This is a genomic window from Acetobacter thailandicus (genome assembly GCF_011516655.1).
GTDB classification, from domain to species: domain Bacteria; phylum Pseudomonadota; class Alphaproteobacteria; order Acetobacterales; family Acetobacteraceae; genus Acetobacter; species Acetobacter thailandicus.
Window position 1 is genome coordinate 57,672 of sequence record NZ_WOSV01000006.1, and the last position, 55,994, is coordinate 113,665.

General features: G+C 53.7%; 59 protein-coding genes and 2 tRNA genes (2 of these 61 cut by a window edge). 41 read left to right on the top strand and 20 right to left on the bottom strand.

Going from position 1 to position 55,994, the window contains the following annotated elements; genetic code table 11:
- The 8 genes in view from GOB58_RS09045 to GOB58_RS09080 are tightly spaced (at most 20 nt apart) and all read left to right on the top strand, a layout consistent with a single transcriptional unit that may run on beyond the window.
- Positions 1-1,345: the 3' portion of an ABC transporter substrate-binding protein gene (locus tag GOB58_RS09045; RefSeq protein ID WP_173559968.1), read on the top strand. Its footprint begins 170 nt before the window's first position; the window shows 1,345 of its 1,515 coding nt (coding positions 171-1,515); its start codon lies beyond the left edge, outside the window; it ends in the stop codon at positions 1,343-1,345.
- Entirely contained in the window at positions 1,345-2,316 is a 972-nt protein-coding gene (locus GOB58_RS09050; RefSeq protein WP_173559969.1) for an ABC transporter permease, read from the top strand. Before GOB58_RS09045 ends, GOB58_RS09050 begins: the two co-directional genes overlap by 1 nt.
- On the top strand, positions 2,313-3,158 hold the full coding sequence (locus tag GOB58_RS09055) for an ABC transporter permease (RefSeq protein ID WP_173559970.1): 846 nt from the start codon (positions 2,313-2,315) through the stop codon (positions 3,156-3,158). Before GOB58_RS09050 ends, GOB58_RS09055 begins: the two co-directional genes overlap by 4 nt.
- Positions 3,155-4,000, top strand: a complete 846-nt coding sequence (locus GOB58_RS09060) for an ATP-binding cassette domain-containing protein (protein WP_173559971.1) — start codon at positions 3,155-3,157, stop codon at positions 3,998-4,000. The genes GOB58_RS09055 and GOB58_RS09060 overlap by 4 nt, the downstream gene beginning before the upstream one ends.
- Complete coding sequence (locus GOB58_RS09065) at positions 3,993-4,766, top strand: ABC transporter ATP-binding protein (RefSeq protein WP_086555123.1); 774 nt, start codon at positions 3,993-3,995, stop codon at positions 4,764-4,766. The genes GOB58_RS09060 and GOB58_RS09065 overlap by 8 nt, the downstream gene beginning before the upstream one ends.
- Entirely contained in the window at positions 4,766-5,791 is a 1,026-nt protein-coding gene (locus tag GOB58_RS09070) for a P1 family peptidase (RefSeq protein WP_173559972.1), read from the top strand. Before GOB58_RS09065 ends, GOB58_RS09070 begins: the two co-directional genes overlap by 1 nt.
- Positions 5,788-6,639 carry an alpha/beta fold hydrolase gene (locus tag GOB58_RS09075; protein ID WP_173559973.1) on the top strand — a complete coding sequence of 284 codons (852 nt, stop codon included), beginning with the start codon at positions 5,788-5,790 and terminating at the stop codon, positions 6,637-6,639. The genes GOB58_RS09070 and GOB58_RS09075 overlap by 4 nt, the downstream gene beginning before the upstream one ends.
- 20 nt (positions 6,640-6,659) lie before the next feature.
- Positions 6,660-8,012 carry a tetratricopeptide repeat protein gene (locus tag GOB58_RS09080; RefSeq protein ID WP_173559974.1) on the top strand — a complete coding sequence of 451 codons (1,353 nt, stop codon included), beginning with the start codon at positions 6,660-6,662 and terminating at the stop codon, positions 8,010-8,012.
- Here the strand turns inward: GOB58_RS09080 and GOB58_RS09085 are convergent.
- The 10 genes from GOB58_RS09085 to GOB58_RS09130 all read right to left on the bottom strand — a co-directional run bounded on the left by GOB58_RS09085 (position 8,005) and on the right by GOB58_RS09130 (position 14,752).
- On the bottom strand, positions 8,005-8,547 hold the full coding sequence (locus GOB58_RS09085) for a hypothetical protein (RefSeq protein WP_086555127.1): 543 nt from the start codon (positions 8,545-8,547) through the stop codon (positions 8,005-8,007). The two genes, GOB58_RS09080 and GOB58_RS09085, sit on opposite strands and share 8 nt — an antisense overlap.
- A 72-nt stretch (positions 8,548-8,619) precedes the next feature.
- Positions 8,620-10,536 (bottom strand): DUF262 domain-containing protein, encoded by a 1,917-nt coding sequence (locus GOB58_RS09090; RefSeq protein ID WP_173559975.1) that lies wholly within the window; start codon positions 10,534-10,536, stop codon positions 8,620-8,622.
- Positions 10,526-11,914, bottom strand: coding sequence for a DUF262 domain-containing protein (locus GOB58_RS09095; protein ID WP_173559976.1), 1,389 nt, complete (start codon positions 11,912-11,914; stop codon positions 10,526-10,528). Before GOB58_RS09095 ends, GOB58_RS09090 begins: the two co-directional genes overlap by 11 nt.
- A gap of 145 nt (positions 11,915-12,059) precedes the next feature.
- Positions 12,060-12,260: a hypothetical protein gene (locus tag GOB58_RS09100; RefSeq protein ID WP_173559977.1), complete on the bottom strand. Its 201-nt coding sequence runs from the start codon at positions 12,258-12,260 to the stop codon at positions 12,060-12,062.
- 1 nt (position 12,261) lies between these two features.
- Positions 12,262-12,639 (bottom strand): hypothetical protein, encoded by a 378-nt coding sequence (locus GOB58_RS09105; protein ID WP_173559978.1) that lies wholly within the window; start codon positions 12,637-12,639, stop codon positions 12,262-12,264.
- Complete coding sequence (locus GOB58_RS09110; protein ID WP_086555132.1) at positions 12,636-12,974, bottom strand: hypothetical protein; 339 nt, start codon at positions 12,972-12,974, stop codon at positions 12,636-12,638. The genes GOB58_RS09105 and GOB58_RS09110 overlap by 4 nt, the downstream gene beginning before the upstream one ends.
- A complete protein-coding gene (locus GOB58_RS09115) occupies positions 12,967-13,410 on the bottom strand; it encodes a cell wall hydrolase (RefSeq protein WP_173559979.1) in 444 nt (147 codons plus the stop codon). The genes GOB58_RS09110 and GOB58_RS09115 overlap by 8 nt, the downstream gene beginning before the upstream one ends.
- Positions 13,400-13,888, bottom strand: coding sequence for an AAA family ATPase (locus tag GOB58_RS09120; protein WP_173559980.1), 489 nt, complete (start codon positions 13,886-13,888; stop codon positions 13,400-13,402). The genes GOB58_RS09115 and GOB58_RS09120 overlap by 11 nt, the downstream gene beginning before the upstream one ends.
- Positions 13,889-14,399: 511 nt before the next feature.
- Positions 14,400-14,475 (bottom strand) — tRNA-Glu (locus tag GOB58_RS09125).
- 201 nt (positions 14,476-14,676) lie between these two features.
- Positions 14,677-14,752: transfer RNA gene (locus GOB58_RS09130), tRNA-Glu, on the bottom strand.
- A 109-nt stretch (positions 14,753-14,861) separates the two neighbouring features.
- Between GOB58_RS09130 and GOB58_RS09135 the strand changes: the two genes are divergently transcribed.
- Positions 14,862-15,263 (top strand): hypothetical protein, encoded by a 402-nt coding sequence (locus GOB58_RS09135; RefSeq protein WP_173559981.1) that lies wholly within the window; start codon positions 14,862-14,864, stop codon positions 15,261-15,263.
- 7 nt (positions 15,264-15,270) lie between these two features.
- Here GOB58_RS09135 and rocF read toward each other — a convergent pair whose 3' ends face one another.
- Entirely contained in the window at positions 15,271-16,173 is a 903-nt protein-coding gene (gene rocF / locus GOB58_RS09140; protein ID WP_173559982.1) for an arginase, read from the bottom strand.
- 273 nt (positions 16,174-16,446) lie between these two features.
- Here rocF and GOB58_RS09145 point away from each other — a divergent pair, with 273 nt between their 5' ends.
- Positions 16,447-17,325, top strand: coding sequence for a MurR/RpiR family transcriptional regulator (locus GOB58_RS09145; RefSeq protein WP_173559983.1), 879 nt, complete (start codon positions 16,447-16,449; stop codon positions 17,323-17,325).
- Positions 17,326-17,366: 41 nt separating this feature from the next.
- Here GOB58_RS09145 and GOB58_RS09150 read toward each other — a convergent pair whose 3' ends face one another.
- On the bottom strand, positions 17,367-19,517 hold the full coding sequence (locus GOB58_RS09150; protein ID WP_173559984.1) for a M3 family metallopeptidase: 2,151 nt from the start codon (positions 19,515-19,517) through the stop codon (positions 17,367-17,369).
- 327 nt (positions 19,518-19,844) lie between these two features.
- On the opposite strand from GOB58_RS09150, the gene GOB58_RS09155 reads away from it, so the two are divergent.
- Positions 19,845-23,093, top strand: a complete 3,249-nt coding sequence (locus GOB58_RS09155; protein WP_173559985.1) for a TonB-dependent receptor domain-containing protein — start codon at positions 19,845-19,847, stop codon at positions 23,091-23,093.
- Between the two features lie 217 nt (positions 23,094-23,310).
- Complete coding sequence (locus GOB58_RS09160) at positions 23,311-26,316, top strand: TonB-dependent receptor domain-containing protein (RefSeq protein WP_173559986.1); 3,006 nt, start codon at positions 23,311-23,313, stop codon at positions 26,314-26,316.
- A 91-nt stretch (positions 26,317-26,407) separates the two neighbouring features.
- Here GOB58_RS09160 and GOB58_RS09165 read toward each other — a convergent pair whose 3' ends face one another.
- On the bottom strand, positions 26,408-27,229 hold the full coding sequence (locus GOB58_RS09165) for an META domain-containing protein (RefSeq protein WP_173559987.1): 822 nt from the start codon (positions 27,227-27,229) through the stop codon (positions 26,408-26,410).
- Between the two features lie 214 nt (positions 27,230-27,443).
- A complete protein-coding gene (locus GOB58_RS09170; RefSeq protein ID WP_173559988.1) occupies positions 27,444-28,478 on the bottom strand; it encodes a threonine aldolase family protein in 1,035 nt (344 codons plus the stop codon).
- A gap of 144 nt (positions 28,479-28,622) precedes the next feature.
- Here GOB58_RS09170 and GOB58_RS09175 point away from each other — a divergent pair, with 144 nt between their 5' ends.
- Positions 28,623-29,210: an isochorismatase family protein gene (locus GOB58_RS09175; RefSeq protein ID WP_086554740.1), complete on the top strand. Its 588-nt coding sequence runs from the start codon at positions 28,623-28,625 to the stop codon at positions 29,208-29,210.
- 125 nt (positions 29,211-29,335) lie between these two features.
- Positions 29,336-30,319 (top strand): aldo/keto reductase, encoded by a 984-nt coding sequence (locus tag GOB58_RS09180; protein ID WP_086554741.1) that lies wholly within the window; start codon positions 29,336-29,338, stop codon positions 30,317-30,319.
- 94 nt (positions 30,320-30,413) lie between these two features.
- On the opposite strand, the gene GOB58_RS09185 is transcribed toward GOB58_RS09180, so the two are convergent.
- Positions 30,414-30,929, bottom strand: coding sequence for a hypothetical protein (locus GOB58_RS09185; RefSeq protein ID WP_173559989.1), 516 nt, complete (start codon positions 30,927-30,929; stop codon positions 30,414-30,416).
- Between the two features lie 240 nt (positions 30,930-31,169).
- Between GOB58_RS09185 and GOB58_RS09190 the strand changes: the two genes are divergently transcribed.
- On the top strand, positions 31,170-31,622 hold the full coding sequence (locus GOB58_RS09190) for a nitrate reductase associated protein (RefSeq protein WP_086554743.1): 453 nt from the start codon (positions 31,170-31,172) through the stop codon (positions 31,620-31,622).
- A gap of 91 nt (positions 31,623-31,713) precedes the next feature.
- A complete protein-coding gene (locus GOB58_RS09195; RefSeq protein ID WP_173559990.1) occupies positions 31,714-34,023 on the top strand; it encodes an FdhF/YdeP family oxidoreductase in 2,310 nt (769 codons plus the stop codon).
- 89 nt (positions 34,024-34,112) lie between these two features.
- Here the strand turns inward: GOB58_RS09195 and GOB58_RS09200 are convergent, their stop codons facing one another.
- Both GOB58_RS09200 and GOB58_RS09205 read right to left on the bottom strand, forming a co-directional pair.
- Positions 34,113-34,409, bottom strand: coding sequence for a hypothetical protein (locus GOB58_RS09200; RefSeq protein ID WP_173559991.1), 297 nt, complete (start codon positions 34,407-34,409; stop codon positions 34,113-34,115).
- 140 nt (positions 34,410-34,549) lie between these two features.
- Positions 34,550-35,659 carry an NADH:flavin oxidoreductase/NADH oxidase gene (locus GOB58_RS09205; protein WP_173559992.1) on the bottom strand — a complete coding sequence of 370 codons (1,110 nt, stop codon included), beginning with the start codon at positions 35,657-35,659 and terminating at the stop codon, positions 34,550-34,552.
- Between the two features lie 109 nt (positions 35,660-35,768).
- Here GOB58_RS09205 and GOB58_RS09210 point away from each other — a divergent pair, with 109 nt between their 5' ends.
- Positions 35,769-36,668, top strand: a complete 900-nt coding sequence (locus tag GOB58_RS09210; RefSeq protein WP_086635048.1) for a LysR family transcriptional regulator — start codon at positions 35,769-35,771, stop codon at positions 36,666-36,668.
- Between the two features lie 23 nt (positions 36,669-36,691).
- On the opposite strand, the gene GOB58_RS09215 is transcribed toward GOB58_RS09210, so the two are convergent.
- Positions 36,692-37,408 carry a LexA family transcriptional regulator gene (locus tag GOB58_RS09215; protein ID WP_086554748.1) on the bottom strand — a complete coding sequence of 239 codons (717 nt, stop codon included), beginning with the start codon at positions 37,406-37,408 and terminating at the stop codon, positions 36,692-36,694.
- 346 nt (positions 37,409-37,754) lie between these two features.
- On the opposite strand from GOB58_RS09215, the gene GOB58_RS09220 reads away from it, so the two are divergent.
- Genes GOB58_RS09220 through GOB58_RS09235 form a run of 4 tightly spaced genes read left to right on the top strand, consistent with a single transcriptional unit; the run spans position 37,755 to position 39,995 of the window.
- A complete protein-coding gene (locus GOB58_RS09220; protein WP_173559993.1) occupies positions 37,755-38,129 on the top strand; it encodes a hypothetical protein in 375 nt (124 codons plus the stop codon).
- Positions 38,126-38,902 (top strand): winged helix-turn-helix domain-containing protein, encoded by a 777-nt coding sequence (locus tag GOB58_RS09225; protein WP_173559994.1) that lies wholly within the window; start codon positions 38,126-38,128, stop codon positions 38,900-38,902. The genes GOB58_RS09220 and GOB58_RS09225 overlap by 4 nt, the downstream gene beginning before the upstream one ends.
- A gap of 4 nt (positions 38,903-38,906) precedes the next feature.
- Positions 38,907-39,428 (top strand): hypothetical protein, encoded by a 522-nt coding sequence (locus GOB58_RS09230; protein ID WP_173559995.1) that lies wholly within the window; start codon positions 38,907-38,909, stop codon positions 39,426-39,428.
- A gap of 39 nt (positions 39,429-39,467) precedes the next feature.
- Entirely contained in the window at positions 39,468-39,995 is a 528-nt protein-coding gene (locus tag GOB58_RS09235) for a hypothetical protein (protein WP_242005286.1), read from the top strand.
- A 241-nt stretch (positions 39,996-40,236) separates the two neighbouring features.
- Here the strand turns inward: GOB58_RS09235 and GOB58_RS09240 are convergent, their stop codons facing one another.
- Positions 40,237-40,854: a hypothetical protein gene (locus GOB58_RS09240; RefSeq protein ID WP_173559996.1), complete on the bottom strand. Its 618-nt coding sequence runs from the start codon at positions 40,852-40,854 to the stop codon at positions 40,237-40,239.
- A gap of 227 nt (positions 40,855-41,081) precedes the next feature.
- Here GOB58_RS09240 and GOB58_RS09245 point away from each other — a divergent pair, with 227 nt between their 5' ends.
- Genes GOB58_RS09245 through terL form a run of 3 tightly spaced genes read left to right on the top strand, consistent with a single transcriptional unit; the run spans position 41,082 to position 43,188 of the window.
- A complete protein-coding gene (locus GOB58_RS09245) occupies positions 41,082-41,495 on the top strand; it encodes a hypothetical protein (RefSeq protein WP_173559997.1) in 414 nt (137 codons plus the stop codon).
- A 6-nt stretch (positions 41,496-41,501) separates the two neighbouring features.
- Complete coding sequence (locus tag GOB58_RS13115) at positions 41,502-41,798, top strand: hypothetical protein (RefSeq protein ID WP_242005287.1); 297 nt, start codon at positions 41,502-41,504, stop codon at positions 41,796-41,798.
- Complete coding sequence (gene terL / locus GOB58_RS09255; RefSeq protein ID WP_173559998.1) at positions 41,746-43,188, top strand: phage terminase large subunit; 1,443 nt, start codon at positions 41,746-41,748, stop codon at positions 43,186-43,188. Before GOB58_RS13115 ends, terL begins: the two co-directional genes overlap by 53 nt.
- Positions 43,189-43,216: 28 nt before the next feature.
- On the opposite strand, the gene trhO is transcribed toward terL, so the two are convergent.
- On the bottom strand, positions 43,217-44,284 hold the full coding sequence (trhO, locus tag GOB58_RS09260) for an oxygen-dependent tRNA uridine(34) hydroxylase TrhO (RefSeq protein WP_173560031.1): 1,068 nt from the start codon (positions 44,282-44,284) through the stop codon (positions 43,217-43,219).
- Between the two features lie 280 nt (positions 44,285-44,564).
- Here trhO and GOB58_RS09265 point away from each other — a divergent pair, with 280 nt between their 5' ends.
- From GOB58_RS09265 to GOB58_RS09345, 17 genes are all read left to right on the top strand, one after another.
- Positions 44,565-44,810 (top strand): hypothetical protein, encoded by a 246-nt coding sequence (locus tag GOB58_RS09265; RefSeq protein ID WP_086554754.1) that lies wholly within the window; start codon positions 44,565-44,567, stop codon positions 44,808-44,810.
- 157 nt (positions 44,811-44,967) lie between these two features.
- A complete protein-coding gene (locus GOB58_RS09270; protein ID WP_242005288.1) occupies positions 44,968-46,491 on the top strand; it encodes a DUF1073 domain-containing protein in 1,524 nt (507 codons plus the stop codon).
- Between the two features lie 30 nt (positions 46,492-46,521).
- Complete coding sequence (locus GOB58_RS09275; RefSeq protein ID WP_173559999.1) at positions 46,522-47,553, top strand: DUF2213 domain-containing protein; 1,032 nt, start codon at positions 46,522-46,524, stop codon at positions 47,551-47,553.
- Positions 47,554-47,556: 3 nt separating this feature from the next.
- Positions 47,557-48,060 (top strand): structural cement protein Gp24, encoded by a 504-nt coding sequence (locus GOB58_RS09280; protein ID WP_086554756.1) that lies wholly within the window; start codon positions 47,557-47,559, stop codon positions 48,058-48,060.
- Complete coding sequence (locus GOB58_RS09285) at positions 48,057-49,094, top strand: major capsid family protein (RefSeq protein WP_173560000.1); 1,038 nt, start codon at positions 48,057-48,059, stop codon at positions 49,092-49,094. Before GOB58_RS09280 ends, GOB58_RS09285 begins: the two co-directional genes overlap by 4 nt.
- 50 nt (positions 49,095-49,144) lie before the next feature.
- Positions 49,145-49,465 (top strand): hypothetical protein, encoded by a 321-nt coding sequence (locus GOB58_RS09290; protein ID WP_086635040.1) that lies wholly within the window; start codon positions 49,145-49,147, stop codon positions 49,463-49,465.
- A gap of 33 nt (positions 49,466-49,498) precedes the next feature.
- On the top strand, positions 49,499-49,909 hold the full coding sequence (locus tag GOB58_RS09295) for a DUF4054 domain-containing protein (RefSeq protein ID WP_242005289.1): 411 nt from the start codon (positions 49,499-49,501) through the stop codon (positions 49,907-49,909).
- Positions 49,910-49,952: 43 nt separating this feature from the next.
- Entirely contained in the window at positions 49,953-50,471 is a 519-nt protein-coding gene (locus tag GOB58_RS09300; protein ID WP_173560001.1) for a hypothetical protein, read from the top strand.
- On the top strand, positions 50,471-50,875 hold the full coding sequence (locus GOB58_RS09305; protein ID WP_242005290.1) for a hypothetical protein: 405 nt from the start codon (positions 50,471-50,473) through the stop codon (positions 50,873-50,875). Before GOB58_RS09300 ends, GOB58_RS09305 begins: the two co-directional genes overlap by 1 nt.
- Positions 50,824-51,531, top strand: a complete 708-nt coding sequence (locus GOB58_RS09310; protein WP_173560002.1) for a phage neck terminator protein — start codon at positions 50,824-50,826, stop codon at positions 51,529-51,531. The genes GOB58_RS09305 and GOB58_RS09310 overlap by 52 nt, the downstream gene beginning before the upstream one ends.
- The gene (locus GOB58_RS09315; RefSeq protein WP_173560003.1) at positions 51,528-52,685 is read left to right on the top strand and encodes a DUF3383 family protein; all 1,158 of its coding nucleotides are present in this window, start codon (positions 51,528-51,530) and stop codon (positions 52,683-52,685) included. The genes GOB58_RS09310 and GOB58_RS09315 overlap by 4 nt, the downstream gene beginning before the upstream one ends.
- Positions 52,686-52,687: 2 nt before the next feature.
- Entirely contained in the window at positions 52,688-53,125 is a 438-nt protein-coding gene (locus GOB58_RS09320) for a phage tail fiber protein (RefSeq protein ID WP_086554762.1), read from the top strand.
- A gap of 54 nt (positions 53,126-53,179) precedes the next feature.
- A complete protein-coding gene (locus GOB58_RS09325; protein WP_173560004.1) occupies positions 53,180-53,638 on the top strand; it encodes a hypothetical protein in 459 nt (152 codons plus the stop codon).
- Between the two features lie 47 nt (positions 53,639-53,685).
- A complete protein-coding gene (locus tag GOB58_RS09330) occupies positions 53,686-53,823 on the top strand; it encodes a hypothetical protein (protein ID WP_173560005.1) in 138 nt (45 codons plus the stop codon).
- 15 nt (positions 53,824-53,838) lie between these two features.
- Positions 53,839-54,861, top strand: coding sequence for a hypothetical protein (locus GOB58_RS09335; protein ID WP_173560006.1), 1,023 nt, complete (start codon positions 53,839-53,841; stop codon positions 54,859-54,861).
- A 31-nt stretch (positions 54,862-54,892) separates the two neighbouring features.
- Positions 54,893-55,663 carry a phage baseplate protein gene (locus GOB58_RS09340; protein WP_242005291.1) on the top strand — a complete coding sequence of 257 codons (771 nt, stop codon included), beginning with the start codon at positions 54,893-54,895 and terminating at the stop codon, positions 55,661-55,663.
- Positions 55,660-55,994: the 5' portion of a phage baseplate plug family protein gene (locus GOB58_RS09345; RefSeq protein WP_173560007.1), read on the top strand. It continues 16 nt past the right edge of the window; only the first 335 of its 351 coding nucleotides appear in the window; the start codon lies at positions 55,660-55,662; its stop codon lies off the right edge, out of view. Before GOB58_RS09340 ends, GOB58_RS09345 begins: the two co-directional genes overlap by 4 nt.

Sequence of the window (55,994 nt, forward strand, 5' to 3'; positions counted from 1 at the left end):
TGAGGGGATACGCATTGTCACTTATGCCAATATTTTTGAAGGGCTGACCGGGGTTGATGAGCACGGCACGGTGCAGCCGCTGCTGGCAAAATCATGGTCTGTCTCCCCCGATGGGCTGCTTTATCATTTTACCCTGCAGCCGGGTGTGCGTTTTCACGATGGTTCAGCTCTGACCTGCGCAACGGTTAAATATACGTTTGAGCGCGCTAAGGCTCCGGAAAGTCTTAATCCACAAAAACATATTTTTGAAAATATCAAGACTATCAGCTGCCCGTCAGATGATGTTGTTGATATAAGCCTTGACGCCCCTCATGGCAGCTTCCTCTCTGAGCTGAGCTGGGGCGATGCGGTCATTGTCTCTCCTGCCAGTGCTGCGGGTAACGGGCAGCACCCTGTTGGCACCGGGCCTTTTGTTTTTAAAAGCTGGAAACGTGGTGACAGCGTAACCCTCACGCGTAATGACGATTACCGGGGCGAGAAGGCGCATCTCAGTCAGGTGGTGTTTCGTTTCTATTCTGACCCGATGGCAGCGGCTAATGCTCTGCTCGATGGCCAGCTTGACGCTTATCCCAGCTTTCCCGCCCCTGAGATGCTCATACGTTTTGCTCATAACCCTGACTTTGTTATGCGCTCGGGGCTGGCACCGTTTAAGGGTATTCTTGCCCTTAATAACCGCCAGAAGCTTCTGGCGCAGCCACTGGTCAGGCAGGCTCTGGCCTATGCGATCGACCGCAGGGGCATTGCTGAGGTGTCAGATGTGCCAGGTGCGCGGGTTATCGGCTCACATATGAGCCCCGAAAACCCCGATTTCACTGATTTATCGGGTGTTTATCCTTATAATCCTGAAAAGGCGAAAGAGCTTTTGAAGCAGGCCGGGGTTGAGCCGGGCACACGCCTCAGGCTTGCTCTTCCTCCCATCGACTACGCCCGCAACACGGGTGAGGTCATTGCGGCCTATCTTGAGCAGGTGGGGCTGAATGTCACCATACAGCAGCTTGAGTGGCCTGCATGGCTTGCACAGGTCTTTGGCCATCATGATTTTGATATGACCATCATTGCACATACCGAGCCTGATGATTTAAATATCTATGCCCGTAAGAACTATTATTTTGGCTATAATAATGCCGAATTTCAGGCTCTGTATGCGGCTTATGAAAAAGCAGCGGACCCTGCTGAGCGTCATGCGCTCTCGGTTAAAATGCAGGAAAAACTGGCTCATGACGTGCCCAATATCTATTTGTTCTTTACCCCCAGAACAAACATAACACGCGCTCAGATAAAGGGGATGTGGAACAACCAGCCTCTGCCTGCCTGCCCGTTATCTGCTGCCTCCTGGGGGCCATAATGTTATCTTCTGTTAAAGGCTTTTTGCGTTTTGCCGGCGGGCGGCTGGTGCTGCTTGTGCTTGCAAGTGCGCTTATTTTTTCGTGCATGGCTTTACTGCCAGGTGACCCGGCAGAGGTTATTCTGGGGGTTGATGCCCAGCCCGAAACCCTGGCCGCCCTGCATCATAAAATGGGGCTCGATCAGCCTTTTGCGGTGCAGTATGTGCAGTGGCTGGGGCGCTTATTTCAGGGTAATTTTGGCGAAAGTTACAGCTATAACGTGCCGGTGTGGCAGCTTTTGTCAGAGCGACTGCAGCTTTCTGCTCCTCTGGCCGGGCTGGCTCTGGTGCTTGCAGTTGCGCTGGGGGTGCCACTGGGCGGGCTTGCGGCCATTAAGCGGGGCAGCTCGGCTGATATTGTGCTTATGGGGGGCATACAGCTGACCAAAGCCGTGCCTGACTTCTGGCTTGGCATGGTGCTGACAGGTTTTTTTGCTCTTACACTGCACTGGCTGCCAGCGGGCGGGTTTGCCGGGTGGGAGAGCGGCCCCTGGCCTGCGTTTAAATCTCTGCTGCTGCCGGCTGTGGCTCTGGCCCTGCCGCAGGCTGCGGTGCTGGCCCGTTATACACGCTCTGCTGTTATCGCAGTGCTGGAGGAGCCTTTTGTGCTGACAGCCCGCGCACATGGCCTGTCAGAACCAGCCGTGCTGCTGCGCCATGTGCTGCCGCGCAGCCTGCCGCCTGTGCTGGCGGTTTTGTCTTTGCAAATTCCGCTGCTGTTATCAGGCACGATTATTGTCGAGAATGTTTTTAACCTTAAAGGCACCGGGGCTTTACTGCTCGACGCCGTTAACCAGCGCGATGTGCCCGTGGTGCAGATCTGTGTTTTATTAATTGTTGCTCTGGTGATTTTTGAAAAAGGCCTGTCTGAGCGGGTTGAAAACCGGCTTAACCCCCGGGCACATTCTGACAAAGAGGGGCAGGGCGTATGAGTGCGCTTTCACTGGCCCGCAGGCCATGGGGCCTTTCACGGGCGGGGTTACTCTGGGGTGTGGTTTCACTGGCCTGCGTGCTGCTGCCAGGTGCCGCGTTGTGGGTGTATCACCAGGTTCATCCCTTTGGTATCGACCTGCACCATCGTTTGCTCGCGCCTTCCTGGCAGCACTGGCTTGGCACTGACCCGCTGGGGCGTGACACGCTGGCTTATACCCTGGTAGCGGCTGTTAACAGCCTTGGCATCAGTGTGGTCGCAATGGTGCTGGCCCTGTGTGCGGGGGGCAGTGCCGGTCTGCTCGCAGCGGAAAAAGGCCGACGGACAAAAATCCTCACCGGTGGCGTGGTTGAGCTTGGCATTGCCTTCCCTCCGGTCATTACGGCGGCGTTGCTGGTCACGCTTTATGGTGCGGGTATGGGGGAGGAGGTTTTCGCGCTCGCTATTTTCTTCATCCCCGGGTTTATCAGACTAAGCCAGCAGGCGGCCTCGGCTATTCTGGCGCAGGACTATATTGCCGCAGCCCGCCTTTCAGCCCTTACACCGTGGCAGACCCATATGCGGCACGTGCTGCCTAACATGGCCCCTGGTCTGCTGGTGCAGTTTTCGGTCAATGTGGCGCTGGCTCTGCTGGCCGAAACAGGCCTGTCTTACCTGGGGCTGGGGGCGCCTCCACCCTTGCCCGAGCTTGGGCGTATTCTGGCCTCATACCAGGTGCATCTGTTTGACCATCCCGTGCTGGTGGTCGTGCCCGGGGTTATAGTTGTGCTGCTGGTGCTGGGCATCAATATGCTGGGAGATGGCCTGCGTGACCTTTTTGCCAGGCAGGAGAAAACCTCGTGACGACACATACCACGCCCCTGCGGCTTGAAAATCTGAGCGTAACCCTGCCGCAGGCAGCCGGCGGGCGTGTTGTGCTCAGCGACCTGAGCCTTGAGCTCAGAGCCGGTGAGGTTCTGGGCATTGTAGGGGAGTCAGGCAGTGGCAAAACCACGCTGGGGCTGGCCTGTCTCGGGCTGTTGCCGCAGGGTTTTTCTGTTGCAGGTGATGTGTATATTCACGGCACCACTCTGCGCTCTGTTGCACCCGGGCAGCGTTACCGCCTGCGCGGGCGGGTGCTTGGCTATGTCCCCCAGGAGCCGATGAAGGCTCTTAACCCCGGCATGAGCATTGCGGCTCATGTGGCCGAGGGGCTGCCTGCGACACTGACCCGTGCAGAGCGCGCAGAACGTGCCGCCCGCTGGCTTGCTGCCGTGGGGCTGGCTGATGGCCTGTCAGTGCAGAAATTATACCCGCATGCGCTTTCAGGCGGGCAGCGCCAGCGCGTGCTTCTGGCTGCAGCTCTGGCTGCTGAGCCTGATGTGCTGATAGCCGATGAATTTACAACAGCCCTTGACCCCGCCACCCGTGAGCTGGTGGTCAGCCTGATCCGTGAGCAGGTGCAGGTGAGGGGTATGTCTGTGGTGATGATCTCGCATGATCTTGAGCTTGTTGCCCGTGCAACTGACCGCCTGCTGGTGCTGCGCCATGGTGTGTGTGTTGAGCATGGCGAGACAAAAGCTGTTATTGCGCAGCCATCCTCGCCTTATTTGCAGTCTTTGCTGGCCCTGTCGCTTCATTTTACCCCGCGCGCACCGCTGAGCCTGTTCCCCCGGGCGATGACGGAGGAGGCACTCAATGACTGATCTTCTCACAGCACAGAACCTCTTTCTCAGTCGCGCCCGTGCCGGTGGGCCAGCAGTTGATGTGCTGCGTGGCCTCAGCCTGAGCGTCAGATCTGGTGAGACCGTTGCGCTGATCGGTGCTTCAGGCACAGGCAAAACAACTCTGGCGCATGTGCTGGCCGGGCTGCTGCGCCCCTCCGCCGGGCAGGTGACGTATAAGGGAGCCGATGTGCAGGCTCTGTCACAAAAGCAGCATCGCCCGCTGCGCTGCGAATTACAGATGATTTTTCAGGACCCTTACAGTTCGCTTGACCCGCGGCAGAGTGTGGAGGCTGTTCTGCGTGAGGCTTTGCTGTTTCACCCTCTGAGCGAGGCTGAAAAACAGGGGCGGATACGCGCGACCCTGCATGATATGGCCCTGCCTGAAGATGTGCTGTCACGCCGCGCACATGAGTTTTCAGGCGGGCAGCGCCAGCGCATTGCCATTGCCCGTGCTCTGGTGGGGCAGCCAGCGCTGATTATTGCAGACGAGGCCGTGTCAGCACTTGATGTGTCAGTGCAGGCGCGGGTGCTTAATACGCTGCTTATGCAGCAGCAGCGCACCGGCCTTTCTTTAGTGTTTATCAGTCACGATATGGCTGTGGTGCGTCATATGGCCCACAGGGTTATAGTGCTTGACCAGGGCCAGGTGGTGGAAGAAGGTCCTGCGGAACAGATTTTCACGGCGCCGCGTTCTGATACGGCCCGTATGCTTTTACAACATAGCAGAGAGAAAGAACTGAGCTGATGAATGGCACCCTGACCAGTATTGCCGGTATCACCACCGGCCACGTGCAGGACCTGACAGCCCGTACCGGTGTGTCAGTCATTCGTTTTGCGCGGCCTGCTGTTGCTTCTGTCAGTGTGCTGGGTGGTGCACCGGCTTTGCGTGACACGCATTTGCTTGAGCCTGAAATGATGGTGGAGCGCATTCATGCCATCGTGCTGTCTGGTGGTTCTGTCTATGGGCTGGACGCCACAACAGGTGTGCAGAGCGTGCTGCGTGAGGAGTTTGCGGCACTCCCTCCGGTGCCAGGTAAAATACGGGTGCCTGTTGTGGTGCAGGCCAGTTTGTTTGACCTTGCGAACGGAGGGGAGAAAGACCCGCTCCATTCGCCTTATGCCCATATGGGGGCGCAGGCAGCACGGGCTGCAACCGCGCAGCCGGTGCCCGCGGGCACAGCGGGGGCAGGCACCGGGGCAACAACGGCGACACTGCGTGGCGGGCTGGGCAGTGCCAGCATGGTTACCCCCCAGGGTTACAGAGTTTCTGCTCTTATGGCGGTGAACGCGGTGGGCAGTGCCACCGTGGGGCATGGCCCGCATTTCTGGAGTGCTCCCTTCGAGCAGGAGGGGGAGTTCGGCGGGCTCGGTCTGCCAGCTGACAGCGCGGCTGCGGCACAGCACCTGCTGATCAAACCCGATTATGTGGCCGGCACCACAATTGGCATTGTCGCGACTGACGCCACACTGAGCCCCGTGCAGGCAAAGCGCCTGGCTATTCTGGGTCAGGATGGCGTGGCCCGTGCGGTGCTGCCTGCGCACCTGCCGCAGGATGGTGACACGGTATTTGGTGTCTCGACAGAGGAGAAACCAGCCCCTGACCTGACGGCCTTCTGCGCAATTTTGCAGGCTGCCACACTGGTCACAGCCCGGGCTGTGGCTTTGGGTGTGTATCATGCTGCCCCGCTGGGCTGGCAGAATTGTGTGCCCTCCTGGCAGGAGAAATTTGCCGGTCTTTTACCACCCCATGCTCAGGAGAACCGTTCATGACGAACCCCCTTCACGAGCAGATGCTCACAGTTGCTCCCGGTCGTGCGCTGCATGTCACCACCCGTCAGGATGAGGCACCGGTCACGCTGTTTTTTGTGCATGGCGGTGGTGGCAATAAAAACCAGTGGCGCAAGCAGTTTGCGCATTTTTTGCCACAGCACGTTAATATCGTGGCGTGGGATGCCTTTGGTCATGGTAAAAGTCAGCGCTCAAAGCGAGAGCAGGATTTTTCGGCTGATGCTTTTTTGCGTGATTTTTCATTTATTTTTGAAAAATTCAGAACTGAAAAAACAATTATTATTGCGCATTCCTTCGGGTGCCGCATCACGCTGGCCTGGCTGCTGCAGGTCTGGACCCGCCAGCATGTTCTGCCGGTCGATGGCCTGGTGCTTCTTGGCCCGGCCCCGCATGAGAATAAACGGCGTGGCCTGTTTGGCAACTGGATGGACCACCTGCCTCTGCCAGTGATGGAGATTTTGCGCCCGCAGCTTGGCAGGCGCTTTGAGGCCCTGGCCTGGCATCCTGGCACTGACCCGGCTTTGCTGGCTTTTGAGCGCAATGCCACACGGCATAACAGCCTGTTTATGATGCGCTCACTGCTGCGGCAGGGGCCGGTGTTTCCCGCAGCGGCGCTGAAGGCACTTCCGGCTGTGCCGGTCACATTTATTGCCGGTGCGCATGATGGTATTGTGCCACACAGCACGGTTGAAAAACTGGCTGACTCTCTGCCCGGCGCTGAGGTGCATACGCTTGATGAGTGTGCGCATCAGATCATGCTGGAAAAACCTGACGAGGTGAACATGCTGACTGATGCCATGCTGGCCCGTGTTAACGCGGGTCAGGCTTAGGGGCAGAGAGGGCGGAGCGCATGGAGGATTGTCTGGGCAATGCCACAACGGTCAGCACACAGGCTGACCTTGCGGGTGTGAATGATTTTATCAACGGTTTTCTGGGCTATCATCAGTGCATCGCCGGGGTTTTGTCAGTGGCTGAAACCTCGCATAACGGGCTGGTGCATATTTATGCCGGCCTGTTGTGGATGCTCTCTGAAACCGGTGGTGTGCCCCCTGCCGCGCGTGAACATGCGCGTAAGGCACAGGCTGCAGATGGGCTGAATGCCCGCGAGCAGCTTTTGCTGCATGTTTTACTCGCCTGGCTGGCTGATGACATGGTGGAAGTACGCACAACACTGCGCGCTGTGCTGACACAGTGGCCACGTGACCTTATTGCTCTGAAAATTCATCAGTATGATGATTTTAATAATGGCCGTGCGCTCGATATGCTGCGGGTAACAGAACTCAGCCTGGAGGCAGCGGCTGACAATGCACATTTTCAGGGTATGCGGGCTTTTGCCTTTGAGCAGTGCCATTTGCTCGATCATGCTGAGGAGGCCGCACGCAAGGCACTGGCCATAGACCCGCAGGAGGGGTGGGCTCAGCACGCGCTGGCCCATGTGATGCTGACCCGGGGGCGGATTGAGGAGGGGCTTGCCTTTCTTTCGGCCCATACGCAGGAGTGGGAGCGGCTGACGTCGTTTCTCTACACGCATTTATGGTGGCATAAGGCGCTGTTTCACCTTAGCCTGGGGCAGCAGCAGGCGGCTCTTGCGATTTATGACCGGCATTGCTGGGCGCGTGAGCGCACCTTCTCGCAGGACCAGGCCGGAGCGGTCTCCTTACTGCTGCGCCTTGAATTTGCCGGGTGTGATGTGGGAGCGCGCTGGCAGGATCTGGGGGCTTATCTGGTGGTGCGCAAAGCCGATGTGTCACAGCCGTTTCTCAGCCTGCACTATCTCTACGGGCTGTTGCGGGCTGGCCTGCCTGAGGGGAAGGCGCTGTTAGCGGCTATACGCCAGGCTGCTGGGGCTGAAGACAGCAGTGTTTATACTGCCTGGCATGAGGTCGGGCTGGCGCTGGCTGAAGCGCTGAGCGCGCATGCAGAGCGGCGTTTTGAAGATGTTCTGCCATGGCTTGACCCGGTGCAGGGGCGCATTGAGCATATTGGTGGCAGCCATGCGCAGCGTGACCTGTTTGGTCAGCTTGCGCTCGACGCTATGCTGCGCACGGGGGCTGATAACCGCGCGCAGCAAATTCTTGAAATGCGCCGGCTTGCAACACCGGATGATGTGCCGGCAAACAATGCGCTGGCCACGCTTTATGCCTCAGCAGGGCTTCCTGCCCTGGCGGCAGAGGCAACAGCACGGGGCAAGCATATTATTTAGCTGATTTTTTACCGGTATTGAGGCTGTGCATCGTACCGTCATCTCCCAGGTTGCCCATGCTTTTAGCGTTGCTGTCGCGCATGGTGCCGTCAGCATCAATGCGGCCAAGGCGCACGCCGTTAAAGTCGCGGGCGGTACCATCTGCATCAATATGGCCGGTGCGCACACCATTATTGTCGCGCACGGTGCCATCGGGGTCGATACGGCCAACACGCACACCGTTATTGTCACGCAGAATGTCAGGTGCCGCAGCGTTTTCCTGATAGGTGCCGCTGCTGTCGCGCACTCTGCCATCAGCCTCGACCTTGCCCTGAATAACACCAAGGCGGTCGTGCATATTCCCCTCGGCATCAATTTTGCCCAGCCTGTTGCCGTTGCTGTCAACGACTTCACCATTGGTTTTGATCTGCCCAAGCACATGCCCGTCACCTGCACGCAGGGCGGCAGGCGGGGTCTGTTGTGCCAGAGCAGGCCCGGTTATCAGACAGAGTGCTGCGCCGGTTGCGCAGGCCGCCAGGTGGTGTATTTTTATCATTCTTCTCTCCTGAAAGGGGCTGTTCGTTCTGAGCTGCCAGAATAATACACCAAAGCTGCTTTGCGTGGGTGGTTAATGATCTGTCTGCCCGGCGAGGCAGAGAAGAAGCGCTTCTGTCATGGTCTGAGTATGATGCTGTATGGCATTTTCATCCCATGTTGCCTCTTTCATCATCAGGTATTGTTTGATGCTGTCAGCGGGTTTGTTTTTGTATTCTTTTTGTTTTTCTGCGGGGAGGAGATTGCCCAGACTTGAGTTTTTCTCGGCACTGATAAGGCAGAGATTGCCAAAAGAGTCACAGACGTCAGCGGGTATTTTATCGCTTTCAAACCTGGGGTTACGAGGGAAGTAGTGCTCAACTGAACTGCGAAAGGTAAAGTCGAAAGCCCGGATATGGGCGTCATTTTCTTTGTTACGAAGCCAGAGCAGATAGTCGAGGAAATTAAACACGAAGTTATTTTTGATATGACCATAGCGCAGCATCGGAGTAAGCGTGCTGACGGACACAGTATCAGCACGGGTTTTGCAGACCGGTGTATCGATTATATCAAAATATGCGCGCTCATTATCAGGGGCAAGAAAGCGGTCAAACAGAAAGGCCGTGCCTGTTGCGTGCATATGCCTAAGGTAGTCAGCGCCTGTGGGGGCCTGGCTATCAAATAAATGAGTAAGAGCGGCATGCAGCCAGTATTTATATACCTGCGTCGGGGCTGAGACATGAAAAGCACTGAGCAGCATGAGCAGGGTATGATTAATATCGTCAGTTTCTTCAGGTTTTTGGCTGAAGCTGCTGACATAATAAGCGCCGCTTTCGCTCCAGGTCAGGCGTTTAAGGCTCCAGCTCTCTCCGGCACTGCCGTATTCACGTTTGATGACGTACTGATCAAACAGATATTTGCAGCGCAGCAGGTTAAAGAAAAAGAGTTTAATAAAAGCTGCCGGGTCATCAGCGCTGAACAGATGTTCCTTAAATGTTTCAAGCAGGCGTTTATCATCAAGCGGGATAGTCTTGCGTAGAGTTATTCGTAAAACATGTAGCAGAAAATTGGGGAAATTAATCACAGAGTTAAAGCGCTCCGTGTCCTCTTCTCTGCTGTTTTCTGGCTGATCCATTCTGGTAAAGGTATTTTTGATAAGGTCTGTCAGGCTAACAGACTGAGGCTGAGCGTGAGTATGCTCCTTATTTAACAGTGTATGAAGTGCATCGAAGTTCGTTGCGGTAAACCGCCCCCAGTCATTTTTACCAAAAATATTGTGACGCTGTTCAGGGGTGAAACCCATTTGCACATAACGCTGCATCCCTGCACAGCTTTCCCATATAATGCTGAGAGTATGCTCGTAGCCCGGGAGTTTTTCCATCAGCTGTGCTTTAAGAATTTCGTGTTTTTCGAGCTGCTCTCCGCGGCTGTTCATAATTTCAAAATAATGATTCAGGTCAGTATCATCAGGCACCTGAACCTGCATGATCGTGACAGAATTAAAGAGATAGTCAGAGAATTGTTTGAGAGTTAAATGATGCTCCCTGATGATAAGGGGCAGAATTTTTTCTATGAGCTGATATCCGTTAAGAATACCGGTGTTGATGAGAGCCGGATCGGGAATATTCTGGCTGGATCCCCCTTTAAAAAGAGCCTGAAAAGTTACCTGGGAGTTCCTGCGGTTATCAAATTCAATATTAAGATTTTTATACCAGGCCAGCCCCTCAGGCAGGGTGTTTTTGAGGTATGACGCCAGAAGAGACAGGGTTGTCAGCCTTTGCTGGCCATCAATGACCTCGCTGCTTTGCCTGTTTTCATCTTTGCGCCCGTAAATAATGAGGGTGCCGATATAATACGGCCGGCCGCCGGGCAGATAATCTGTAATATCCTGAATAAGCTGTGTGATCTCTCCTTCTTCCCAGGCATAGTTGCGCTGGTAAACCGGAATAATATAGTGGGTGTCACTGGCCAGAAGATCGTGAACAGAGAGTTGCCGCGGGTTATTCTGCATAATATTCCATCTCTCTGAAAAGTGCTTCTATTTTATTGATTTTACTTGATTTTATAGTGTGGACCACAGGCAGGGTAACGCACAGAAAATCGGCGGGAGTTGTTGCGTCTTTGAGAATGCGAAAGAGATTATGCGCCAGAACATAATTATCCATCCCGGCGGCCTGTATCGCATAGTGCTTCAGGCGCAGGCTGTAAGCCCAGATGAAAATTCTCTCAATGGCAGATGCAATTTCAGCATGACCAAATTTATCCATATAAAAAATAAGAAGACAGTCAAACAGAGCCCTGACATAACGGTCACCCTTGCGGTACTGTCCTTCATAAGTATTAATGGCTTGGATAATTGCGCCGGCATAGCCGGTCAGCTTTATGTCCGGGGCAGGAGCCTCGCTGCCTTTAAACAGCAGGTCACATTGTACAATTTGCTGCTGATAATGACTGACAAAGTCAAAAAAACGCCGTCCATTAATAATTTTCTGGTCAATCTGAAATGGGAAATGCAGCGTTTGCTCATCAATATGGCGTTCATATTGCGCGTTATAATGATCAACAAACTGGTGGGTGATGTGCAGTTGCCGGGTGTAGGGGTAACGCGCAACAGTGTTGATATTTATACCCTTAAAGAGGTCAATATCCTGTTTGCTAAAATAGCGGGCACGGCTGTTAGCTGACCATTTGCGGATGCGAAACAGATAATCTGAAAAGAGCTTTGCCAGTTTTTCAGGAGCAATAGCTTCCCATTTCTCGACGGCTTCTGTTTTTTTCTTTTCGTCGCTGAGGCTGAACTCGCGCAGATGAAAAGCTTTAAGCAGGTCATGCGGGGCGAGGTCACGGCCACGGGCATTCTGTGAGTCAAAGAACTGAAAAGCTTCTGAAAGGTTATTGAGTGTGACAACAACAACTTCGCACTTATTTAGTAAAAAAAGAGCATGCTCTTCAGTGAAGTCAGGTCGTGAGATAATGCGGCTGACTGTAAGATAATTCTGCCGGATATTATTTTGTGAGATCAGGTCTGAAAACTCAGGTACTATCATTTGCCTGGCAAGGGTATGAAGCTGCTCTTTGAGTGTTTTGTTACTCAGTCCTTCTTTCTGAAGGAGAGCCTGCACACATAGCAGCAGGCTTAGTGTGCGTTGCTGACCATCGACAATGTTGTTATTGCCATATTCGTCCAGATGGAGAACGATTGACCCAAGGCGCCAGGCACTCTTTTCAGAGTGGGTGGTAATATCAGACAGAAGCTGGCTGATATTTTGACCAGTCCATTTATACGGCCTCTGATAAAAGGGAATTTTAAGAGAAGAGTTGGCCAGAAGTTCACTCACGGTGATAATCTGGCCTGAAACGGTGGTCCTGTTGCCCTGAGGCGCGGTCATGGAGTGCTTCTCTTTCCCATCGGGGTCATTAATATTTCTGACTGTAGACAGTAAAGATCTGTTTTGACCAGTGGCCCGTTCAAGCAGGCCTGCGGGCAGGTGAGAAAAGATATGGCTGCTTTGGAGGCCCTGTCATGTCAGATAGTCAGCTCTTCTGAATAGAGGCGTTATCTGCTTTACATTTTTCAAAAATAATCCTGATTTCATCAGCTGTCGGGCCAGTGCCGGACTTTGACTGTTCAACAGCCTGTAAGAACGTTGTGTAAATCTCAGGGCCATATTTTTCGGCCAGAGAAACCAGCGTGCTGGCAAGGCTGAGGAGAGCAGTAAGAGCCGCTGTGTTCATTTTATTCGTCTCCTGCAAGTGCTGAACAGGCTGCGGGTGTCGTTCCCGCTTTAAGGCCAGACCAGCACGTCACCAGCGAGGCCAGACTGCTTTGTGCCGCAGCAATAGCTGTTTCTTTCAGTGTCTGGTTAGCCTGAACTGAGGTGTTCAGTGCTGAGAGTTCGTTAAAAACACTCTGGCCGGCACGTTTTATCAGAATAACCTGTGAATCTGTCAGCCTGACACCAGGCACTTTGCCGGCTATGATATCTGGCACCGGGTTTGCCAGAACATGATAGGTACTGTTCATATCATATATGGTTTGCCGCAATTTACCCTGTGTTGTATCAGCGCAGGCGGCTACCATGAAAAATGGCAACAGACACAATAATTTTGTCATTTATGTAAGTCCTTTTCAGCCGATGCTGTTGCTTTACTGCGCAGGGCCATGGCCGTATTGGCCGCATATTTCCAGTTAGCAGCGAGGAAGTTTAAAATACGGTAAAGTGGTAATAATTTACTGCCTGGACTGGCCGGAACCGGAATCTGCGTTGCAGCAAGCCCTGCACAGGCAAAGATAACGCAGGCATAGAGCACCCAGGTGGCATAGGGTTCTGGTAAAGCCATGACCAGAGCCATGGGCGAGAGGCCCGCAGCCGCAGCTTTAACAGTGGTTGATAATGATTCCGGTTTTTCCGGTGTGTTGTCGGGAAGAGGGGATTGTTCTTCAGGCATTATTTTTTTCCTGACCATAAGGCCCCAGGCGATAAAACGCGTGGTTGCCGAGTATGCATTCGGGTGTGTTCCCCGCTGCCCAGGCAGGGGGAGCACTATGGATGTTGAAGTAATGATCTGATCTGTTCGTCAGGTCGGGCAGAAAACCGGCAGTCAGCTGCCCAGAAAGTTCGAGAGAGTCGCGAAACTGTTTGTCATTATCAGTAACAGTCAGAATTTTTATGTGGTTTGGGTCGTTTTTGTTCCAGCAGGAAAATTGCCAGGGTTTGAGGCATACAGTAATAATGTCACGCCCCCACCAGCACGGCGTTGCAGCACGGCGGGCTATAACATTCATGACAGCCTGCATCCCTTCACGACCTTCGCCGCGGGCTTCACCCCATGCTGTGCGGGCAAGGACCTGCACAGGGCTGGTCAGCAAACTGTCAGGCGGCATGAGGTCCCCCCGGTTTTTGCTGGTGGAATATTTCAGCCCATAAATAGCCTGAAATATCCTGCCATGAGAGGAAAGCGGAAGAGACAGAGCCAAAAAGCATAATGACAAGACTGATCACCGCCAGATGCCGTTTCCAGTTGGCCAGGCGGGTTTCTGCTTTTATCCGACGGATATTTTCAAGGCGCAGGCGTTCTTCATTAATGCGGTTTCTCTCCTGCTGTGCCCCTGTTTGAGATGCCATCTCTTTCGCCAGGTCTGCAATCTGATAACTCAGCCGGTCCATGCAGGCCGTTGTCAGGGTGGCCCTTACATTGCTTTCGGCACGAATAGCCGAAATATCCCTGCATATTGTATCAAGTTTACCATCTGTTTTGTTCTGCCGTCGTTCGATATTATCCAGGCGGGCCTCAGCAGATTTGAGGCGTGATATGACAGATACTCCTGCTTCAGCCCTTTGTATGGTGAGTCTGGTTTTCATGAAACCTCAGAAAATTATTGAAAAATAAATATATTTTTCATTTTTTATACATCTGGTCGTTAAAGCATGCGCTTGTCATTTCATGTGTCTGCATGGTCTGGTGCTGTGGCGGGCACAGGGGCGGGCTTAACTCCCGGCGGGCCTGAAACGATTGCTGCTTCACATGTCATGATAAAAATATGCTTATGAAAAAGTGTCTCCCTGTCTGTGCAGTGCCCATGATAAAACCGACGCACAGCCGGTTTTACGGCAGGTGTCTCAGTGTATTTTTTAAGATGAGAGGAGCACTGACATATCAGGACGCTCTGCCATAACACGATGTATAAAGGTGACTATTTCTGACAGATACACTGATCTTTGCATCAGTGCGTTCATCACAGCTTTGTCGGGTGAGCATTGCACACAGCAGAGATGCCGCAGGAGAAAGATGCAAATATTAAAATGTCGGAGAATAATGCTTTTAGAAAAAGCGATAAGATTTATACCTTAGGGTAAAATCTTATAAAGCGCATGGCGTCCCGTACGGGATTCGAACCCGTGTTGCCGCCGTGAAAGGGCGGTGTCCTAGGCCTCTAGACGAACGGGACTGGAGGCGTGAGTGCTCATCTACAGAGGTTTGATGTTGCAGTCAATGGGTAAAATGTTTCTTTATCATATTGTTTGTATATCTGATAAAAAGACACAGGCTTTTTACGGGGCAGCCATCTAACGTATTGTTTTTACGTTAAAAATTAATTTGTTTGTGGATATTGCCCTGAGCACATATTAATGTTTATTTAAAAACTTTATGGCGTCCCGTACGGGATTCGAACCCGTGTTGCCGCCGTGAAAGGGCGGTGTCCTAGGCCTCTAGACGAACGGGACTGGAGGCGTGAGTGCTCATCTATAGGTGTTTTTTTTTGTGGTCAAGGTCTTATTTAAAAAAAGTGTTTTTTTGTCAGACCTGCAATGTTTTTGAATAAGAGAGAGACAGATGACAAAATTCATTAGCCCTTCATCTGCGGGAATTTTGTGTAAAGGCTTTGCTTTTTTATTGTTTGGTGGTGTTTTTGCTGCCGGTGATGTGCTGGCTCAGCCTGCCAGTGCGGCCTCTGCCCCTGTGGCGGCCAGGCCTTATCGCCAGTGTAACCTGACCGCCGGGCAACAGTCATTTTGTGGCGGGCTTTATTCCGGCACAGCCATCATCCGCTCTCAGGGAGCATACAGGAAATGTGACCTGAGCGTGGGGCAGGTGTCATTTTGTGGCGGGCCTTATACAGGCAAAGCCGTTATTCGTGAGCAGGGTATTTATCGTGAGTGTGACCTGAGCGTGGGGCAAAGGCTGTTTTGTCGTGCACCTTATACAGGTTACACGGTTACAGCCTCTGCGCCCTGAAGATGCTTTAAAGAATATGCCGCCCAAACAGGCTGGCGGTCAGGTCGGTCAGCAGGTGCGCTGTTTTGCCTCTGACATCCAGAAAAGGGTTAAGCTCTGCCAGGTCGAGCGAGGTAACCAGCCCGCTGTCATGCAGAATTTCCATAATCAGATGGGCTTCGCGAAAAGTGATGCCACCGGGCACTACGGTGCCACCGCCTGGTGCGATTTCGGGGTCAAGAAAGTCAACATCCAGGCTGACATGTAACCGTCCGCCGGCATGTTCCACCCGTTCAAGAAAATGGGTCAGTGGCCTGATCACACCGCTCTCATCCAGGGTGCGCATGTCAAAAACAGTGACACCAATATCACGTGCGTGGCGTTTCTCCTCCGGGTCAACGGAGCGGATGCCCATCATATACATATTATGGGGGTCAACCGGTGCAGCAAGGGGAGGGAGCCCCTCAAACCCTGTCTGTCCGGTAAAATAGGCAACAGGTGTACCGTGCAGATTACCGCTGGTGGTGGTGTGCAGTGTGTGCAGGTCTGTATGCGCATCAAGCCAGAGCACAAACTGAGGCTGATTAAGCTCAGCAGCATGTTGCGCTATGCCTGCCACAGTGCCGGCAGACATGGAGTGGTCACCGCCCATAAAAACAGGCACATCGCATGTGCGGGCCATCTGCAGGGCATGGCGGGTCAGGCTGCTGGTCCAGGCAACCATGTCGGGCAGATGATGCACAGCCGGGTTGGTGTGGTTAACGTTCTGGTACTGGTCGGGCCGGGCATCTCCCAGGTCAGTGACATCCCAGCCAAGCTGGCGCAGTGTGTCAGGCAGTCCGGCTGTGCGCAGGGCGGCAGGGCCCATAATACAGCCCTTACGGGAGGCACCGGTTTGCACGGGCACACCCAGAATATGGCATGTTTTCATAACTATTTTATCCCTTCGCACTATAGGGGTGAGGGGGGAGGCCGGGCTCCTTTGCGTGTCAGTGCACGCGCGTGGCTCTCTTGTTACTCTGGATTGTTTTGCACGGGCAAGAGTTAGCGCTTCTGTATGTCTGAACTTTCAGGAGGGATGGGTATTTTTGTGTATAACCGTATGATTATTAATTAAAAAACAAATAATTCTTTAAAAAAATTATGATTTGACTAAATATAAATAAACTTATTCATATTTTTTATTGTGAGAGCGGTAAGGCATATGACCTCAGAAACTGTGTCATCTTCTGACGATTATGAAAAAACCATTGAGAATTATGATAATTTTTATCATAAACTACGTCAGCGTTATGATAGGCTAAGCCCGCGCCTGCGTCAGTTTGCTGATTTTGTTGTCAGCCACCCGGAAGAATTTGCCATGGGTACGGCTAAAGTCCTGTCTGAAACAGCGGGCGTGCAGCCTTCGACAATTGTAAGATTTGCACATGCTCTGGGCTTTGAAAGTTTCTCTGAGTTACATTCTGTTTTTAAAAAATATTTTTTCCAGCGCAGCCTGCAGCATGAAGCCTGGGCAGCAGCGCTCAGGCGCTCAGATGGTCAGCCCGCGCGTGCTGGTAACCTGCTTGACGGGTTTTGCCGGGCGGCAGGTTTGTCACTCGATGCCGTGTGCAGGGAAACCCGGCCTGAACGGCTCGAGGCGGCAGCTGATATCCTGGCATCGGCCAGAGTGATTTATATTCTGGGGCTTAAAGAAAGCATGCCTGTGGCACGCCTGGTTGCATATTATTTTTCCGTCAGAGGGATAGCACATTGTCTGATCGGCCTTGAAAGCGGAATGGAGTATGATGCTATACGCCGTGCAGGCCCGGAAGATGCGGCTGTCGTGCTCTCTTTCTCGCCATATTTTGAGCAGACGACGGAGCTGAGCCAGCGGCTTGAAAGCTATGGGGTGAGCATGGTTGCGTTTACTGACAGGGCTGCCAGCCCCGTTATCCCTAAAACCGGTTTATGGTTCGAGTGCCGTGAAGCAGACCATCGGGGGTTTCGTTTTCATGCTTCCGCATTTTTACTGGGTGCGGTGTTAGCCTGTGCCGTGTCAGAGCGGCGGCGCCCCACGCCCGTCAGGCAGGAGGCACCATGACGGCCTGCCCCCCGTACAGGGGGCAGGAGCGTGCTTGCAGCTTAATTTTTTACAGTCAGCCCGCGTGAAACCAGCATTGGCCCGATGTCAGGGTCTTTGCCGTAGAAGGCTTTAAACATGGGCTCATAATCCTGTGTATGACCGCGTGAGAGGATCATATCACGGAAGCGCTGCCCGTTTTCACGTGTCAGGCCACCATGTTTTACAAACCAGTCATAGCTGTCATCACACAGCATCTGCGTCCACAGATAGGCATAATACCCGGCTGAGTACCCGTTGCTCCAGATATGCAGGAAGTAGCTTGAACGATAACGCGGCGGGATATCCGTCGTGTTGAGGCCCATTTTGCTCAGAGCATTTTTCTCAAACACATCAACGTCCTGCCTGGGGGCGGAGGCGTTCAGGCTGTGCCAGTCCAGGTCAAGTTCAGCAGCGGAGACGATTTCGCCCATTCTGTAACCGGCATCGAAAGAAGAGGATTCTTTCAGGCGTTTTACCAGGTCAGCAGGCATAGGCGCGCCGGTTTTATAATTAACGGCATAATGTGCCAGTACGGTTGGCTCCAGCGACCAGTGCTCATTGAACTGAGACGGGAACTCAACAAAGTCGCGGGCTACCGCTGTGCCTGAAAGAATAGGGTAGGTCTGTGCCGCAAACAGCCCATGCAGTGCATGACCAAATTCGTGGAACATGGTGACAACATCATCATAAGAGATGAGGGCTGGCTGACCTTTTTCAGGTTTTGCAAAATTGCCGACGTTATAAATAACCGGTTTTGTGTCCAGCAGTTTTGACTGGCCAACAAAATTCGACATCCATGCGCCACCGTTTTTGTTGTCACGCTGGAAGTAGTCGAAATACATCAGCCCCAGTGGTGAGTTGTCTTTGTCAAACACTTCAAAGACCATCACATCAGGGTTATAAACCGGAATGTCGGTGCGGCGTTTAAAGGTGATGCCATAGAGCTTGTTAGCGGCAAAGAACACACCGTCAGTCAGCACGCGGTTCAGCTCAAAATAAGGCTTCAGCTGGCTCTCATCGAGGTGGAATTTCTCTTTACGCAGCCTGTCTGCATAATAAGACCAGTCCCATGGCTGGAGAGCAAAGCTGTCTTTGCCGTCTTTTTTGTTCTGCTGGTCAATAAAAGCCTGAAGGTCGGTGACTTCCTGTTTCTGCTTGGCAGCCAGGGCAGGCAGCATTTTGCCAATGAACTGATGGATCTGAGCTGGTGTGCTGGCCATCTGATCAGAAAGGATGTAGCTGGCATAGTCAGAATAACCAAACAGAGCCGCTTTCCGGGCGCGCAGCTGCGCAATGGTGGCAATAGTGTCACGGGTGTCGTTTGCACCACCCTGCTCAGCGCGGGTCCATGAATGTTCAAACAATGCCTGACGTGTGGCGCGGTCATCCATAGAAGAGAAAATCGGCTGCTGTGTGGTGTTTTGCAGCGCGATAAGCCATTTACCATTCAGGTTGCGGCCGGCGGCTGCTGTTGCGGCCTGGTTCAGCGCGGCGTCATCAAGGCCAGCCAGAGCGGTTTTATCGGGCACAATAAGAGCTGCGGCTTTTGTGGCAGCCAGCAGTTTTTGCTGAAACTGTGTTTCGAGTTTTGAAAGCTGTGTGTTGAGTGTGCGCAGCTTTGCTTTTTCTTCATCAGTCAGTTTTGCACCTGAATGAATAAAAGCCTGGTAGTAAATGTTAATGACCTGTTTTTGTTCGGCATTCAGCCCCAGAGCATCCTGGCGGGCGTGCAGAAACTGTACACGGGCAAACAAAGCGGGGTTCATATAAATGGCATCAGCGTGCGCTGAGAGCAGCGGTGCAATCGCTTCCTGCACTTTGTCCAGAGCCGGGTTGGTGTTTGCACTGTAAACACCATTGAAGGTTTCCTGCACACGGTCGAGCAGGCGGCCTGAGCGCTCGAGTGCAACAATGGTGTTGTCAAACGTTGCTGACTCAGGGTTCGTGGCAATTTTGTTAATTTCTGCGGCCTGCTCACTCATGCCCTGCATAAAAGCGGGCTGGTAGTCACTGTCTTTGATCTGGTCAAAGCGTGGAGCGTGATAAGGCAGAGTGCTTTCTGTCGCAAACGGATTGGTTGCGGGCAGTGCGTCAGCCAGCGCATGGGTGCTGCTGCCGGCAAGGCAGGTGGCTGTTGTCAGAGCATAAAGCCATGAGCGATTCTTAAGCATTATAACGTCCCGGCAGTATCTGTGCTTCAGCCAGAAGGCGAAAGCACATCAGGGTTGCAATGCATTCTGAGTTATGGGGCAGCGTGCGGGGTGTCAAGTAAAGTGCGGAGCCCCGAAAGGGGGAAGATTGGTAAAAAAAGCACAGTTGCTTGATTTTCTAAGGTTTTTTATGTGGCGGGGTGTGGTATATTTTTGTTGCCAATAAGCAACAATGAGGCCTTATATTTACAATAATGTCATTAAATTAATTTACTGTAATAAATAAAGTCAGCATGCTGATACCCGACCGGAATCGCTCTGTGCCGTGGATGCAGGATTCGTGCTGAAATGAATAAAACTGATGTAAAACGAATAAATTTATCCCGTTATTCTTTAATACTGTTGTCTGCTTTGCCTGCTCTGATGCCGTGGTGCTGGTCTGATATGGCCGAAGCTCAGAGCGAAGAGCGCCCGGCGTCAGAGGTCCGGAGTCCGAAGAAGGCGGTGCAGCATAAAAAAGTCTATGCCAGTAAGGGGCATACGCAGCCACAGGGAGCTGCTCAGTCTGCCGCGGCTGCGGTTTCGTCCGGGGCGGAGGTTCCGTCTTCTGTCGTCAGGAAAGTGCAGCAGGATACTGTTCTTTCCGGCAGGAAGGAGACCGTCACGGTCACAGGTTCGCGCCTGCAAAAGGGGCGCCTGACCGACAATATGGCGTCAATGACACTTGGCGAAGATCAGATCAGGCATCGGGGCTACACCAATATTGGTATGGCCCTGATGACTGAAAACCCGAATTACAGCACACCGGCTAACAGCCCTGTGGGGGCAGCAGGAGGTGCTTTCGGTGCCGGGCAGACTTATGGTGATTTGCTGGGGCTGGGAGCTCAGCGCACGCTGACGCTGGTGAATGGCCGGCGTTTTGTATCATCCTCTACGGCTTCGCAGTTTAGTGCGGTACAGGGCTCCCCGGTTGACCTGACAAACATCCCCACTTTGCTGATTAAAAAAGTTGATGTGGTCGTGGGTTCCGGCGGGCCGGTTTATGGGTCTGACGCTATTGCGGGTGTGCAGAACTTTATCCTGGATGATGATTATAAAGGCGTGAACCTGACCGGGCAGACCGGCTTTAGCCAGAAGGGTGATGGTATAGATTATCGTCTGGCGGGTAAGGCCGGTACTCATTTTGACCATGAGCGCGGCACAGTTGTGTTTGATGTTGAGTATAATCAGACCTTTGGCATGACAAATGCTGACAGGGCACGATGGGCCGGTACAAGCGATAAAAAACTGCAATATACGCGTAATCAGGCGGGTAACGGTTATGATCTGAGCCGCGGCAGCCGCGAGTATCTGCCGTTTACGCAAACCGGTGTGCCTGGCATGCTGGGTAATTATGGCGATTATCCTAACTATCAGGGAGTTGCGACGGGAAGCTCGATTACCAGCCCGGCCGGGCAGCCTCTTATTTTTAGTCAGGATGGCAGGTCGCTTGTGCCGCTCAGGCCCGGTACCCCGACGGGGGATGGATTTACGGCTGTCGGTAAAAAGGGGGAGATGAATGGTTTCCCTATAGGTAACTATGGAAATCTCTTAAATGACCAGCAGCGTCTGAACCTGACAACGCTCGGACATTATGATTTTACCAGGCATCTGCGTTTTACTTATGAGGCCTGGTACGTCCACTCTTCAGTCGCGAATACAGCTTCGCAGCCTTATTACAACACTCAGATGTTCGATGATGTGTTTGACGGCCCCGGCCAGCCTAATGGCGCGATGGAGCTCAGCACGGATAATCCGTTTCTGACCTCTGAGGTGAGAGAGATCCTCAGACAAAACCTGGCAAATGCTGGCTTGCCGACGGATAAATTCTACCTCTCCCGTGCCAGCACAGATTATTATAAAGGCAAATATACAACGACGACTGACCTGTTCCGGTTTGTGGGTGGCCTGCAGGGTGACTTTAATGCAGGTCACAGGCACTTTGACTGGAAGGGGAGTTTTGAATATGGCCAGTATCGTTCGCGCACAAAGCAGACAGAACTTCTTTTACAGAACTATCTTAATGCCCTGAACGCGCAGGTTGATGGCGCGGGTAATATTGTCTGTGCACCAGATTATACTAATGCAGCTTATCCGGCCTTTAGTCAGACCTGTGCGCCCCTTAATCCGTTTGGTTATGACCAGGCCTCCGGCGCAGCACGTGATTATATTCAGACCAGTGCGACGGCACGGTCTGTGAACCAGCAATGGGACCTGAATGCGGATGTGCGCAGCACAGTAATGAAGCTGCCAGCCGGTGACTGGACTTATGACTTTGGTTACGAACATCGCTTTGAGGAGACCAGCTTTAATCCTGGCGGATATTACCGCGGGCAGGAGATGGCAGACGGTACATACCAGTCATATGGGGCTAAAGTGGCAATGCAGAATGTGCAGGGCTCTTACCATACCAACGAGGTCTTTGCTGAAACACTCATCCCGCTTGTGTCGCCTCTTATGCATGTAAGGGGGGTTTATTCTCTTACGGCAACCGGTTCGGCCCGTTATGTCAATAACAGCATGACTGGTGGTTTCTGGGCCTATTCAGGCGGCGGCAGCTATGCGCCTGTGCGTGACATTGTGTTCCATGGAAACTATACGACTTCGTTTCGTGCCCCTTCAGTCTCTGAGTTGTTTCAGCCAATGGGAACAATTTATAGCAAAGGGACAGACCCGTGCGATGTCACCGCCATTAATTCGGGGCCTAACCCTGTGCAACGGCGTATGAACTGCACGAAAGCCGGTGTGCCTAAGGATTTTCAGTCAAATTTTAATAAATTTTCTGTCAGAGGGCAGTCTGGCGGAAACAAAAATCTTAAAAATGAAGAAGCTTCACAGTTTACTGTTGGTACATCTGTTCAGCCGCGCTGGGTCAGAGGGTTAAGTATTGGAGTTGATGTGTATGATGTGCGTGTAAAAAAGCAGATTGAATCACTCAGCCTGGAACAGATACTGGCAGCATGCTATGATTCTGCTTCTTATCCTGATAATAAATATTGCAATAGTTTTAGCAGAAACTCTGATTTTCAGATTAAAAATGGTTTTACTGCGGGTAACTACAATATTGGCACGCAGCATACACGTGCTATGCAGGTGCATGCCACGTATTACCTGCCTTTATCAAAACTTGGTCTGTCAGAAAATGCTGGTGCAGTGCAGACGACTGTGAATTATGCGCACAATATACGTCATACAGGTCAGATTTTAACCACACGCTATCAGTATCTGGGTGATTCATCTGATTTGCGGGATAATTTTACAGCCAGCTTTAACTATATGCGCGGGCCACTCTTCGCTCAGTGGCAGATGCAGTATTATGGTAAAGCCAAATATAAGCTCCAGGTGCCTGGAGGGCTCTACCCGCATAATACTATGAAACAGTATTTCACGTTTAATTTCACAACGGGATATACCTTCGCCAGGCATTACAATGTTAATTTTGTCATGAATAACGTGTTTAACGCCCGCCCTCAATATCCTTACCAGGGGGACACCAGTCGCTACTGGAATGCGATTCTGGGGCGCAACTTTCAGGTGCAGGCCGGGGTTGAGTTCTGATCTGATATCGAAATGACTTATCGTAAGAATGTGCATTTCAGCCAGTTTCTGGCTGTGATCGGGGTGTAACTGTGGCGTAAATGCAGCAGTGTTGCGAAGAAAAAAAGACATGTGCTGATTCTGCATCGACAACTGAGGCGATAATTTCATAATCGAAACCGTCTAACGAAGTTCATGAAGTTGTCATAATTTCCTGTTGCAGAGGTCTTTCTTCCATATGATTCAGATACCCCACCGAAAGTCACAGGTGCGGCGGTCGTTCAGACTGTTGTATGTCTTGCCGGTTTTCTCAGCCGGCTTTTCCCTCTCAGCCTCGTTCGCTTATGCACAAACAACTGGTGGAGCCGATACAACTGCGGCCGTTCATCATGTGAAGAAAAAAGCAACGCGTGCACGTAACGCCAGCACTGCTAAGGCATCATCTGCTCATCAGACCGCAGCGACCTCTGCCGGTCAGTCTAAGCAGGTTGCTACCAGCAAATCAGCAGTACGCGTCAGCAATGCGAAAACGCTTGATCAGGCAACTGTTGCCGGTAGTACCGAAGCTGTAACTGTGACAGGTTCGTTCCTTAAGCAGGCGCGTCAGTTCAGCGCAAACCCTGTGCAGACCATTACTGCTAAAGAAATTCAGCAGACCGGTGTGACAAACGTTGGTGACTTCCTTCAGCGTATGCCATCAGTTGGTTCAGGCGGCACTGGCAACGCAGATACCAATGGTGGTGCAGGTATGTCCTGTACTGACATCCGTAACCTTGGTGGTAACCGTGTGCTGGTTCTGGTTGATGGCAAGCGTGTCACACAGAGCTCAACAGGCGTTGGTCAGTGCGTTGACATGAACTCCATCCCGGTGATGGCGATCAGCTCAATCGAAATTCTTAAAGATGGTGGTTCAGAGCTTTATGGTGCTGACGCAGTCTCCGGCGTTATCAACATTAAAATGAAGCATGACGTCAATACCGGTGGTGTGACCATGCGTGGCAGCCTCACGCAATATGGTGATAACCGTCAGTTTATGGCATCAGCTTATAAAGGCTGGAACTTCGACCATAACCGCGGCAACGTGACTATTTTTGGTCAGTTCAGCCATCAGGACGGTGTGAAGCAGTGGAACCGCAAATGGGCACGTAACCCACAGGTTTCTAACACTTCCAGCGGTTCGCAGAGTTATGGTTCGGTTATCTCTACCAGCGGTACGTTTTTTAATGATGCAGGAAGCCCGGTTTTTAACGGTAATTCTGCCGGTGGTCTGACACCTTACAGCAGCTCCAGCCGTTATAACTATGCGCAGGACCAGTCACTCCTCAACGAGCTTGATAACTCAAGCCTGATGGGTGATGCACATTATGACTTTAACAAGCACTTCACGCTTTATTCTAACGTGATGTACAGTCATAAAACATCCTCAACGACAATGGCGCCTATGCCTGCTACAGGCAGCAACCCGCCTTCTACTCTGCCAAGCTCTATTATTATTCCGAGCAATTACCCTGGTAACACTAGCGGTGAAGAGCTGCAGATGTACCGTCGTATGGATGAATTTGGCAAACGTAAAGCCGATACGTCAGTTGACGCACTGACCGCTATGGTTGGCGCAAAAGGCGATATTATCGCTGGCTGGAAATACGATGCCTCCTTCACCTATGGTTCAACCATGGGCACAATGACGACATCAGGTGTGGGTAACTACGCAAAACTGCTTCAGGTCTGGGGTCTGTCTCCTGCAACACCAGGTGATTCCGGCAGTTCGCTGGTTTATAACCCGAATGCCTGTGCCGGTGCCGCCGGCTGCTCGTTCTCGAGCGCGCTGGGTCCTCTCTCTCAGGAGGCTACAGCTTACGCCAACTATAAAGAGCACGATCACTATCACTATCAGCTGCGTGACACCAACGTACGTATTCACAACGACAACGTCGTGAAAATGCCGTATGCTCACGGTGGCAGCCTGGGTATTGCTCTTGGTATGGAACACCGTAGTGAGCAGCTGAGCTATACCCCTGACCCGCTTATTCAGCAGGGTGGTACGCTGAGCAACACAATGGCTGCAACAGGTGGTGGCTTTAATGCCTCTGAAGCTTACCTTGAAGGTAACCTGACCCTGCTGCACAATGCGATGTTTGCTAAAAACCTGTCTATTGATGGTCAGGGTCGTTATTCAGGCTATAATACTTTTGGTAATACCTATAACTGGAAAGTTGGTATTAACTGGGCGCCAACCCGTGATATCGCCTTCCGTGGTACACTGGGTACGTCTTTCCGTCAGCCAAACGTGTTTGAGCTCTATGGCGGTCAGTATATGAGCTATAACGGGGCGAATGATCCATGTGACTCATCGCAGATCACAACTTATGGTGCACTACAGCCAACCGTTATGGCAAACTGCATGAAGCATGGCATTAACCCTAAAAACTTTACAGAAGCAGGGGCAGGTCAGGTTGCAACCCTTATGGGGGGTAACACCAAGCTGCAGCCTGAGGTTGGCCGTACCTATACTTTTGGTGCAACCATGACACCACGCTGGGTTCCTGGCCTGATGACCAGCGTATCCTTCTGGCATTATCGTGTATCAAACATGATTACCTCGCTGCCAACACAGTATATTCTTGATAGCTGCTACACGGGTACAGGCACATCAAACTGTGCAGCGATTAACCGTCTGAGCAACGGACAGATCAACTCTGTTTCAGCTTACAATATCAATGGCGGTGCTATGACCACCAGTGGTATTGACTGGGATCTGACATACCGCATCCGTCTGACCTGGGAAGACTCGCTGATTATTTCGAATAACTTCCAGAAACTGGTGAGCTACAAGCAGCAGCTGGTTCCGGGTGGCCCGAAATATGACTATAAAGGCACGATCACCTATCAGGCCGGGGGCACATCTAACCCGACCGTACGTGACTATGCTTCTTTTACATGGCGTCATAACGACTTCAGCGTAACCTATATGCTGCAGTATATGAGCGGCATGCACTGGAACGACGGTTCAAACCGTATTTACAAATCACAGGGTTATGGTCGTGTTAAAACACCAAACATGGTTCTTCAGGACCTGACCTTTAACTATAACTACAAGAAATGGGCATTCCAGTTCGAAGTTCAGAACCTTGCGAACAAACAGCCTCCGTTCCTTGTTAACTCTTCTGATAACAGTAACGACTCAACATATGGTGGTTACTATGCAGGTCGTACCTTCCTGCTGCAGGCTGGCACAACCTTCTGATAAGATCTTCCTGATCTGAAACAGGCAGGGCCGCTGTTGAGACATCAACAGCGGCCCTTTTTGTATGAAAATAACCGGTTTTAATTCAGGTTTATAAAATCTGGCGCAGCTGAATAGTGCGGTCATCATCTGTTTTAAGGGTGAGGGTGCTGCCACTGGCCTGCCAGCTTGTCGCAGCCCGCAGCAGCCCGTTAAATATGTCAGCCCGCTGCATAATTGCGCCAGAGCAGGCCATGAGTGTATTCATGCCGCTTTGCTGGTGAATGATCCTGCCTTCTGGTCTGACAGTCATCCCCCCTGAGTAACGGTTGCACCCGTCAGAGCCAGAGACATCACCTGTGGCGTTGATGTTGAGGGTCGGGGTTTGCTGCACATCCGGGGCCATATCAGTTGTTGCATCTGTAAGGCTTGGCCGGTCGTTGCCTGCCGTAACAGGAGTGCCGTTTAATGCCGTAACAACCCAGCTTGTGCCGTTAATAATCGCTGCTCTGGCAGGGTCGCCACCGCAGCCATGATAAGTGCCCTGCGGTGTTTTTACGGTCACTGTCTCGCTGTAGGTCTGACCTGTTGTACTGTTTGTGCAGGTCTTAGGGGTCACATCAACTTTCATTTTTTTAGTGAGATAGGTTCTGTGCGCTGCATCGCTCTCATCCTCCGTCAGTGTTTTAATCTGTGTCGGTGCACCCTGCCGGTTAAAGGTGAGTGTGTTGCCAGAGAGCGTCAGGTGCCAGTCGGGCGAGGAGCCTGCTGCCTGATACACGTCATCTGAATTTTGTACGGACTGCGGCACTGCGGGAGAAGATTTATGAAATAAAGAGCATCCCCCCGTCAGGAGAGGCAGGCTCAGACTTAGTCCTCCCATAAGCATATGCCTGTAAGAGGTCGTGAAAACAGTTTTTGTTTTTCTGATCATGGTATTCGCTGTTTTGTTTCAGAATATGTTTTTTCAGAATAGTAGAGCGGAGAAGATAATGCCAGTTTGCATTACTTTTCCGGTTATTTAACCTCTCTGAGGAGGCTGAAATTTATAAAGGGCAGGCGATAATACAGACCTGCCCATAGTGATACTGTTTCAAATAGTTCCGCGCTAACACCAGCCCGGACATGATAATGGCGTCACCTGTCAGTTACAGGTCGTCTTTGCTGCATAAAGCAATGTCAGAAGCCAGTTCATCAACACGGGCAGGGTCGGCATCCCACGCGAACATAAAGCGCGCGCCGCCACCAATGAAGGTATAAAAACGCCAGCCTCTGGCGCGGAGTTTTTCAAATAATATGTCTGACCCACGTACGAAGACACCATTGGCCTGCACCGGAAAAAGCAGATCAACACCGGGAAGAGCCTTTATCGCATCAGCCAGCTTTTGTGCGCAGGCATTGCCATGTGCCCCGTTGCGCAGCCAGGCGCCACTTTCGAGCATATGCACCCAGGGGGCTGAAAGAAAACGCATTTTAGAGGCAAGCTGTCCGGCCTGTTTACAGCGATAGTCAAAGCCGTCTGCCAGGGCGGGGTCAAAGAAGACAACAGCCTCACCCACCATCATACCGTTTTTTGTGCCGCCAAAGCACAGCACATCCACACCGGCTTTCCAGGTTATGTCGGCCGGGCTGCACCCGAGAGAGGCACAGGCATTGGCAAAGCGTGAGCCGTCCATATGCAGGCGCAGGCCAAGCGCACGGCAGGTTTGTGAAATGGCGCGTATTTCGTCGGGTGTATAAATTTCGCCGGTTTCTGTGGGTTGCGTGATAGTGACAGCCCGTGGGCGGGGGTAGTGAATGTCAGAACGGCAGGTGGCCAGAGAGCGGATATCCTCAGGGGTGAGCTTTGCGCTGTCAGTGCGTGCGACCAGCAGCTTTGCCCCGCCGGAGAAGAATTCAGGTGCGCCACATTCGTCAGTTTCGACATGCGCGCATGAGGCACAGATCACGCTGTTGTAGGACTGGCATAAAGAAGCCAGAGCCAGCGAGTTTGCTGCCGTGCCGTTAAAAACGAAAAAGACCTCGCATTGTGTATCAAACAGCGTGCGAAAGGCCTGTGCGGCGCGTGCTGTCCATTCATCCTCACCATAAGCGACGAGAGAACCACTATTGGCCTGTTGCATAGCCTCCCATGCTTCAGGGCAGGCCCCGGCATAGTTATCACTGGCAAATTGCTGGGCCATAACGTGTGCTCCTTAATGTGATGGCGGTCATGGCCCTGTTTAGCACAGCAAACAGGTAGCAGGCAGAGGCAAAAGAGTGCTTTACTCGTTTTGCCCGGGCAGAGCAGCCTGTCTGCCCTATAGAGAAGACGGAGCACAGTGTACATGCCGGTTACTCCTGCAGATGCCCTGATTATTGTTGATGTTCAGAACGATTTTCTGCGTGGCGGGGCGCTGGTCGTGCCAGGGGCTGAGCGTATTCTGCCCGTTATTAACCAGCTTACTGACATGCCTTTTCAGACTATTGTCACCACACAGGACTGGCACCCCGCAGACCACTGCTCTTTTCACAGCAGCGGGGGGCCATGGCCGCGCCACTGTGTGCAGGGCACATACGGGGCTGAGCTGTCTTCAGTGCTGCATACGCGCAGGGTGTCAGCCTTTTTCAGAAAAGGAACAATGCGGGACACGGACAGTTATTCAGCCTTCTCTGATGCCGGAGGCTATCACCCCACAGGGCTGAACGGCTTTTTGCATGAGCGTGGGGTAAAGCGGGTTTTTGTGTGCGGGCTGGCTTATGATGTCTGCGTGGCTGATACCGCCTGTGACGCCGCGTTACTTGAGTTTGAGACCAGGGTTATTACCGATGCCTGCGCCAGCATTCAGCCCGAAACCGCCCGCCAGGCGACCAGCCGCCTGCACCAGCGTATGATAGGCCTGGTAACTGCGCGTGATCTGAATATGAGAGCGTAAAAGCTGGCAGGTCAGTGCAACCGAGCCATACACTGTGTTCAGGGCGGGGCATACCCCGCATAGACGGGCGGGCTTATCCTGGTTAGAGTCTGCGTCAACCTGAACTTCACAAGGAGGCTCTCCAGATGATCTCACAGGACAAAATCTCCATTCCGGGGCTTGGTAAATCTGTCTCACGCGTTGCACTTGGCACGTGGGCGATCGGCGGCTGGATGTGGGGCGGACCCGATGATGATAACGCGATACGCACCATTCACAGCGCGCTTGATGAGGGCATTGACCTGATCGACACCGCGCCGGTTTATGGCTTTGGGCACTCTGAAGAAGTGATTGGCCGTGCGCTTGAGGGCCGGCGTGACAAGGTGGTTATTGCCACCAAAGTGGGCCTGAACTGGAAAGATGAAAAACCTTTTCGTGACAGCAGCCCGGCGCGCATCCGCCAGGAGGTGGAAGACTCCCTGCGCCGCCTGAAAACTGATTATCTCGACATTTATCAGGTGCACTGGCCTGATGATAAAACCCCCGTTGCTGAGACGGCCAGCGTGCTGGCTGAACTGGTGAAGGAGGGGAAGGTGCGCACACTGGGCGTATCGAACTACTCAGTCGCACAAATTGAAACTTTCAGGCAGCATGCGCCACTTTCTGTTTTGCAGCCGCCCTATAACCTGTTTGAGCGTGATATAGAAAAAGATATTCTGCCTTACATGGTCGGGCACAAGCTGGTGGGCCTGGGTTACGGCCCGCTGTGTCGTGGGCTGCTGGCCGGTAAAATGACGGCTGAGACGACTTTCCCTGCGACTGACCTGCGTAGTGGTGACCCTAAATTCCAGGCACCGCGCTTTAAGCAGTATCTTGCAGCGGTTGAGCAGCTGCGCGCCCTGGCAGATAAACATGGTAAGTCTGTTATGGTGCTGGCTATTCGCTGGGTGCTTGACCAGGGGCCGCTCATTGCCCTGTGGGGGGCAAGAAAGCCTGCTCAGATCGAAGGGGTGGCCGATGTGTTTGGCTGGCACCTGAGTGAGGCAGACCGTGCGGAGATTGATCGTATTCTTAAAACAACAATTACTGACCCGGTCGGACCTGAGTTTATGGCGCCACCTAACCGCTGATTACAGCATATGTCACAGTCTCTGCCCGCAGGGGCTGTGACATAGTGTGCTGGCAATGTCATCAGTATAAAATGTGATGACCTGAAATTTTACTTTATAAATGGATTTCGACTTTGCTTAGAGAGGATCCAAAAAAATCGTTTCTATGGGCAACAATACTTTTATTTTCTTCTGGTATATAAAACAGGTTCGTATTTAAATGAATAACAATTTTTTCTATACGCCCTGAGAGGGAGAGTAATTTACTGAAGTAGGGGCTGTGAGGAAGAGTCAGATTTATAGAAAGCTCAGAATTTTCCATCCCTCCTGATGCTTTAAACTTATCATCAGTATTATTGCATATTATTTTTATTTTTATTTGATCAGTCAAATTAATTGAGTTGTTTTTAAGTAAATATACATGATCTAAAAAACATGATTTTCCGCTTAATTCTATTGATTCATTAAAATTTTCATCAAATATGTTTATTAATGTCACTTCTTCTATTGAAATGGACGTAGAATTTTTATCTCTTGGATATTCACGTAATATAGAGCTGGTGGATTTATTTACTTTTGTGATTGTATTATGATTATTATCATAAGTATATTTAAATAATTCGTTTTCCATTTTTTATCCTTTCTTGATTAATTTATACTTTTTTATTTATATTATTTTTAATATAATCAAGTAAAATATAATATGTAATTATAATGAATGTTTTTTTTGAAGCGTAATGCAGCAGAGATACTGTGCCATGCGGGTTATATCTGTCATGCTTCTGTTACACTAAAAAAACTCTTATCCACAATCAGTTGAGGTGCTAGGGTGACCTCCCGGCCCTGCAGGGCAGTGGTGGATTAAGGTACCATGATTTTTGACTTTGAAAGTGACTTTGCAGGTTCTTTACGCTGCATTCCGATGATTGCCCGCCAGAAACTCGATATTGTAGCGATTAAAATGAGCCTTCGTCAGTGGAGCAGGCTTTCGCGTGAGGAGCGCGGTCAGCTGACCGAACAGCCCTGCACAACCCCACAGCAGGTTGAGGCTTATCGTACGCTGGTGCTGCACCTTATTGCCACCAGAACTGATGAACCCGCTAAACTGCTTGCGGCACAAAACCTTGCAGACTGGCAGCAGACCGTTCACGTGCCTGATGCCGTGCTGGCACAGGCCCACGCTGATAACGTGCCGCCGCCTGCGCTGAGTGTGTGGCAGAGCCTTACGCCGCTGCAGCGCTTTGCCCTGATTAAACTTGCACGATCACAGCATGAAAATGAGAATTTCGTACCCGCCATGAAAGAGTTCGGCATTCTCGCATAATTACCTGACTGCATCACTGACCGGTGGCATGTGTTACCGGCCTTTTTTGTCGTTTTCCAGCCACGCTGGTTCCTTCTGAGGAATTGTTATCATGAGCCAAGAGAAAGAAGCCCTCTTTAAACCCTATCACCATCCGGCGGGTGGCTGGGGGGCGGCCGGGGCGACGGCCAAAGTGCTTATGGAGCAGAGCGTGCTGGTTAAAGGCTCTCGCGGCTTGCTGGCTATGAACCAGCCTGGCGGGTTTAAATGCCCCAGCTGTGCTTTCCCTGACCCTGACGAGCGCAAAACACTCGAATTTTGTGAAAACGGTGCCAAGGCACTGGCGCACGAGGCGACAAAGGCCCGCATCACGGCCGATTTTTTTGAAGAATTTACCGTCACGCAGCTGATGGAAAAAAGCGATTACTGGCTCGAAATGCAGGGGCGGCTTACTGAGCCCATGCGCTATGACGCTGCAACTGACAAATATGTGCCCGTCTCGTGGGATGATGCCTTTGCCATGATCGGCCGGCACCTCCGCTCGCTCGACAGCCCCGACCAGGCCGAGTTTTATACATCAGGCCGCACAGCTAACGAGACTGCGTTTCTCTACTCTATTTTTGTGCGCGAGTTCGGCACCAACAATTTCCCCGACTGCTCTAATATGTGCCATGAGCCAACAAGCCGTGGCCTGGCTCCGGCTCTGGGTGTGGGCAAGGGCACCATTGTCATGGCCGACTTTGAGCACGCCGAGGCTATTTTTGTCGTAGGGCAGAACACCGGCACCAACTCACCGCGTATGATGACCAATCTGGTTGAAGCCCGTAAGCGTGGCATCCCCATTGTGCTCATTAACCCGATGCCAGAGCGTGCGCTGATCCGCTTTACTGAGCCGCAGGATATGGTGAAGATGGCAACCATGGGCTCAACCGCGATCTCGAACGAGTTTGTGCATGTGCGCATTGGCGGTGACCTTGCCATTTTCAAAGGCATTATGAAGGTTCTGTTTGAAGCTGATGCCCGCGGTGAAGACGCACTTGATAAAGAGTTTCTGGCAGAGCACACGCTGGGTCTTGAAGAGCTGCGTGCCGATGCGCTGAGTTATGACTGGGCTGATATTACCCGCATTTCTGGCGTGTCAGAGGAGCAGATCCGCAAACTTGCTGCTATTTACCAGAAATCTAACGCTACCATCATCTGTTATGGCATGGGCATTACCCAGCATCAGAAAGGTTCAAACCTTGTGCAGCAGGTCGCAAACCTGCTGATGCTGCGTGGCAATTTTGGCAAACCTGGTGCAGGCATTGCCCCTATACGTGGTCATTCCAACGTGCAGGGTGACCGCACTGTGGGTATTGATGAAAAACCCACTCAGGCCTATCTCGACAAAGTGCGCGATGTGTTTGGCTTTGAACCCCCGCGTGAGCATGGCCACCATGCTGTTGAATCGCTTGAGGCGATGGAGGCCGGCACCGCTAAGGTCTTTATTGGCATGGGCGGTAATTTTATTCGTGCGATGCCTGACACCGAGCGGTCATATGCGGCTATGTCGCGCCTTAACCTGACCGTTGGCATTACCACCAAGCTGAACCGCGGCCACCTGGTGCATGGTAAAGACGCGCTTATTCTGCCCGTTGTTTCTCGCTCTGAGCGGATTATCACCAGTGCGGGTGAGCAGTTCGTCACGATTGAAGATGCGATGTCAAATGTCACAGCTTCACGCGGGGTGTTTGACCCGGTCAGCCCGCAGGCTCTGCCAGAGACTGAAATTGTGTGCCGCATGGCTATGGCAACACTGCCTGAGTCCCGCCTGGACTGGGCGGCCTATCAGGAGGATTACTCCCTCATCCGCGATAAAATTGCGGCGGTTTACCCCGAGATTTATGCTGACTTCTCTGAGCGGATCAAACACCCTAAAGGCCTGCACCTTGACGTGGCACCCCGCCGCCGTGTGTGGAAAACAGAGACCGGTAAAGCCAATATCTTTGTGCTGCCCGGCCTTGAGGTGAATGATGTGGTGGCCGAACCTGGCATGCTGCGCCTGGCGACGATCCGCTCTCACGATCAGTATAATACCACGATCTATAGCAACAGCGACCGTTATCGTGGCGTGTATAACACCCGCATGGTGGTGTTTATGAACCGTGATGACATGAAAGAGCGTGGCCTGGCCAACGGGTCGGTCATTGCGCTTGAAACCTGCACGGAGGACGGATATCGCCGCCATGTTGATGGTCTGAGCGTGGTTGACTACCCCATGCCACGCGGGGCCATTGCCGGGTATTACCCTGAGCTGAACCCGCTTTTGCCACTTGAGTATTTTGATAAGGTGAGCGGTACCCCTGCCGCCAAGTCTATTCCCGTTCGGGTGGTGGCCAGTGCGGCTCAGGCCGAAGCCACTCCGATCAGGATCGCAGGTTAAATAAACAGCCTGCTATGGTGTGCTGCCTCCCCGTTGCGTAAGGGGGCGGTTGCCAGGCGGTCTCATGGCGTTGTCTGACAGTGCGGGGCTTAACAGCTCTGCACCGTGCAGGCATATGCTTCATGCAGCGTCATGATGTCATCACGCTCAATTTCTTCCGCCAGAGCGGTCAGTGTGTCACAGCACTCAAGGGCGACCAGCGGGGCAGAGGCAAGATAAAGACTGTCAATCTGCGGGCGCAGGCGCGCTGCAAGTGTTTTAATATGGCGGGCAATATCGGTCAGGGTGGCGCAGTCTGTGCGTTCCTGCTGGCAATGCCAGGCGTGTGTGCCCGGCAGCGGCGCCATGCGGGGCGCATCGTCGCAGACATGGCGAGAGAGAGACATAAGGCAACCTCCGGCACTGTAAGAGGGGAGGGCTTTGTTCTGCCACTGACCAGCACAGACATGCGCAAAAAAAGACCTGCACAGAGCCGGATTATAGTACATCCGGATATGCAGGTTTTTTTATTTCAGATCAGACAATATTAAAACTGACCCAGGCTGTAACGCTCAAGCCAGCGCGCATAGGACGGAGGTAAAACCCATGCGGCGCGGTCAGCCCGCAGGGCTTTTGCTGCGGCATATGTCCAGTGCGGGTTGGCAAGATGCGCCCGCCCGACAGAGACAAGGTCAAGCCTCTCTTCAGCGACAGCCTGCTCAGCTACGGCAGGCACCTCAAAGCCCCATGCGGTGGTGACAGGTATGCCGGCTTCTTTACGCACACGCTCGGCATAAGGCGCCATAAAGCCAGGCCCCCAGGGGATGTGCACATCAGGGATAGTAAAGCCCATGCTGACACTGAGCAGATCAAGGCCTTCTTTTTTCAGGCGTTTGATCAGATACAGCGAGTTGGCAAATGTTTCCTCATCGCGGCCGTCAAATTCAATTACGCCAAAGCGGGCCGTCAGCGGCAGGTGCTCAGGCCAGACTTTTTTGACCTCAGCCAGAGTTTCAATCAGAAAACGGCAGCGGTTTTCAAGGCTGCCACCATAAGCATCGGTGCGCTGATTGGTGTATTCTGAAAAAAAGCTCTGTGCCAGGTAGCCATGGGCAAAATGCAGCTCGATCCATTCAAACCCGGCTTCAAGGGCGCGGCGTGCGGCATCAGCAAACTGCTGCTTAACCGTTGCAATATCGTCAGTGGTCATTGCTTTGGGTGTGCGTGGCAGGTGCGCACCAAACGCAATGGCTGAAGGGGCAATGGTCTGCCAGCTGCGCGGGTCGCTTTCGGGAATATGGTCATCGCCTTCCCAGGGGATGTTCGCGCTGGCTTTGCGGCCTGCATGTGCGATCTGAATTCCAGGCACCGCCCCGCCGTCTTTAATGGCTTTTACAACGGGAATAAAGGCTTCTTTCTGTTCATCATTCCACAGGCCGAGGCAGCCCGGGGTGATACGCCCTTCAGGGGCAACAGCCGTGGCTTCAACGACCACAACGCCGGCTCCCCCCCGTGACAGTGCGCCATAATGAACATGGTGGCCGTCATTAGGCATGCCATCGGTGGCGATATACTGGCACATTGGCGGCACAGCCACGCGGTTGCGCAGGGTAATGTCTTTAAGCGTAAAAGGCTTTAGCAGGGCGGGAGAGGCCATAAGAAAAACTCCTCAATGTCATGTAACGTGGTAACGCCCTTAAGTTAGGTATTGCGCAGGCAACAATAAATGGCCTAATCGTTCGAACATAACGAACTGAAACGCAATCATGTCATCACCGCATTTTGCTGCGCTCGAGGCTTTTGTGCAGGCTGCTGAAACCGGCAGTTTTAAAGAAGCAGGGCGCAGACTGGGTATTTCCTCCTCAGCTATCGGGCGCACTATCGCCCGCCTTGAAGCCGGGCTTGAGGTCAGGCTGTTTTATCGCTCAACACGGGCCATTGCCCTGACGGCTGAGGGCGAGAAGTTTCTGGTGCGCTGCCATCGTATTTTTGCTGAGTATGAAGCCGCACGTGAGGAGATGGGGGAGGTTACAACCGCACCGGTGGGGCGGCTGCGTGTGGGTTTTCCCAGTATGGGCACAGAGATGATGCATCATATTATCGCGTTTCAGAGCGAGTATCCTGAGATTGAGCTTGATCTCGACTTCAGTGACCGCCTGGTCAATGTGGTGGAGGAGGGGTTTGATGTCGTGATGCGTATTGGCACAGTGGAAGATTCACGCCTCAGAATGCGCCGTCTCAAGGGGTTCAGGCATCAGCTGGTGGCTACTCCGGCTTATATTGCCCGTTATGGCCACCCGCAGCAGGTCAGCGACCTGACAGCGCATCGCTGCCTGCGTTACCGCTACCCCACAACAGGCCGCCTTTCGCCCTGGACCTTTTTGCATAACGGGCAGAGCCTGCGCCCTGAGCTGCCACAGTCGGCAGTGGCCAATAATGTCAGCACGCTGCTGAGTATGGTGATGGGCGACCAGGGGATTGCCCTGCTGCCTGACCTGATTGTGAGTGAAAACCTCAAAGCAGGTAAGCTCACCGCTATTTTTGATGCCTGCGTTTATGACGAACGTGCGGTTAGTCTGCTATGGCCATCCAGCCGGCAGTATCTGCCTAAAGTGCGTGTTTTTGTGCAGTTTATGGCCAGCCGTCTGGAGCGTGAGCTGGCATAAAAAGGCCAGCCGCATTTTTCAGTTCACAGTTTGCGGGCAAACCACACAACCCGCCCCAGAATCTGCACCTGGTCGGCGGGCACATCATACGGGCTGAAACGCGGGTTTTCTGATTTAATACGCACCATCGGCTCTGATGTGCCATGGGCACGCTCAACCCATTTGCACACCACACCATCTCCGTCAAAAAGCACGAAAATACCCGGCTCGATAATAGATGTTTTGCGTGTATCGATCAGCACCATATCGCCATTATGCAGCACAGGGTCCATCGACTGGCCCTCAACCTCAATAACTCTGAGGTCAGCAGGGGCGGCATTCAGTGCACCACGAACAAATTCTTCTTCAAAAAATTTAGGGCGGCCAAGCAGCGTGTCTTCCACATAGCGGCCCCCGCCGGCTCCTGCCCGGACAGAAAGAAAAGGCACGGCTACATATCCTGGCGGGTTGAGGTCACTGGTAACAGCCGGCAGGTCAGGCTGGAGCACATACTCCGTCTCGCACCTGCTGCTTTCAGCTCGTTTCCCCCCGCTGCCGGGAAAGAGCAGGTCGCGCGCTGTGCAGCCAAGAATGGCGGCAACGCGTTCAAGCTTTTCTCCCCCGGGGTTGCGGGACTTACCTTTGAGAATATCACGAACATAAGTGTCTCCCACACCTGCATTTCTGGCCAGAGCTTTCTGTGTCAGGCCAAGCAGGCGCATGCGGCGTTCAAGTTCACTGGCAACGGACGAGCGTATCATGATGCTGACTATTTCATGTGGGTAAATGAAAAAGGGGAGAAAGGGAGATATCACATATTTCGGGCTTGACCAAATGTGATAGGTCACACTACTTATAAAACAAGCCTTCTGCCTGATTCGAGGAGAACGGCTTTTACGTTCATGACAGGGAAAACTGACAATGCACGCCATTCCTTCCTCTTCTGATTTATCAGGTATGCTTTCTGCAAAGCATAGGGAAAATTCATTAAAAAAAGATTTTCCTTTCAGAGGAGTATGTCGAAAAAGAAGGAAGCTTCCCTCTCATCATCCCCGGCAGTATGTGACAAAGCAGGATGTTAGTTTTTCTGCGTCCGGAGGTTGTGATGTGTCACCCCACAATGTGACAATTCCCCCTATGGTTGTATCCTCCGACTCTGTACCGCCTGATGCCGCCAGCCGCATAGCTGCACGCTCATGCACGAGTGCTGCCCATGTGTGGCACATGGTGTCGCTGCGCCGTGCCGGTTTCTCTCTGCGTCAGATTGGCAGGCGCTCAGGCCGTTGTATGGAGGGCGTGCGCCAGGCCCTGATGCGCTACGAGCAGGCCCTGAACGAACTGCGTGACCCTGCCTCTGAGGAGGAGGGCGAGGAGCTTATGATGTGCGGCATGTTTCGTGACCCTGAGCCGCTGCCTCCTGGCCACCCTGTGGCAATGCGCGGCCTGTGGCGCGGCCTTGAACACTGGAGGGATTTTGTATGAGCCGGCGCCGGTGGTCAAAATTCTGGTGGCAGGATTATGAGCAGGATGCCGCTTTGCGCCTGTGTTCGCTTGCTGCCCAGGGGTTATGGATGCGCCTGCTTTGCCTGATGCACGAGGCGGAGCCTTATGGCCATCTGTGCCTTAACGGGCAGCCTTTGCAGCCGCGGCAGCTTGCGGTGATGACGGGTGTAGCAGCCCGCCAGGTGGTGCGTTTAATGGCAGAACTTGGCCAGGCTGGTGTGTACAGCACCAGTGCTGAGGGCTGTGTGTTCAGCCGCCGTCTGGTGCGTGATCAGATTGCCTCTGAGCAGGGAACGGCCTGGGGGCGTACTGGTGGCAGCCCGGGATTAAAACGCAGTGCAGGCCAGGCCAGGGGGTTAACCCCCCCGCATATCCCCCAAGAAGCAGAGGCAGAAGCAGAGACAGATTCTCCCTTCACTACGTTCGGGCCGGAGGGCGATGCCCGTGAGCATCTTTTTATCAAAGGGGTAGCTATTGTGCAGCGTATGACAGGGCGCCCTGAGCGTGCTGTGCGTGTGCTGGTGGGCCGGTGGCTCAAAGTGCTGCATGACGATGCCGCCACCCTGAGTAGTGTGCTGTGCGAGTGCAGCCGCTTTCGCCCGGCCGAACCCGTCGCCTGGATAGAGGGTGCCCTGCGCCGCCGGCTTGAAAGCACGGTGTATCAGGGTGCGGTATGCAGCGTTACAGGCCGTCAGCCTCATGCCGTGCGTATGGATGCCTGGCGCAATGTGCCTGATATGGAAGGAATATAGCACGATGGAAATGATGTCTGGCGCCTTTGCGCGGTCAGCTCATGGCGTGCTGTCAGAGCAGGCTGTGGTTGCTGGTTATCAGCCCCCCTGTGCTGCATTGCGTGCGGCTTTTGCTGTGTGCCTGGCTGGTACACCCGTGCTGCGGCGTGATCTCTCCCCTGTGCTGATGGCTGAGCTTGAGCATTATGCAGCCTGGCTGCAGGCCGCACTGCAGCCCCCGTCAGAATTGCTGGTGGCAGCATGGCTTAAAAAACTGGGGGGGCTGGTGACAAACCCGCCAGGGGGTGACAGTGCTGCGGCCCGGTGTGCCGCAATTTTTGAGGTGTGTGGCGAGCTTGCCGCCGGTGTGTGGAACCGCTCAGCCCGCATGGCATGGGTGCGCCAGCCCCCGCGTAATGACTATTATGCCGGGGCACGCTGGCCCAGCCCCAGCGAGCTTTATACGCTGCTTGTACCGTTTGACACCGCCCTGCGCCGTGATGCGGAGGGCTGCCGGAAGCTAATGAAGTCTTTAAAAAATCACTGAAATTTAAATTATTTTTCTCATGAATAAGGAAAGATGATCATGCCTGTTCAGACCGGATTTGTGGCACGCACGGATGAATTGAATGGCCCGACGGCGGAACGTCTGCAGCACTCTGATTTTATAACTACGTCTGCACCGGTGCGGGTGCTGCGCACTGTGCAGGCCTTGCTTCATGCCGGAGATATTACACAGTCAGCCGCTGATGCCGGAGAGAGATGGTATCAGAATTATGTATTCGGATACTGCAATTATACCGAATGGCCTGAAAATTTTCAGCGTGTTTCACTCACCCGCCATGACCAGGTGTCATGGCAGCTTTTGCGGGCTCAGGCTATGACACGGGTAACACTGGTGCGCGAGGCTCTGGGACTGTGCGCACACCAGCGCCTGCGTATGATGCTGGTTGACGAGCTGTCGTTTCGTGCAATGGGCAGCGCGCTGTTTCCTGCTTTGTCGGCCAGTTCTGCACAGCGCAAGGTAGCGGCACAATGTGCTTTGCTGCTTGAGCAGCTCGAAGCGTTTGAGGAAGTACAGCGTAAAGCTACAAAGGAGAAAAATAGTAATTAAAAATAAAATTGAATTTAAATTCAGAATATATATAGTATTTCTAAAGTAGATAACACAGGAGTTTTTATGTCAGAAAAAAAAGAAAAAAATGACGAAAAAACAAATACTTCAAAGGTGAATGTTTCTTCGTCGGCTTCGTCCTCAACACTTCAGGGGAAGCCTGTGAATTGTATAGGAACGGAAAATTTTAAGGAGGATATCGAACAGATAATACGGCAAAACAAATAAGTCAGTTGCATAATTACCGAGGGCAAGGGAAATAGTGATAAATAGCAAGTGATGAAAAATATAAAATAACACTGATAGCCAAAGCGCAAAGTGGTGCAGATGCAAGCAGTACCACTGCCAGGTTCTGACACCACTTTGCTTTTTTTGCTCCTTTTCTGCTTTTTGAAATACTTTCAAAATTAACCCTTAAAAGGTAATATTGTGCTTCAGCTAATGAAGATGTGAACATAGCAGGATTTTTAAAATCATCTTCTGTGGGTGAGGTTGCGCCCAGTGTTTGCGCCCATAGTCCGGCCGCGGCGCAGATTGCTGATGCAGTCCACATTGCAAAAGATATTATTAAGAATGGTATAATAAACAGTAAAAAAGTGGAGGGAGAATTTTTATCTGTTCCCTGGATGATAAAAAAGAGCGCGCCAATTGCAGAAAGAGAAAAAGTGGATGATTGCGTTAAAACAGAAGCGCTTTTTGTATAAACAGCCCTTGTTCCTTCAATCGATTGTTTGTTGGCATCTTTTGTTGTTTCGAGATAAATTTTAAGTATTTTATTTATTTCGTCTGTTTCATCAGGTTTGTATGAATTGAAATCTATCCTGGGCCATTTATCCTCTGTTTTTTTATTTGAGCTCATTATGTTTCTCCTTTGCAGTATTTATAGAATCGAAATAATAAGAAAAAAACCTGTATATTAAATGGTTTTTATAAATTGTTTTTCTTTTAATAAAAAAATTGTCTGCGCGCGTGGTCAGGCTTATCTCTCAGGCATCATCACAAAAAAACTGCCTGACGCAGCAGGCTCTGCCCCGGTCAGGTGGCCGGGCCTGCGCCGCTTTTTTCTTCTTTTTCAGGAGAGAACAGATGATATCACATTCTGCTTCCTGTGCAGGTCAGCTGGCTGTGGGGCATGTCGTGCTCTCGGCTGCAACCTGCTGGGTTATTATGCAAAAACGCGGCCAGTCTGTGTTGCTGTGCCCGGTGCTTGCAGCTCCGCTGACCCGCCACCGTGCTGACCTTATGCTGCCACCATCTGTTGTGCCGGTGCCAGGCTGTGGTGAGGGCGCGCTGATACGATGCCGCCCTGTATGGCGTAAGCATAGCCGGGGGCTGGTTAAAGTCGCATCGTTGCCGCAGGCTTTTATCAGTCATATGCAGGCTGCTCTCAGAACTGAGATACTGTGTCAGCATTCTGAAGATGAGTCAGGCAGGTCGCAGCCGCGGCCTTATATGCTTTCATCTTATAAAAAACACAAAAATTATATGACATTTTCATGAGGGATTATGCCCCGTAAGCCTGTAGTCAGAGCTCTGTCGCAGGGGGAGGCCCCGGCCGCGCCCGCACGGCGGCGCAGGGTGCGCTCGACCGAGACCCCGCTTGATATTTTTCTGCGCATTATGCGTGGTGATGACACTGTGACCGACCGCCAGTTTGAAGCTGCAAAAGTAGCGGCACCTTATGTGCACCCTAAACTGACCGGCATGTCGGTCAGCGCGGTGATGTGTAAAGGGGCAGAAGAATATTCAGATGAAGAGCTCACGCATCTTATACAGTCATGTGCGGCAGGCAGTTCGCGATGAGCTGACCAGCAGGGCAGAAGCCCGCGCAGGGCTTGAGGCATTTACACGTTGCACAATGGCTGGTTACCGGTGCGGGGCGCATCATCGTCTGTTATGTGCCAGACTTGATGCCGTTGCACGGGGTGAGATCACCCGGCTGATGGTGTTTATGCCCCCCCGGCATGGCAAATCTGAGCTGATAAGCAGGCGTTTTCCGGCGTGGTATCTGGGGCAGTACCCTGACAGGCAGGTGATCTGTGCGGCGTATAGCGCCACTCTCGCCCAGGACTTCGGGCGCACGGTGCGTAATCTTGTGGCTTCACCAGGGTTTACAGCATTGTTTCCCGCTGTCAGCCTGGCGGCAGACAGTGCAGCACGTGACACCTGGCATACTGCGGCGGGGGGCAGTTATACTGCAACCGGCACCGGAGGCGGGCTGACCGGGCGCGGTGCTCATCTTGCTCTGATTGATGACCCGGTAAAAGACCGTCAGGAGGCTGAAAGCCCCTTACGTCGTCAGGCTGTGTGGGAGTGGTATCGTTCAGTGTTGCGTACCCGGCTTATGCCGGGTGGTGCTATAGTGCTGGCCATGACCCGCTGGTCACCTGATGATCTGGCCGGGCGTTTGCTGGCTGATATGAAAAATGGCACGGGTGAGGCGTGGGAGGTGCTCTCGCTGCCCGCTATGGCGGAGGAGCAGGAAACCCCTGATGCGCTCGGGCGTCTGCCAGGTGCGGTGCTGTGGCCCGAGGCCTTTGCGCCTCAGGCGCTGCATGATCTGCGCCTGGCTGTGGGGGAGCGTGAGTGGAGCGCTCTTTACCAGCAGCGGCCAGTGCCGGCTGAGGGGCATTTGTTCAGCACAGCTCTGATGACGGTGCATGATGCTCTGCCAGCACAGGGGCAGAGCGTGCGGCGGTGGGATTTAGCTGCGACAACCCGCAACAGGTCTGACTGGACAGCGGGAGTGAAAATGACCCGCCTGCCAGATGGTCGCTATGCTGTGGCTGATGTTGTGCGCCTGCGCGGAGACCCCGCTCAGGTTGAGGCGGCTTTGCTGGCCACAGCCTCGCAGGATGGAGCGGCCACTGAGATTATTCTGCCCCAGGACCCCGGGCAGGCGGGTGTGGCACAGGTGCGCTATCTGGCCGGGCGCCTGGCGGGGTATCGGGTGCGGGCTGTGCGTGAAACGGGCGATAAAGCCACACGGGCGGCCCCTTTTGCCGCACAGGTCAATGCGGGCAATGTTCTTGTTCAGCGCGCCCCCTGGACGGCACATTTTTTAGAGGAGCTGTCGCTTTTTCCTGCCGGCGGGCATGATGACCAGGTGGATGCAGCTGCCGGGGCTTTTGCTGCCCTGGCTGGCACAGTCGCACTGCCTCAGTTCAGCCCTGCTTTCCTCTCTCATATCTGAAGGGGAGCAGGGCAGGGCGGCCTGGTGCTTACTGTGCGTGTTCGCTCCCGGCCTGTGCGGCCCCCTCACGCAGGGCGCGCTGGCGTTCTCTTTCCTCTTTACGGGCACGGTGCTTTTTGGCACGTACCTCAGCCATTTTGGCACCCAGATGCGCCTCGCCGCGCTGCTCTGCCAGGTGGGTCTGGCGTTCGCGCTCAGCATAGCGGGCACGCTGTTTGTCGGTTCTGTCTTTATGGCAGTGCGGGCAGCAGATGCCGGCCTCATAAAGCGGAGAGGCAAGGTCATCTTCATCCAGCGGGGCACGGCAGGCATGGCACAGAGTCAGGTTGCCTGGTTCAAGTCCGTGGCGCACGGTTACGCGCTGGTCAAACACAAAACATTCACCCTCCCACAGGCTTTCTTCCTGCGGCATGGTTTCAAGATATTTTAAAATGCCACCTTTGAGGTGATAGACCTCATTCAGGCCTTCAGCTTTGGCAAAGGCGGTTGATTTTTCGCAGCGAATTCCTCCGGTGCAGAACATGGCAATGCGTGGTTTGCGGCCTTCGGCCTCAAGGGCTTCGCGTTTGTCACGCAGCCACTGAGGAAACTCGCGAAAGGTTTTAATGTCAGGGTCAATCGCCCCTTTAAACGTGCCAACAGCCACCTCGTAGTCGTTGCGGGTGTCTATCAGCACGGTGTCGGGGTCACTGAGCAGCGCGTTCCATTCTTTCGGGTCGAGATAAGTACCGACTTCAGAGCGCGGGTCGAGGTCTGGCACACCCATCGTCACGATTTCAGCCTTGAGGCGCACTTTCATGCGCAGGAAGGGCATGGCGGGGGCACGTGAGAATTTGACTTCAATTTCGGCACAGCCTGGCAACGTGCGGATATGCGCTAAAACGGCTTCAATACCTTCGTCTGTGCCGGCAATAGTGCCGTTAATGCCTTCGCGTGCAAGCAGCAGAATACCTTTTACACCCTGCGCATCGCATACGGCGCGCAGGGGCGCACGCAGGGCCTCTGCATTTTCAAAAGGGGTAAAGCGGTAAAGAGCCGCGACACGAAAAGGGAGAGATTCGGTGTGAGTGTCGGGGGCAGAAGGTGTGTTCGTCATCATGACAGCATCCGGTATCAGGGATTGCAGTCCGGTTAGAGGCAGCACAGGCCGGTTTATCACCGCAATCACGCGTTTGTTATATCGTGGCCTGCCAGGCAGGTCAGGCCAGATTTACTCCCTGTTTTGCCGGTGCTGCAAGTGGCATGGGGAGAAGTTTTGGCCTGAAAGGCTATTTTTTCTTTATAAATGCGTTCAGTAATATTTTTTTTCATAATGCCTGATAAAAGATTTATAGAGTAGGTTATGCCAGTCATTTGAGTCGCTAAGGAATCAGCACGTGCAGGAACAGGACGAAGTTATTGCAGGGTACATCATTCAGCTTGAAGATGAGCAGGGTGAGTATTCATTCTGGACACTCCATAGTGAGTGGGACGCTGAGCTTGATGAAGCCAGACTTTATGAAAATGAAGAAGACGCCACTGAGCAGGCAGAAAGTCTGCAGCAGAAAGAAAGCGGTGTTGTAACAGTCGAGCCTGTTTTTGAAGGCGACGAAGAAGACTGGGACGACGTAGACGAAGCCTGAGGGCTTTTTATAGCAGGTCACAGCGTTAAGCCTTATCGGGGCTGATGCGCTGATAAAGGGTCATTCATGCCGGTTTCCCGCGGGGGCTGGTGTGAGTGGCCCTTTTTTATTGGCCTGCGCCATGCCTCCATTATGCCAGCAAGGAAGAAAAAGGCTCATGTCGCGAGTGTTATCATCAGGGCCTGCCGGCTTTTCTCTTTCCCGTCTTATGGGGGGGCGCACAAAGGCTGCCTGGGCGGCCGGGCAGTCAGACAGGCGCGAGCCATATCTGGGCAGCATGCCTCAGGCTGAACGCTTCAGGTCACAGCAGGGCAGGGGGCAGGGTGCTCCTTTCCCGCAGGATATGGCTCAGGCCCTGCGTGCTGCCGGGGGGCAGGCAGGTGCTGAACGCAGCGCCCTGTTTCGCCCCTATCAGCCGCCCGCAGGGGTGCGTGGCGGGGCAACACAGGCACATGACAGTGCTTTTTCCTCCTCCGCCATGCAGCCTGACTGGCTAACCCGCGCGCAGGCTGACGGCACGGCTTTTCCGGGGTATCCGGTACTGGCAGAGCTGGCACAGCGGGCAGAATACCGCCACATGGTGGAAGTGATCGCCACTGAGTCCACGCGGGAGTGGATTGCCTTTCATGCCCGTGGTGGCACTGACAAACATGCCCGTATTGCAGAGCTTGAAGCAGAATTTACCCGCCTCGAGGTCCGTCAGGCCCTGCGCAGCATGGCCGAGTATGACGGTTATTATGGCATGGGGCTGCTTTATGCTGATACGGGGCAGAGCATAAATGAAACACCGCTGCTGCTCAGACCTGAGACCTTTCGTAAAGGCATGCTGCGTGCCCTCAGGGCGGTAGAGCCTGTGTGGACGATGGCAGACAGCTACTCCACCACAAACCCGCTGAGTGCTGATTTTTATGCCCCCACACACTGGTGGGTGCAGGGGCAGCGTGTGCATAGCACGCGCCTGCTGCGGTTTGTTTCGCGCCAGGTGCCCGACCTGCTTAAACCGGCTTATAATTTTGGTGGTGTTTCATTAAGTCAGATGGCCCGCCCTTATGTTGAAAACTGGGTGCGTACCCGTCAGTCTGTCTCCGACCTGCTCAATGCGTTTTCGGTGGTTGCCCTCTCAACTGACATGACCGCCTACACCCAGGACCCGGAAGGGCTGCTGGGACGTGTGGAGGCCTTTAACCGTTTTCGCTCTAACCGTGGCACGTTTGTGCTCGATAAAGAGCGCGAAAAGCTTGACCTTCTGGCAGCCCCGCTTGCAGGGCTTGACCGCCTGCAGGCACAGGCACAGGAGCAGATGTGCAGCGTCGCTCAGGAGCCTCTGGTCAAATTTGCAGGCATTACACCAGCAGGCCTGAATGCTTCGGCGAAGGGAGAGATCAGGGTTTTTTATGACCGGATCAGCGCGTATCAGGAAAATACGTTCCGCCCTGCGCTGACCACCATCATGCATATGGCAATGCTCAGCCTGTGGGGTGAGACTGACCCCGATATCTCGTTCAGCTTTCGCAGCCTGTGGCAGATGGATGCCCGGACACAGGCCGATGTTGAAAAGACCCGCACCGAGATTGATGAGCGTAACATCCGGGCGGGTGTTGTGACCCCGGCAGAAGCCCGCCGCCGCACAGCGCATGACCCGTCAGGGCAGTATGCGGGTATTTCTGTCCCCCAGGGGTGATATGACATTACCCTTAAAGGAAAAAATCCTTTGACATATAAAGATATTTTTGACGAAGCCGGGGTGGCTGACCTGCCCCTGGCATGCGATGGCTCAGTGCGCCGTATTGATGATGACGGGCACCTGCACATTGCAAGCTGTATTTTGTCAGCAGCCGGTGTCAGCCCCTATTACGGGCGCGAAATTCCCGGTGCTGAGGCACTGGGGCTTGAGGCTGATAAAATTTATCAGGTGTTTCGCCCGCCGCAGGTTCTGGCGGCTGCGGCTGCCAGCATGGCGGGTAAGCCTGTGCTTATGCGCCATCAGCCTGTTTCTGCCCGCGATCACCCCGGCACGCTGACAGTGGGGGCCGTGGGCAGTTCAGTTGTGTTTTCGCCGCCCGGTCTGACCGGCAGCCTGACTATATGGGACAGCGCAGCCATCTCGGCCATTCTCAGTGGGCGGCAAAGGGCCGTTTCGGCCGGTTATCGCTATCGCGCCATTCAGCAGGCCGGCACCTTTGAGGGGCGGCCTTACACGCTGGTTATGGCCGATATCGTATTTAATCACCTGGCACTGGTGGCACGGCCACGCGTGGCTTCGGCGGTCATTGGTGACGCTTTGCCCACAGCGCCGGTGTCTTCCCTTTCTCCCGTGCAGGAGCCTTTGTCTTCTCCCATGACCAGTTCACATTCTGCGGTCAGTGCACCGCATGTATCAGACCATTCTCAGCCTGCCAGCGGCGCTATGGATGCCGCTATAGAGCAGGCCGTGCGCCAGGCTGAAGCCGGTGCAGTGCGCCGCCTTGAGGCCCTGCATACTGCCCGCGAGGCTGTGCGCCCTTTTGTGGGTGATGTCGCGATGGACAGCGCAGGTGCTGTTTATGGCTTTGCCCTGCGTGAAAACGGGGTGGAAACTGACACGCTGCCAGAGGAGGCTTTTCAGCCTTTGTTTGAGCAGTTTGCGCGCCTTAGCGTGCAGGCACAGGCCTGCTGGGCTGGCCCGGTAATGGGCATGGACAGCGCAAAAATCGTGTCATTCCGTGAAGAGTTTGGTTTGTCCCGCATTATGGTGAAAGCATAACATATGTCTTTTCAAACACAGGTTTATGTCGAGCCGGCTCTGGCTGTGACAGGCGATTTTGCCTCTCTTAACCCTGCGGCGGTTTTCCCGGCGGGGGAGGGCGCACTGGTTGCGGCCCCGGCGGGCTGCACTGTGGGGGCTTTTGCCTGGGTGCAGGCCGATCAGCGTTCTGTCACCAATGCACCACCATCAGGCTCTGCTGCTGCCCCTGATGGTTTTGTGCATCGTGATCTTACAGGTCAGATCAGTAATTTTGCTGACGAGGCCAGCCTGGTTATTCCCGGCGGGCTGCCCGTAACCCTGTTTACGGCAGGTGACTTCTGGGCTGTGACCTCAACCGCAGCCACACCGGGGCAGGCTGTTTTTGCCAGCACAACCACCGGGGCCGTGTCTGTTGCGCAGGCGGGCAGCACGGTAGATGGCGCTGTACAGACCCGCTTTTTCGCAGCATCGACCTGCAATGCAGGCGAGCTTGTTAAAATCTCAACATGGATTTCTGCTGTATGAGCGCTCTCACTCCCGAACTGGCTGAACTGAACCGCCTTGGCTTTATTATGCCAGAGGCCCGCGGTATGATCTCTGACAGCCTGCTGGCCACTGACCGCATGGCACTTGATGCGCAGCCTGCTCTCTCAACCACAGCTAATGCGGGCATCCCTGCTTTTATGAGCGCCTGGGTTGACCCGGCTCTGGTTAAAGTGGCGTTTGCGCCTGTACGCGGTGCCGAGATGCTGGGTGAGGTGCGCAAGGGTGACTGGGTCACCCGCACAGCAATCTTCCCCATGCTTGAAACAACCGGTCAGGTATCAGGCTATGGTGACCATAATGGTAATGGCCTGGTAGGGCTTAACCCCTCTTACCCTGAGCGTCAGTCTTATCATTATCAGGTCTTCCTCTCCTGGGGGGAGATGGAGCTTGCACTCGCAGGGCAGGCCCGCCTGCAATGGGTGGCCAGCCTGCGTGAGGCCGGGGCACTGAAACTGAATAAATTTCAGAACAGAACGTATTTTTTTGGTGTTGAGGGGCTGAAAAACTACGGCTACCTCAATGACCCGCGCCTGCCAGCGGCCATTACCCCGGCTGTTAAGGCTGCCGGTGGCACAGAGTGGGAAAAAGCCACCGCGGAAGAACGGCAGGATGATGTGATTGCTCTGATTAACCGCCTGCGTGAGCAGACGGCAGGCCTGGTCACGACAGATACCCCCATGGTGCTGGCGCTCTCCCCCTCACGCATGGGGCTGCTTACCCGCCGCAACAGCTTTGGTAATTCTGCGGCAACCCTGTTGCAGGAAACCTATACCGGGCTGCGCTTTGTGCAGGCGGTGGAATATGGTGATGCAGCAGGCAGCACGGTGCAGACCCTTCAGATTATGGCTGAGCATGTTGATGGCCAGAAAACAGCTGAGGCCGCCTTTACTGAAAAACTGCGCACGCATGCCGTTGTTACCGAAGCCTCAGCCTGGCGGCAGAAGCTCTCTCAGGGCACATGGGGGGCTGTCATTTATATGCCGGCAGGCATAGCCACTATGACAGGCGTATAATATTTCCCTGATATCATAACGGTTTTTTCAGAGTGTAAGGAAAATGATTAATGGCAACAGCCACTACTGTCACCGTGGGCTGCAAGCTGCCCGGCGGCCTTGTTCTGCGCCTGCGTGATGTCACACATACACTGGCAGGGGCCAATACCTCCTCTGTCATTGGCGGGTATGGTCTGACCCGGCTGCCGGCTGATTTCTGGCAGGCCTGGGCAGAGGCTTATGCGCATTATCCTTTACTGCGCCAGGGGCTTATTTTTGCGCAGAGCACAGCTGAAAAAGGGGCTGCGCAGGCTCGTGAGCAGGCAGAGCTGCGCTCAGGGCTCGAAGCCGTTAACCCCCACACACCGGCACCGGGTATCAGCCCGGTCTGACCGCTGCTCAACCTGTCTGATGGAGTGTGACCAATGTCCGCCATGTCTGTTTTCTCTCCTGCGCAATGGCAGCAGCGTTATCCTGGCCTGTATGCCCGTGTCGGGGCTGAAGGGGTGCAGACCTGCCTGGCTTTTGCTGTGCAGTTACTGGCCCCCGGTGCGGTGAGTGACCCGGCACGGTATGCGTATTTGCTGGGGCTGGTGGTTGCGCATCTGGCACAGCTTGGCTCTGGCAGTGATGCGCCGCCCTGTGCCGATGCTGCAGGGGGCGGTCAGCCAGCTCTTGTGGGGCGTGTCACCTCAGCGCGTATGGGCAGCGTGCAGGTTGAGGCTGATGCAGGCCCTGTTGCCGGCTCTCAGGGCTGGTGGCTGCAAACACCTTATGGTGCGGCTTTCTGGGCGGCAACGGCTTTTACCCGCACGGCCCGCTATGTGCCGGGCTGAAACACAGCCGCAGCAGATATTCTGTCGGGAGGAGTAACACTGAATGGTGCTGGTTTTTGAAAATAAACGGCATATAAATAATATATTGCAGGGCCTTGCCCGTGGTGCAGCTTCTGCCAGGCCGTCTGTCAGTGCGGGGTTTCTGCCCGGTGCCCGTTATCGCACCGCGACATCTGTCGCGACTGTTGCTGCCGTGCAGGAGTTCGGGGCGGTGATACATCATGCATCACACAGGCAGGGTCGTGGCTCTGCACAGCTGTTGCCGCCACGCCCGTTTATGCGCCCGGCTGTGCAGCAGAATGCCCGGCACTGGGCGGAGCAGATGCGCACCGGGCTGCGGAGCAGTGTGCGTTCAGCCCGTGATGTAGCCCGTGCTGTTTACGCCCCGCAGCAGGTTTTAGAACAAACCGGGCAGGCTATGGCAGAGAGCATACGGCAAAGGATTGCTGCAGGCACAGTGCAGCCTGATGCCCCAGCGACCATTGCGCAGAAGCACAGCGCCACACCTCTGGTGAACACCGGCACGCTGCTCAGTGCTGTTGCGGTGCAGGTGCAGTTGTGATGATGCCTTCACTTTTTGCCATGGCAGCCGCAGCCACACATGCTGTGCTGCCCTGCATTGTGGCCACCCTGCGTATGTCAGATGGCTATGATACGCAGCCCGATGGCACAACCCGCCCGCGCTATAACGACGTGCTGGTGAGTGTGCGTATTCAGCCCGCCAGCGCGGCTGACCTCGCCCTGCGTGAGGGGCTTGGGCAAAACACGCTGACCCGCACAGTCTATATGCCAGGCGAGATCAAAGGTGTTGACCGTGCTCATCAGTTTGGTGGCGACCTTTTGCTGTTTGAGGGGGCAACATGGCTGGTCACCGGCCAGCCTGAATTATGGTCTGAAACACAGGGAGAGGTAAAGTGGTCGAGACTTCTGGTAACACGGCAGGAGCCGCCGTCTCAGAACCCGTAACATCACGCCTGTTTGTTGCATTACGTGCCTTTTGCCTTAAACTTTTGCCGCGTGGAACAGTAGTTTTACAAACACGGCAGAATAATACGCCGGTGCCTGATACCTCCTTTGTGCTGCTGAGTATCCTCAGCCGCCATGGGCTGACAACAGGTGCTCAGCATAATACGCCACTGGCTGTAACACTGAGTATGCCTGAGGAATTTGTTGTTCAGGTCAGTCTTTTTGGTGATGCAGCTGCTGATAATGCCCGTATCCTGGCCACGGCTTTTCGTTCAGAATGGACCTGCATGTTTTTTGACAGCCTGGCGCAGCAGACAAACATGGCTGAAAGTCAGGCCGGCACGCCCCTCTCTGCCGGAGGGTGGCTGCAACAGACACCTCCTGCTGTCAGTTCAGGGGGCACATTGCCCGACCTGCCAGTGCCGCTGGCTGTGCCTGATGCCGCACAGCGCCCGACACGGCTGGTACCGCTTTTCGCTGAAGAGATACGTCAGCTCGCTTTTATTAATGGCGAGCAGCAATACGAACAGCACTGGGTGTTAACCCTGCATTGCCAGGCAACGTCTTCTCTTACTCTTCCACAAACCACGGCTTCTTCAGCCAGCATCACGCTGGCGAATACTGAGGCCCTCTCGCTGCGTGAGATTTCTGTATGACCCTTCCGGTAAGTTCCCTCGTTTCTGTTACACCCGGGGTTATCAGCCCCGGTGGCACAGTTAATCTGCTTAATGGCATGCTGCTTTCGGCTAATACAGCGCTCGATACGGGGGTAAATGTGTTTACCTCAGCCAGCGCAGTGGCACAGACCTGTGGCGCCTCAGGCGCAGAAGCGCAGATAGCGGGTGTATATTTCTCAGCCTATACCAATGCGCAGGACCTGCCCTCAAAGCTGTATATTTTTAAGCTGCCCCCAACCCCGGCAGAAAGTGATTATGGCACTTATCTCGATCAGGCTGCGGCTGCAGCACCTGACTGGGCTCCGTTTATGTTTGCAACAGAGCCTTCAGCAACAGCAAAAAATAAAATTCGGACATGGATGGCCGCAAACCCTAACCGCTACTGGGGTATCATTCCTGACTCTGATGAGACTATTCTGACAACCGGGGTAACATCCTCTTTCGGGGCGACCGTTAAAGCACAGAAGACCCCGGGCCTGACCTGCCTGTGTAACACCGATGGCAGTGGTATTCTGGCCGCAGCTTTATGCCTTGGGTGGGCTGCAAGCCTTAACCCCCGGCGCACGGGCGGGCGCACCACACTGATGTTTCGTAATAACGGGGCTGTAACAGCGGCGGATATTACCGCTGCTCAGGCTGTTAACCTGCTTGCAAATGGTTACAGCTTTTATGGCAGCTACAAAACATCTGACAGCACCTTTAATTTTATCAATAACGGTGCTGTCAGTGGTGAGTTCGCCTGGGCTGACAGCTACATTAATCAGATATGGATGAATGCAGCTTTCCAGTCTGACCTGGTTACACTCCTCACCTCGGTTGGCCAGATTCCCTATACCACAAAAGGAGATTCTCTGATCTCGACAGCGGTGCAGAGCACGATAGATACCGCCGTATCATTCGGGGCTGTTCAGCCTAATGTCACGCTGTCAGCCAGTCAGGTGCAGACAGTTAATGCACAGGCAGGCCGCACGATTGATGATGTGCTCTCAACCCGTGGCTGGTACCTGCTGCCTGGTGCGTCAGCGGCGTCTGCCAGTGTGCGGGCCAGCCGCGGGGCTGTGGCCGGGCGTTTCTTCTACACAGATGGTGAGTCTGTGCAGTCCATCTCTCTGGCATCTGTCGAGGTTCAGTGAACATGTCTGATTATGATATTACAGCCGCTAACTCGGTTTTTACTATTACGGTGCCAGGGCTGTACAATGCCCCTGTAACCCTTGAAAATTATGCGGCTGACCGTGCATTTGAAACCGATGCCCGTGAGCTGGCAGAAACCGCGATGAGCATAGATGGCTACCTCAATGCCGGGTGGATCCCCAACCCGGTGATGCAGACTATCTCGCTCGCTGCGAATAGTGAGAGCGCTCTGGTATTTGAAGGGATCGCCATGGCGCAGGACTCCCGCCGGGGGCTTTATCGCCTTGGGGCTGAAATTCAGCTGCCTTCTATCGGGCGCAAATATACCATGGTGCGGGGCCTGCTGCGCTCACTTGTCAGTGTGCCGGGGGCGCGACGTGTGCTTGAGGCCCGGCATTTTGAAATTATGTGGGAGCGCGTGCTGCCAGCCGCCATTTAATAATTCTGCTTACTGATAAAACAGACTGTGCACAGAAAAGGTTTTGTTCAGCGCATGAAAACTCTGGATTATACGCATGCCCGCGAGGGCGCAGATAATGGCAAACAGTTTCATTTAACCCGGATGGATGCGTTTAGTGCTGACCAGTGGGCGCGCCATTGCCTTCAGGCTGCAATAAGAGGTGGTGCCAGGGTAGGGGCCGATATGGCGCAAAGCGGTATGGCCGGGCTGGCCTCACTGGGGATAGAGATTTTTGGCTTTATGGATGAAGCTGACCTGGACAGGGCCCTTGAGCGGCTGATGCGCTGTGTCAGCCTGCGGCCAGACCCGTCAAACCCGTCTTTAAGCCGGCCTGTGCTTGCCTCAGATTTTGAAGAGCCGGAAACACTCGGCATGGTGCGCTCTGAGGTGTTTAAACTGCATGTGGGTTTTTTACTGGCCGCTGCACACCTGCTTTTCCCCGTTGTGGCGGCCCTTTTGTCAGAACCGGCACAGAGCCCGTCAGCTGCGTAAATCTTTCGGCTGCTCTGGCCGCTGTTATCGGCAGTGGTCTTGCAACATTGCATGAGCTGCAAACGGTTTATGACAGTGAAGACCTTTATCTTCTCCTTGAAATTACCTCTGTCAGAAACTGGAACAGCGCACAGGCCGCGGCAGAAGCACAGCGCCGCGCCGCCGGTGACTCCCGCGCATTTTAGAGAAGGAAGACCATTGTGGCTGACACTGTGCTTGATGAGCTGGTTATTCGCCTGGGGCTTGATACATCTGCGCTTCAGGGCGGTGCCCGCACGGCCCTGAACACGCTTGATACGCTTGAGGCCCGCAGCCGCTCTGTTTCTGCCCATATGGGGGCTTCGCTCTCGCAGACACAGCGTGAGGTACTGGGCCTTATGGGGGTTATAACCGGTGGGCGCGGTCTTTCTGCAGTGCTCGGGCTGCCGGCGGATTCATCTTCCTCCTCTGCTGGCAGACGGGCAGGTCGCGGGGCCGCTGACAGGGGGCGTGTGTCACAGTCCTCTCTGGCTGCGTTTTACCGTGCCACACCCCCCGGGGCTGAAAGTGGTGTGTGGTCAGCTGGTTTGCCCCGCACACAGGCTTTTATGTCTCGTACACAGGTTTCTGCCCCGCAGGCTGAGAGAGAACGCCCGCGCACGGCGGCAGTGCACACAGCGGCAGAGCGGCCGGTCAGGGTATTGGCCCCGGCTGGCAGGTCAGAGGCTGCACGGGTGCGCGGGCCGGATGTGGCGCAGCCCTCCTTCGTGCAGAATATTACTCATAATGTGCGCACCGGGCAGCAGTATGTGCTGATGGTGCGTCAGCTACCCCTGCCTCGGCCTGTGTCTCTGCCTGTGCAGAGTGCCCCGGCACGCGCAGAGCGTTCAGCCCCGGCAGTGCATGAGACGGAGGGAAATCATACGCTGACCGTGCTTTCAGGGGGGGCAGTTCACCCTGAGTATGCAGGCAGAGCAGAACAGAGAGGCCGCCCTGTCAGTATGATGACAGAGGGCCCGGCTCTTTCATCAGCTTATGGTCGTTCAGCTCCGCTGATGCAGGCGGCAACAGTGTCACCTGTCGCTCTGGCCACGCCGGCAGTGACCCGCAACACAACACATATCGGGCCGGTGACGATTTCGGCTCCCTCGGGCAACGCTGATGAGATCGCTCAGGCACTGCAGCGCCTTGGCGAAGGCAGCAGTCAGACTCTTGCCGGGCTTTCAACACTGGGTTCTGTCTGATCTTTCTTTCTGGTACAGGGGTTTTTGATTTATGGTTATGTTCCCCGTTGCGTTACCTCAGGTCTGGTCTGTGCCCGAAACTGCGGGTGTACCGGCTTTGCGCGGGCGGTCTGCCTGGCAGGGTGTCAGGGCCGCGGCTTCTGTCACGGCAGGGCAGGTGCTCAATGACCTGCTGGTCAGCCAGAGTGCTGGTCAGTGGGGTATTTTTTCAGCCACAGGTGACAGGGTGCTCTCTGCTGCCCGTGTGATGTCTGTTGCAACAGACAGCCGCAGCCGGGTGGCCACTGCTCCGCTCGAAGGGGGCGGGTTTATGTCTTACAGCAAGGTGGAGGAGCCCTGTATACACCGGGTGCAGATGGTGTGTGACGGCACTGAAACCGGGCTTGGGGCTATGTTGTCTGATATGGTGCTGCCAAAAGCGTTGCTTGATGCTGGTGGTGCCGGCGAGGTGTATGTACGTAAAGTGTTTTTTGAAACACTTGAAAGTCTGAAAAAAGATTTATCGCTTTATACGGTTATTACTCCTGAGCGAAAATACAGCCCGGTTAATGTCACGGGCTGTCGCTGGCTGCGTGACAGTCGCCACGGTATTACTATGCCGGTGGTCGAAATTACGTTGCAGGAGATACGCCAGGCAGCTGCTCCGTCGTTCACCTCATCGCGCATGCCAGAAGGGCAGTCCGTGCAGTATGGAGGCATGGTACCTGTCAGCACGATGTCCTCTTTCCCGCGTCAGAACTTTTTCTCCCGTCTGACAGGCGGGCTTTCTGACACGCTCTCTGTGACGGATTTTATTTTATGAGCAGCGAACAGAATACGTCAGAACGCCTGGCAGAAAGCCTTACAAAAGCATCGGTTATTCCTCTTGAGGCTGTGCCGGCACAGATGCTGAAAGTTTCTTTGTCAGGCAGCATGATGCAGATAACCCTGCGCCAGCGCAGCACGGGGCTTTATGCCGATATATGGCTGGGGCAGACCGCTGTGCTCTCGGGCGTATTATGTCAGAACCTGACCTGGCTTGTGCGTGACCAGGCTGCCGGCCTGCCAGGTGATTTCACCTTTTTCGATACAAAGGGTTTGCAAAACCCCGACAGCACAGGCCTGGGCAGCCGTTTTATGCTGATGTATTATGA

Coding starts and splice junctions, on each gene's coding strand:
- GOB58_RS09215 (WP_086554748.1), bottom strand. CDS start 37,408: ATGATACGCTCGTCCGTTGCCAGTGAACTTGAACGCCGCATGCGCCTG.
- GOB58_RS09085 (WP_086555127.1), bottom strand. CDS start 8,547: ATGATAAAAATACACCACCTGGCGGCCTGCGCAACCGGCGCAGCACTC.
- GOB58_RS09080 (WP_173559974.1), top strand. CDS start 6,660: ATGGAGGATTGTCTGGGCAATGCCACAACGGTCAGCACACAGGCTGAC.
- GOB58_RS09245 (WP_173559997.1), top strand. CDS start 41,082: ATGATATCACATTCTGCTTCCTGTGCAGGTCAGCTGGCTGTGGGGCAT.
- GOB58_RS09090 (WP_173559975.1), bottom strand. CDS start 10,536: ATGCAGAATAACCCGCGGCAACTCTCTGTTCACGATCTTCTGGCCAGT.
- GOB58_RS09185 (WP_173559989.1), bottom strand. CDS start 30,929: ATGGAAAACGAATTATTTAAATATACTTATGATAATAATCATAATACA.
- GOB58_RS09165 (WP_173559987.1), bottom strand. CDS start 27,229: ATGATCAGAAAAACAAAAACTGTTTTCACGACCTCTTACAGGCATATG.
- GOB58_RS09135 (WP_173559981.1), top strand. CDS start 14,862: ATGACAAAATTCATTAGCCCTTCATCTGCGGGAATTTTGTGTAAAGGC.
- GOB58_RS09155 (WP_173559985.1), top strand. CDS start 19,845: ATGAATAAAACTGATGTAAAACGAATAAATTTATCCCGTTATTCTTTA.
- GOB58_RS09120 (WP_173559980.1), bottom strand. CDS start 13,888: ATGAAAACCAGACTCACCATACAAAGGGCTGAAGCAGGAGTATCTGTC.
- GOB58_RS09065 (WP_086555123.1), top strand. CDS start 3,993: ATGACTGATCTTCTCACAGCACAGAACCTCTTTCTCAGTCGCGCCCGT.
- GOB58_RS09095 (WP_173559976.1), bottom strand. CDS start 11,914: ATGACCGCGCCTCAGGGCAACAGGACCACCGTTTCAGGCCAGATTATC.
- trhO (WP_173560031.1), bottom strand. CDS start 44,284: ATGACGAACACACCTTCTGCCCCCGACACTCACACCGAATCTCTCCCT.
- GOB58_RS09340 (WP_242005291.1), top strand. CDS start 54,893: ATGGTTATGTTCCCCGTTGCGTTACCTCAGGTCTGGTCTGTGCCCGAA.
- GOB58_RS09315 (WP_173560003.1), top strand. CDS start 51,528: ATGACCCTTCCGGTAAGTTCCCTCGTTTCTGTTACACCCGGGGTTATC.
- GOB58_RS09105 (WP_173559978.1), bottom strand. CDS start 12,639: ATGACAAAATTATTGTGTCTGTTGCCATTTTTCATGGTAGCCGCCTGC.
- GOB58_RS09055 (WP_173559970.1), top strand. CDS start 2,313: ATGAGTGCGCTTTCACTGGCCCGCAGGCCATGGGGCCTTTCACGGGCG.
- GOB58_RS09305 (WP_242005290.1), top strand. CDS start 50,471: ATGATGCCTTCACTTTTTGCCATGGCAGCCGCAGCCACACATGCTGTG.
- GOB58_RS09150 (WP_173559984.1), bottom strand. CDS start 19,517: ATGCTTAAGAATCGCTCATGGCTTTATGCTCTGACAACAGCCACCTGC.
- GOB58_RS09230 (WP_173559995.1), top strand. CDS start 38,907: ATGGAAATGATGTCTGGCGCCTTTGCGCGGTCAGCTCATGGCGTGCTG.
- GOB58_RS09285 (WP_173560000.1), top strand. CDS start 48,057: ATGAGCGCTCTCACTCCCGAACTGGCTGAACTGAACCGCCTTGGCTTT.
- rocF (WP_173559982.1), bottom strand. CDS start 16,173: ATGAAAACATGCCATATTCTGGGTGTGCCCGTGCAAACCGGTGCCTCC.
- GOB58_RS09175 (WP_086554740.1), top strand. CDS start 28,623: ATGCCGGTTACTCCTGCAGATGCCCTGATTATTGTTGATGTTCAGAAC.
- GOB58_RS09170 (WP_173559988.1), bottom strand. CDS start 28,478: ATGGCCCAGCAATTTGCCAGTGATAACTATGCCGGGGCCTGCCCTGAA.
- GOB58_RS09225 (WP_173559994.1), top strand. CDS start 38,126: ATGAGCCGGCGCCGGTGGTCAAAATTCTGGTGGCAGGATTATGAGCAG.
- GOB58_RS09050 (WP_173559969.1), top strand. CDS start 1,345: ATGTTATCTTCTGTTAAAGGCTTTTTGCGTTTTGCCGGCGGGCGGCTG.
- GOB58_RS09210 (WP_086635048.1), top strand. CDS start 35,769: ATGTCATCACCGCATTTTGCTGCGCTCGAGGCTTTTGTGCAGGCTGCT.
- GOB58_RS09235 (WP_242005286.1), top strand. CDS start 39,468: ATGCCTGTTCAGACCGGATTTGTGGCACGCACGGATGAATTGAATGGC.
- GOB58_RS09200 (WP_173559991.1), bottom strand. CDS start 34,409: ATGTCTCTCTCTCGCCATGTCTGCGACGATGCGCCCCGCATGGCGCCG.
- GOB58_RS09115 (WP_173559979.1), bottom strand. CDS start 13,410: ATGCCGCCTGACAGTTTGCTGACCAGCCCTGTGCAGGTCCTTGCCCGC.
- GOB58_RS09075 (WP_173559973.1), top strand. CDS start 5,788: ATGACGAACCCCCTTCACGAGCAGATGCTCACAGTTGCTCCCGGTCGT.
- GOB58_RS09240 (WP_173559996.1), bottom strand. CDS start 40,854: ATGAGCTCAAATAAAAAAACAGAGGATAAATGGCCCAGGATAGATTTC.
- GOB58_RS09145 (WP_173559983.1), top strand. CDS start 16,447: ATGACCTCAGAAACTGTGTCATCTTCTGACGATTATGAAAAAACCATT.
- GOB58_RS09190 (WP_086554743.1), top strand. CDS start 31,170: ATGATTTTTGACTTTGAAAGTGACTTTGCAGGTTCTTTACGCTGCATT.
- GOB58_RS09295 (WP_242005289.1), top strand. CDS start 49,499: ATGTCCGCCATGTCTGTTTTCTCTCCTGCGCAATGGCAGCAGCGTTAT.
- GOB58_RS09280 (WP_086554756.1), top strand. CDS start 47,557: ATGTCTTTTCAAACACAGGTTTATGTCGAGCCGGCTCTGGCTGTGACA.
- GOB58_RS13115 (WP_242005287.1), top strand. CDS start 41,502: ATGCCCCGTAAGCCTGTAGTCAGAGCTCTGTCGCAGGGGGAGGCCCCG.
- GOB58_RS09320 (WP_086554762.1), top strand. CDS start 52,688: ATGTCTGATTATGATATTACAGCCGCTAACTCGGTTTTTACTATTACG.
- GOB58_RS09180 (WP_086554741.1), top strand. CDS start 29,336: ATGATCTCACAGGACAAAATCTCCATTCCGGGGCTTGGTAAATCTGTC.
- GOB58_RS09160 (WP_173559986.1), top strand. CDS start 23,311: ATGATTCAGATACCCCACCGAAAGTCACAGGTGCGGCGGTCGTTCAGA.
- GOB58_RS09290 (WP_086635040.1), top strand. CDS start 49,145: ATGGCAACAGCCACTACTGTCACCGTGGGCTGCAAGCTGCCCGGCGGC.
- GOB58_RS09300 (WP_173560001.1), top strand. CDS start 49,953: ATGGTGCTGGTTTTTGAAAATAAACGGCATATAAATAATATATTGCAG.
- terL (WP_173559998.1), top strand. CDS start 41,746: ATGAAGAGCTCACGCATCTTATACAGTCATGTGCGGCAGGCAGTTCGC.
- GOB58_RS09100 (WP_173559977.1), bottom strand. CDS start 12,260: ATGAACACAGCGGCTCTTACTGCTCTCCTCAGCCTTGCCAGCACGCTG.
- GOB58_RS09270 (WP_242005288.1), top strand. CDS start 44,968: ATGTCGCGAGTGTTATCATCAGGGCCTGCCGGCTTTTCTCTTTCCCGT.
- GOB58_RS09070 (WP_173559972.1), top strand. CDS start 4,766: ATGAATGGCACCCTGACCAGTATTGCCGGTATCACCACCGGCCACGTG.
- GOB58_RS09325 (WP_173560004.1), top strand. CDS start 53,180: ATGAAAACTCTGGATTATACGCATGCCCGCGAGGGCGCAGATAATGGC.
- GOB58_RS09110 (WP_086555132.1), bottom strand. CDS start 12,974: ATGCCTGAAGAACAATCCCCTCTTCCCGACAACACACCGGAAAAACCG.
- GOB58_RS09205 (WP_173559992.1), bottom strand. CDS start 35,659: ATGGCCTCTCCCGCCCTGCTAAAGCCTTTTACGCTTAAAGACATTACC.
- GOB58_RS09195 (WP_173559990.1), top strand. CDS start 31,714: ATGAGCCAAGAGAAAGAAGCCCTCTTTAAACCCTATCACCATCCGGCG.